General features: G+C 68.0%; 38 protein-coding genes, 1 tRNA gene and 1 pseudogene. 13 read left to right on the plus strand and 27 right to left on the minus strand.

From position 1 onward, the window contains the following. From B7G54_RS35995 to hutH, 10 genes are all read right to left on the minus strand, one after another. Nucleotides 1–266 (minus strand): aminotransferase class III-fold pyridoxal phosphate-dependent enzyme (locus B7G54_RS35995; protein ID WP_133059262.1); only part of this gene is annotated, 266 nt, incomplete at its 3' end. A 28-nt stretch (nucleotides 267–294) separates the two neighbouring features. Then, nucleotides 295–1632 carry a glutamine synthetase family protein gene (locus B7G54_RS36000; protein ID WP_085043435.1) on the minus strand — a complete coding sequence of 446 codons (1338 nt, stop codon included), beginning with the start codon at nucleotides 1630–1632 and terminating at the stop codon, nucleotides 295–297. Nucleotides 1633–1644: 12 nt separating this feature from the next. Beyond that, on the minus strand, nucleotides 1645–2451 hold the full coding sequence (locus tag B7G54_RS36005) for a gamma-glutamyl-gamma-aminobutyrate hydrolase family protein (protein ID WP_085043470.1): 807 nt from the start codon (nucleotides 2449–2451) through the stop codon (nucleotides 1645–1647). A 764-nt stretch (nucleotides 2452–3215) separates the two neighbouring features. After that, on the minus strand, nucleotides 3216–4013 hold the full coding sequence (hutG, locus tag B7G54_RS36015; protein WP_085043437.1) for an N-formylglutamate deformylase: 798 nt from the start codon (nucleotides 4011–4013) through the stop codon (nucleotides 3216–3218). Nucleotides 4014–4072: 59 nt separating this feature from the next. Continuing rightward, nucleotides 4073–5449 (minus strand): formimidoylglutamate deiminase, encoded by a 1377-nt coding sequence (locus tag B7G54_RS36020; RefSeq protein ID WP_085043438.1) that lies wholly within the window; start codon nucleotides 5447–5449, stop codon nucleotides 4073–4075. Nucleotides 5450–5453: 4 nt separating this feature from the next. Beyond that, nucleotides 5454–6677 carry an imidazolonepropionase gene (hutI, locus tag B7G54_RS36025; protein WP_085043439.1) on the minus strand — a complete coding sequence of 408 codons (1224 nt, stop codon included), beginning with the start codon at nucleotides 6675–6677 and terminating at the stop codon, nucleotides 5454–5456. Nucleotides 6678–6681: 4 nt separating this feature from the next. Further along, the gene (locus tag B7G54_RS36030) at nucleotides 6682–7293 is read right to left on the minus strand and encodes a HutD/Ves family protein (RefSeq protein WP_085043440.1); all 612 of its coding nucleotides are present in this window, start codon (nucleotides 7291–7293) and stop codon (nucleotides 6682–6684) included. Between the two features lie 2 nt (nucleotides 7294–7295). Then, nucleotides 7296–8984: a urocanate hydratase gene (gene hutU, locus B7G54_RS36035; protein WP_085043441.1), complete on the minus strand. Its 1689-nt coding sequence runs from the start codon at nucleotides 8982–8984 to the stop codon at nucleotides 7296–7298. Between the two features lie 39 nt (nucleotides 8985–9023). Next, a complete protein-coding gene (hutC, locus tag B7G54_RS36040) occupies nucleotides 9024–9719 on the minus strand; it encodes a histidine utilization repressor (RefSeq protein ID WP_085043442.1) in 696 nt (231 codons plus the stop codon). 4 nt (nucleotides 9720–9723) lie between these two features. Continuing rightward, nucleotides 9724–11247: a histidine ammonia-lyase gene (gene hutH / locus B7G54_RS36045; protein ID WP_085043443.1), complete on the minus strand. Its 1524-nt coding sequence runs from the start codon at nucleotides 11245–11247 to the stop codon at nucleotides 9724–9726. A 294-nt stretch (nucleotides 11248–11541) separates the two neighbouring features. Between hutH and B7G54_RS36050 the strand changes: the two are divergent. Further along, nucleotides 11542–11808, plus strand: a pseudogene (locus tag B7G54_RS36050) (amino acid ABC transporter substrate-binding protein); the annotation flags it as partial. A 21-nt stretch (nucleotides 11809–11829) separates the two neighbouring features. On the opposite strand, the gene B7G54_RS36055 reads toward B7G54_RS36050, so the two are convergent. Together B7G54_RS36055 and B7G54_RS36060 are read right to left on the minus strand one after the other, a co-directional pair. Further along, on the minus strand, nucleotides 11830–12585 hold the full coding sequence (locus B7G54_RS36055; protein WP_085043444.1) for a 4'-phosphopantetheinyl transferase family protein: 756 nt from the start codon (nucleotides 12583–12585) through the stop codon (nucleotides 11830–11832). Between the two features lie 151 nt (nucleotides 12586–12736). Next, on the minus strand, nucleotides 12737–13777 hold the full coding sequence (locus B7G54_RS36060; RefSeq protein ID WP_085043445.1) for an alpha/beta hydrolase family protein: 1041 nt from the start codon (nucleotides 13775–13777) through the stop codon (nucleotides 12737–12739). Nucleotides 13778–13982: 205 nt separating this feature from the next. On the opposite strand from B7G54_RS36060, the gene B7G54_RS36065 reads away from it, so the two are divergent. The 3 genes from B7G54_RS36065 (at nucleotide 13983) to B7G54_RS40060 (ending at nucleotide 16456) form a co-directional block, all read left to right on the plus strand. Then, a complete protein-coding gene (locus B7G54_RS36065) occupies nucleotides 13983–14924 on the plus strand; it encodes a LysR substrate-binding domain-containing protein (RefSeq protein WP_085043446.1) in 942 nt (313 codons plus the stop codon). A gap of 186 nt (nucleotides 14925–15110) precedes the next feature. Beyond that, nucleotides 15111–16343: an MFS transporter gene (locus B7G54_RS36070; RefSeq protein ID WP_085043447.1), complete on the plus strand. Its 1233-nt coding sequence runs from the start codon at nucleotides 15111–15113 to the stop codon at nucleotides 16341–16343. Continuing rightward, nucleotides 16334–16456, plus strand: coding sequence for a hypothetical protein (locus B7G54_RS40060; protein ID WP_048248848.1), 123 nt, complete (start codon nucleotides 16334–16336; stop codon nucleotides 16454–16456). The genes B7G54_RS36070 and B7G54_RS40060 overlap by 10 nt, the downstream gene beginning before the upstream one ends. 22 nt (nucleotides 16457–16478) lie before the next feature. On the opposite strand, the gene B7G54_RS36075 is transcribed toward B7G54_RS40060, so the two are convergent. Beyond that, on the minus strand, nucleotides 16479–17957 hold the full coding sequence (locus B7G54_RS36075) for a cryptochrome/photolyase family protein (RefSeq protein WP_085043471.1): 1479 nt from the start codon (nucleotides 17955–17957) through the stop codon (nucleotides 16479–16481). Nucleotides 17958–18320: 363 nt separating this feature from the next. Here B7G54_RS36075 and B7G54_RS36080 point away from each other — a divergent pair, with 363 nt between their 5' ends. Beyond that, nucleotides 18321–18800: an SRPBCC domain-containing protein gene (locus tag B7G54_RS36080; protein ID WP_085043448.1), complete on the plus strand. Its 480-nt coding sequence runs from the start codon at nucleotides 18321–18323 to the stop codon at nucleotides 18798–18800. 137 nt (nucleotides 18801–18937) lie between these two features. Here B7G54_RS36080 and B7G54_RS36090 read toward each other — a convergent pair whose 3' ends face one another. Genes B7G54_RS36090 through B7G54_RS36105 form a run of 4 tightly spaced genes read right to left on the minus strand, consistent with a single transcriptional unit; the run spans nucleotide 18938 to nucleotide 23068 of the window. Beyond that, nucleotides 18938–19918: an acetyltransferase gene (locus B7G54_RS36090; protein ID WP_085043472.1), complete on the minus strand. Its 981-nt coding sequence runs from the start codon at nucleotides 19916–19918 to the stop codon at nucleotides 18938–18940. Nucleotides 19919–19935: 17 nt separating this feature from the next. Then, nucleotides 19936–20727 carry an SDR family oxidoreductase gene (locus B7G54_RS36095; RefSeq protein WP_085043450.1) on the minus strand — a complete coding sequence of 264 codons (792 nt, stop codon included), beginning with the start codon at nucleotides 20725–20727 and terminating at the stop codon, nucleotides 19936–19938. A 41-nt stretch (nucleotides 20728–20768) separates the two neighbouring features. After that, nucleotides 20769–21962 carry a sulfotransferase family protein gene (locus B7G54_RS36100; protein ID WP_085043451.1) on the minus strand — a complete coding sequence of 398 codons (1194 nt, stop codon included), beginning with the start codon at nucleotides 21960–21962 and terminating at the stop codon, nucleotides 20769–20771. After that, nucleotides 21959–23068, minus strand: coding sequence for a DUF1214 domain-containing protein (locus tag B7G54_RS36105; RefSeq protein WP_085043452.1), 1110 nt, complete (start codon nucleotides 23066–23068; stop codon nucleotides 21959–21961). The genes B7G54_RS36100 and B7G54_RS36105 overlap by 4 nt, the downstream gene beginning before the upstream one ends. 130 nt (nucleotides 23069–23198) lie before the next feature. Here B7G54_RS36105 and cysD point away from each other — a divergent pair, with 130 nt between their 5' ends. From cysD to B7G54_RS36135, 5 genes are all read left to right on the plus strand, one after another. Then, a complete protein-coding gene (gene cysD, locus B7G54_RS36110; protein WP_279628104.1) occupies nucleotides 23199–24179 on the plus strand; it encodes a sulfate adenylyltransferase subunit CysD in 981 nt (326 codons plus the stop codon). After that, nucleotides 24179–26101 (plus strand): sulfate adenylyltransferase subunit CysN, encoded by a 1923-nt coding sequence (cysN, locus tag B7G54_RS36115; RefSeq protein WP_085043454.1) that lies wholly within the window; start codon nucleotides 24179–24181, stop codon nucleotides 26099–26101. Before cysD ends, cysN begins: the two co-directional genes overlap by 1 nt. Nucleotides 26102–26230: 129 nt before the next feature. Then, entirely contained in the window at nucleotides 26231–27418 is a 1188-nt protein-coding gene (locus tag B7G54_RS36120; RefSeq protein WP_085043455.1) for a helix-turn-helix transcriptional regulator, read from the plus strand. A gap of 307 nt (nucleotides 27419–27725) precedes the next feature. Further along, nucleotides 27726–29093: an MFS transporter gene (locus B7G54_RS36130; protein ID WP_085043457.1), complete on the plus strand. Its 1368-nt coding sequence runs from the start codon at nucleotides 27726–27728 to the stop codon at nucleotides 29091–29093. Continuing rightward, entirely contained in the window at nucleotides 29080–30129 is a 1050-nt protein-coding gene (locus B7G54_RS36135; RefSeq protein WP_085043458.1) for a lactonase family protein, read from the plus strand. The genes B7G54_RS36130 and B7G54_RS36135 overlap by 14 nt, the downstream gene beginning before the upstream one ends. Nucleotides 30130–30190: 61 nt before the next feature. On the opposite strand, the gene B7G54_RS36140 is transcribed toward B7G54_RS36135, so the two are convergent. Continuing rightward, the gene (locus B7G54_RS36140; protein WP_085043459.1) at nucleotides 30191–31228 is read right to left on the minus strand and encodes an AraC family transcriptional regulator; all 1038 of its coding nucleotides are present in this window, start codon (nucleotides 31226–31228) and stop codon (nucleotides 30191–30193) included. A gap of 205 nt (nucleotides 31229–31433) precedes the next feature. On the opposite strand from B7G54_RS36140, the gene B7G54_RS36145 reads away from it, so the two are divergent. Further along, nucleotides 31434–32543, plus strand: a complete 1110-nt coding sequence (locus tag B7G54_RS36145) for a fatty acid desaturase (protein WP_085043460.1) — start codon at nucleotides 31434–31436, stop codon at nucleotides 32541–32543. 24 nt (nucleotides 32544–32567) lie between these two features. On the opposite strand, the gene B7G54_RS36150 is transcribed toward B7G54_RS36145, so the two are convergent. The 6 genes from B7G54_RS36150 to B7G54_RS36175 all read right to left on the minus strand — a co-directional run bounded on the left by B7G54_RS36150 (nucleotide 32568) and on the right by B7G54_RS36175 (nucleotide 37939). After that, nucleotides 32568–33188 carry an HAD family hydrolase gene (locus B7G54_RS36150; protein ID WP_085043461.1) on the minus strand — a complete coding sequence of 207 codons (621 nt, stop codon included), beginning with the start codon at nucleotides 33186–33188 and terminating at the stop codon, nucleotides 32568–32570. A 142-nt stretch (nucleotides 33189–33330) separates the two neighbouring features. After that, on the minus strand, nucleotides 33331–34197 hold the full coding sequence (locus B7G54_RS36155; protein WP_085043462.1) for a hypothetical protein: 867 nt from the start codon (nucleotides 34195–34197) through the stop codon (nucleotides 33331–33333). A 51-nt stretch (nucleotides 34198–34248) separates the two neighbouring features. Next, nucleotides 34249–34905 (minus strand): TerD family protein, encoded by a 657-nt coding sequence (locus B7G54_RS36160; RefSeq protein ID WP_085043463.1) that lies wholly within the window; start codon nucleotides 34903–34905, stop codon nucleotides 34249–34251. Between the two features lie 100 nt (nucleotides 34906–35005). After that, nucleotides 35006–36022, minus strand: coding sequence for a DUF475 domain-containing protein (locus B7G54_RS36165; protein ID WP_085043464.1), 1017 nt, complete (start codon nucleotides 36020–36022; stop codon nucleotides 35006–35008). 46 nt (nucleotides 36023–36068) lie between these two features. Further along, nucleotides 36069–36815, minus strand: coding sequence for a VWA domain-containing protein (locus B7G54_RS36170; protein WP_085043465.1), 747 nt, complete (start codon nucleotides 36813–36815; stop codon nucleotides 36069–36071). A 20-nt stretch (nucleotides 36816–36835) separates the two neighbouring features. After that, complete coding sequence (locus B7G54_RS36175; RefSeq protein ID WP_085043466.1) at nucleotides 36836–37939, minus strand: toxic anion resistance protein; 1104 nt, start codon at nucleotides 37937–37939, stop codon at nucleotides 36836–36838. A 492-nt stretch (nucleotides 37940–38431) separates the two neighbouring features. On the opposite strand from B7G54_RS36175, the gene B7G54_RS39255 reads away from it, so the two are divergent. Beyond that, nucleotides 38432–38617 (plus strand): hypothetical protein, encoded by a 186-nt coding sequence (locus tag B7G54_RS39255; RefSeq protein WP_085043467.1) that lies wholly within the window; start codon nucleotides 38432–38434, stop codon nucleotides 38615–38617. Between the two features lie 57 nt (nucleotides 38618–38674). Then, nucleotides 38675–38765: transfer RNA gene (locus tag B7G54_RS36185), tRNA-Ser, on the plus strand. A gap of 231 nt (nucleotides 38766–38996) precedes the next feature. Here B7G54_RS36185 and B7G54_RS36190 read toward each other — a convergent pair. The 3 genes from B7G54_RS36190 to B7G54_RS36200 all read right to left on the minus strand — a co-directional run. Beyond that, on the minus strand, nucleotides 38997–41012 hold the full coding sequence (locus B7G54_RS36190) for a sodium:solute symporter family protein (protein ID WP_085043468.1): 2016 nt from the start codon (nucleotides 41010–41012) through the stop codon (nucleotides 38997–38999). Nucleotides 41013–41015: 3 nt separating this feature from the next. Further along, nucleotides 41016–41360 (minus strand): DUF4212 domain-containing protein, encoded by a 345-nt coding sequence (locus B7G54_RS36195; protein ID WP_085043469.1) that lies wholly within the window; start codon nucleotides 41358–41360, stop codon nucleotides 41016–41018. Between the two features lie 83 nt (nucleotides 41361–41443). After that, the coding region (locus tag B7G54_RS36200; protein ID WP_425266537.1) for an AMP-binding enzyme at nucleotides 41444–41680 on the minus strand (237 nt) is incomplete at its 5' end.

A 41680-nucleotide genomic window follows, 5' to 3' on the forward strand; every position in this document is an offset into this window, starting at 1 on the left:
GGCAGTTCCTGCAACTGGCGATACGCGGCGTCGGCGAGCGCCTTGCGGCCGTAGCCGACGTTCACGCACCAGAGGCCGGCCATCCCGTCGAGGATCTTGTTGCCGTCCGAGTCCCACAGGTAGACGCCGTCCGCCTTCACGATCACGCGGCTGCCCGCGCGGTTCAGCGCGCCCATGTCCGAGAACGGGTGGATGTGGTGCGCGGCGTCGAGTGCGCGGTAATCCGCGGTCGAATGCGGTGAGAAGACGTCGTTTCGATCGGTCATGTTTCCTCCGGATAACAGGGCCGCACGCTCAGACGTGCAGCAGCAGATGCCTGCGTTCCCACGAGCTGATCACGCGGAAGAACGCTTCGTATTCGGTGTCCTTCAGCGCCAGGTAGGCCTTCACGAACTTGTCGCCGAGAATGCCGGCCAGCGGCGTGCTGGCCGCCATCAGCGAGATGCCCTCCTCGAGATTGCGCGGCAGCTGATACGGCAGGTTGTAGCCGTCCGACGCGATCGGCTCGGTCGGTGCGAGCTGCTGCGACAAGCCGAGATAGCCGGCGGCGAGCGTCGCCGCGAACGCGAGGTACGGATTGCAGTCGACGCCCGGAATCCGGTTCTCGATGCGGCGTGCCGACGCGCCCGACTGCGGAATGCGAAAGCCGACCGTGCGGTTGTCGTAGCCCCACTGCACGTTGATCGGCGCCGCCATGAAGCGCGACAGGCGGCGATACGAGTTGATGTACGGCGCGAAGATCGGCATCAGCGCGGGCGTGTACTTCTGCAGCCCCGCGAGATAGCTGTGGAACATCGGCGACACCGCACCGTCTTCGTCGGAGAACAGGTTGCGCCCCGTACGGGCGTCGGCCAGGCTCTGGTGGATATGCATCGCCGAGCCCGGCTCGTCCTGCATCGGCTTCGCCATGAAGGTCGCATACATGTTGTGGCGCAGCGCCGCCTCGCGCACCGTGCGCTTGAACAGGAATACCTGGTCCGCCAGCGACAGCGCATCGCCGTGCACGAAGTTGATCTCCATCTGCGCGGCGCCGACCTCGTGGATCAGCGTCTCGATGTCGAGGCCCTGCATCTCGCAGTATTCATAGATGTCCTCGAACAGCGAATCGAACTCGTTCACCGCTTCGATCGAATACGACTGCCGGCCGGTCTCCGCGCGCCCGGTGCGGCCGACCGGCGGACGCAGCGGCAAGTCGGGATCGGCGTTCATGTCGACGAGATAGAACTCGAGCTCGGGCGCAACGACCGGCTGCCAGCCTTTCGCCTTGTACAGGTCGAGCACGCGTCGCAGCACGTAGCGCGGCGAGATCTCGACCGGCGAGCCGTCGAAGTGCACGCAGTCGTGGATCACCTGCGCGGTCGGATCGACCGCCCACGGAATCAGGCAGATCGTCGACGGATCGGGCACGCACACCATGTCGGGATCGGTCACGCCGGTCAGCGTGCCGTCCTCCGGATAGTCGCCGGTGACGGTCTGCACCATCACGGCCTGCGGCAGGCGCATCGATTCGCCGGACTCGAACTTGTTGCGCGGAATGATCTTGCCGCGCGCAATGCCGGCCATGTCGGGAATGATCGCCTCGACCTCGGTGATGCGGTGCTGTCGCAGGAATTCGCTCAGTTCGGGTTGCATGATCGGCCTCTATCAGTCGACGTCGGATGCGGCCGGCGACGACGTCGCGCCACAAGCCGCAAGAATGCGATGCGTCATGCGCGCGCGGCACGCCGCGCCGAATGCCGCGAAGATGTCGCGCGACAGCGGCTGTTCCGCGTAGCGCCATTCGGGATGCCACTGCACGCCGAGCGCAAACGCGCGCGCGCCGCGCACGCTGACGGCCTCGATCAGTCCGTCGGGCGCGCTGGCTTCGACGACGAGCCCCGCACCGAGCTGTGCAATGCCCTGGTCGTGCAGCGAATTGACCGTCGCGTCCTGCGCGCCGCGCGCGACTCGCTGCAGCAGGCCGCCCGGCGCAAATTGCACGACGTGCGCGGGGCCGTATTGCCGTTCGAGCGGATCGGCCGGCCGCTCGCGGTGATCGTCGAAGCCGGTCGTCGCGTGCAGCCGCTGATGCAGCGTGCCGCCGTAGGCGACGTTCAGCTCCTGCATGCCGCGACAGATGGCGAGCACGGGCACGCCGGCTTCGATCGCCGCGCGGATCAGCGGCAGCGCGGTCGCATCGCGCGCGGGATCGTGCAGCGTGTCGGGCGCGCTCGCGGTACCGCCGTAATGATGCGGCTCGACGTTCGAATAGCTGCCGGTCAACAGCAAGCCGTCGACCGCCGCGACGATCGCGTCGGCCGGCTGGCGCGCGCCGAGTGCGGGCAGCACGAATGCAAGCGCGCCGGCGCCGTCGACGAGCGCCGCCAGGTACTTCTCCCCCGCCGTGTGGTTCGGATGCGCACCGCGCAGGATGCGGTCGGCGGTGACGGCTACGATCGGGCGCGCACGCATGGGTGCCTCTCCGGTAAGCGCGCGCGACACGTTCGCACGCGGGACGATGAAGGTTCGCGCCGGCGCCGCACGCGCGCGCCACGACACGGCGCATGCCCATGCACGATCCTGCCGCGCGGACGATGCGGCAACAGGCGGTGCGACCCGAAACGGAAACGGAAACGGAAAAGGACGCTAGGGCAACAACGATGCGCTGCCGTCGCACTGCACCGCGCTGAACACGTGCGCGGTCACGAGATTGAAGCGGCGCAGGCCGCGATGGGACATGGCGAAGAAACGAGGCTCGCGCAAAGGGGCGGCACGCGTGCCGCAATCAGCATGCCGGATCGGACCGGCCTGAGGCGGCGCGCCCGCCGACGGACTTCGCGTCCGGCGTATCGAAGGGCTGGCGGCTTTCACGATGGTGCTCGACTGACTGACGAAGGCAGGACACGTGTCGCGACGAAGCGCATGCGGCAATGCCGCGCGGCGACACGTCGGCAAGGTGTCTCGCGGCGCATTCCGGCGCGGTGCGGCCAGGATCGATGGCCTCGCCGCCGGTGCGCGCGTGACGACTTCCTGACATTCAGCTTATATCACCTAAAAATTGCGTCAAATTTTCAGGTACCGATGACGGCATCGGTCAGACGAAAAGCACCCAAAAAAAACGGCACCGATCTCGTGGATCGATGCCGTGTTGTGCATTGCACCGGTGCAGCACGCTGCGTGCCGGCGGGCTGCGACACACCTGCTCCGCCGCGCTGCCGCATCCGCGCGGCCCGTGTTCAACGATGCGCGAGCGCGGTTTCGACGAGCGTCTGCAATAGCGGCACAATCCGCGCCGCACGCGTTTCGTCATACGCGTAGGGACGCGTCTCTTCCATGTAGGTGATCTGCGAAAGCTCGAGCTGCACGGCCTCGACGCCGGTATCGGGCACGCCATAGTGACGCGTGATGTAGCCGCCCTTGAAGCGCCCGTTCGCGACGGCCGTATAGCCGCCATGTTCGAGCACGCGTGCGGCCAGCGCCTCTGCCAGACCCGGTGCGGCACTCGCGCCGCTCGACGTGCCGAAGTTGAAGTCGGGCAGGCGGCCGTCGAAGAAGCGCGGCACGTGCGAGCGGATCGAATGCGCTTCCCACACGAGCACGCGGCCGTGTTCGCGCTTCAGGCGGGCGACCTCACGCTGCAGCGCGTCGTGATACGGCAGCCAGTAGCGATCGCGGCGACGCATGATCTCGTCATTGCCCGGCAGCGCGTTCGCCGGATACAGCGGTGCCTTGTCGAACGTATCGACCGGCACGAGCCCCGTCGTGTCCTGCCCCGGGTACAGGTTTTCGTTGTCGGGCGGACGGTTCAGGTCGACCACGTAACGTGCATGCGACGGTACGAGGATCGATGCGCCGAGGTCGGCCGCGAATCCGTACAGCCGTTCGAGATGCCAATCGCAATCGTCCACGAAACGCGCGTCGGCCGTCATCGTCGCGGCGATGTCGTCGGGGATGTGCGTGCCTGCATGCGGAATCGAGATCAGCAGCGGCAAAGTGCCCTGCTTCAGCGTGAATACAGCCGGTTGTTCAGTCATGTCGCATCACCGTTAGAGGTCTGCCGGCGCACGCATGCGGCGTGCGCCGGTTGCGCGCATCAGCGCAGCAGTTGCGCCAGCGCGGCGCGGTAGTCGGCATACGCGACGGCTTCGTCGCGATGACGGCGGCCGCTCACGACGCGCTCGCCGCCCGTGTAGACGTCGAGCACCGGCGTCTCGCCGTGCTCCGCGAACACGATACCCGACAACCACGACGTGCTGTCGTGTTCGGCGATCGCCGGATGATCGGGATCGAGCACGAGCCAGTCGGCGCGGCATCCTTCCCGCAGCGCGCCGACACGCCGCCCGCTGGCCTGCGCGCCGCCCGCGAGCGAAGCGTCGAACAGGCGATCGGCGACATGCGCCTGCGTGTCGCTCGCCAGCACGTTGCGCGCACGGTGCACGAGCCGCTGCCCGTATTCGAGCAGGCGCAACTCCGAGCGCCAGTCGACCGACGCATGGCTGTCCGAGCCGACGCCGATCACGCCGCCCTGCGCGAGATAGTCGACGGCCGGGAACACGCCGTCGCCGAGGTTCGCCTCGGTCGTCAGGCACAGGCCGGCGACCGCGCGACGCTTCGCGAGCGCCGCCGTCTCGGCCGCGTCGACATGCGTCGCATGCACGAGACACCAGCGTGCATCGACGTCGAAGCGCTCGAGCAGCCATTGCACGGGGCGCGCACCATAGGCACGCACGCAGTCGTCGACTTCGGCTGTCTGCTCGGCGATATGGATATGCACGGGCGCATCGTCGGGCAGCCCGTCGAGCAGCACGCGCAACCCGTTCTCGGATACCGCCCGCAGCGAGTGCGGCGCGACGCCATAGCGCAGCCCGCCGTGCTCCGGTGCCGCGCGGCGCATCGCGTCGAGCAGCTCGAGCAGGCCGTCAGGCGTATTGATGAAGCGGCGCTGGTCGTCGCGCGGCGGCTTGTTGCCGAAGCCGGCGAACTGGTACGACACGGGCAGCATCGTGATGCCGATGCCGGCCGAGCGCGCAGCGTCGACCACGCACGTGCCGAGTTCCGCGATCTGCGGATAACGCGAGCCGTCCTGCGCGTGATGCACGTAGTGGAATTCGCACACCGACGTGTAGCCGCACTTGAGCATCTCGACATACAGCCAGCGCGCGATCGCCGCGAGCGCGTCGGGCGTGATCTTCAGCGCGAAGCGGTACATCAGGTCGCGCCAGCTCCAGAAGCTGTCGGCCGGATTCGCGCGGTATTCGGTAAGCCCCGCCATCGCGCGCTGGAACGCGTGCGAATGCAGGTTCGGCATGCCGGGCAGCACCGGCCCGGCCGCGCGCGCGACGCCGGCGGGTGCGTCGGTGTCGGGCGTCACGCCGGTCAGCGTGCCGGCGGCGTCCCAGCGCAGCAGCACGTTACGGCGCCAGCCATCGGGCAGGTACGCATGGTCTGCGAACAACAGGGTGTCGGTCATAAGGCTATCCATTCATCCGGCGAAACACGGTCGTGCCGCCGCGTACGACCTGCTCGCACAGCGGCCGGCCGATCCAGTAGGCGAGCTCCGACAGCGAGCCGACCGACCAGGCGGCGAAGTCGGCCTGGCGACCGATCTCGAGCGCGCCGTGGCGATCCGCGCGGCCGAGCGCTGCGGCCGCATGGCGCGTGACGCCCTGCAGCACTTCGGGCACCGTCATGCGGAACAGCGTGCAGCCCATGTTCAAGGTCAACAGCAGCGATTCGAGCGGCGACGTGCCGGGGTTGTGATCGGTCGCGAGCGCGATCGGCACGCCGTGCTTGCGCAGCAGCTCGATCGGCGGCAGTTGCGTCTCGCGGATGAAGTAGTACGCGCCGGGCAGCAGCACGGCAACCGTCCCGGCTGCCTTCATGGCCTCGATACCGGCTTCGTCGAGAAATTCGAGGTGATCGGCGGACAGTGCGCGGTAGCGCGCGGCCAGCGCCGTGCCGCCCGCATTCGACAGCTGCTCCGCATGCAGCTTCACCGGCAGCCCGCGCCGCGTCGCGGCGTCGAACACGCGCTCGGTCTGCGCGAGCGAAAAGCCGATGCGCTCGCAGAACACGTCGACCGCGTCGACGAGGCCTTCGTCGGCCAGCGCCGGCAGCATCCGGTCGCACACTTCGTCGATGTACGCATCCGCACGGCCCGCGTATTCGGGCGGCAGCGCATGCGCGCCGAGGAAGGTCGTGTAGACGGTGACCGGAAAGCGCTCGCCGAGCTGGCGCGCGACGCGCAGCATCTTGCGTTCGCTCGCGAGGTCGAGCCCGTAGCCCGACTTGATCTCGATCGCAGTCACGCCTTCGGCGAGCAGCGGCTGCAGCCGCGCAGCGGCCTGCACGAACAGCGTCGTCTCGTCGGCCGCGCGCGTCGCGCGCACCGTCGACACGATCCCGCCGCCCTGCCGCGCGATTTCCTCATAGCTCACGCCCGCGAGACGCTGCGCGAATTCGTCGGCACGCGTGCCGCCGTACACGAGGTGCGTATGGCAGTCGACGAGGCCCGGCGTCACCCACGCGCCGTGCAGATCCTCGCGCTGCCAGTGGGTATAACCGTGCGGCAGCGCGTGCATCGCGCCGAGCCAGACGATCGTGCCGGTTTCGTCGACGGCGATCGCCGCGTCGTCGATCGTCTCGTCAGGATGGCCGTGCGGGCACAGCCTCAGGTGATGCCAGACAGTCGGTTTCATGCATTCAGTCTCGTTCGCCGATGGCGAGCGACACGGCGAGCAACGCGCCGCTTCCGCTCACGACGACGTCAAACGCACGCCGCGGCCCGTCGAGCCGCAACGTGTCCATTTCGTGCAGTGTGGAGCGTGTGCCGTCGATTTCAACGGCAACCTCGCCAGCCGCGCAATACAGCAGCACGGTATCGGCACGCTCGATGCGGTGCGCGCCTGCGCGCCACACGTCGAGCGCGCCGCGTGCGGCCGAGCGGCGCGTCATCAGGTTGAAGTCGCGCGTCGCGCCGTCGTGCAGCGTCGCGTCGATCGCCGCCTCGCCCGCAAAATCCGCGCGGGCCAGCGGTGCGTCGAGCACGTGGCGTGCGCCGCCTGCCTCGGCGAGCGTCATGCCCGCGCCGGACAGCAGCACGAGTGTGCGGTCGATCCCGTCGAAACGCGAGAACGGCCCGGGCGTGCCGACGTCGGCCACGCTCACGCGCCACGCGAACGCGTCGAGCGCGGCGCCCTCAGGAAACGCACCGATTTCGCGCGTCACGCCGCCGCCGTTCTTCCATGGCGACGCGACGAGATCCGCTGCGCGGATCATCGTCGCGATCACCGGCGCCTGGTGGAGCGCCGTCATGCTCAGCGGCCGAGCATCGGCAGCTTCAGGCCGGCTTCGCGGGCCGTCTGCTGCGCGAGTTCGTAGCCGGCATCCGCATGGCGCATCACGCCCGTCGCCGGGTCGTTCAGCAGCACGCGGCCAAGACGCTCGTGTGCTTCGGCGGTACCGTCGGCGACGATCACAACGCCCGAGTGCTGCGAGAAACCCATGCCCACACCGCCGCCATGGTGCAGCGACACCCACGATGCGCCGCCTGCGGTGTTCAGCAGTGCGTTCAGCAGCGGCCAGTCGCTCACGGCGTCCGAACCGTCCTTCATCGATTCCGTCTCGCGGTTCGGGCTGGCGACCGAACCGGTGTCGAGGTGGTCGCGGCCGATCACGATCGGGGCCTTCAGTTCGCCGTTCTTGACCATCTCGTTGAACGCCTGGCCGAGGCGATAGCGATCCTTCACGCCGACCCAGCAGATCCGTGCCGGCAGGCCCTGGAACGCAATGCGTTCACGCGCCATGTCGAGCCAGTTGTGCAGGTGCGGATCGTCGGGGATCAGCTCCTTCACCTTCTGGTCGGTCTTGTAGATGTCTTCCGGATCGCCCGACAGCGCGACCCAGCGGAACGGGCCCTTGCCTTCGCAGAACAGCGGGCGGATATACGCCGGCACGAAGCCCGGGAAATCGAATGCGTTCTCGACGCCCATTTCCAGCGCCATCTGGCGGATGTTGTTGCCGTAGTCGAGCGTCGCCGCGCCGCGCTCCTGCAGCGCCAGCATCGCGCGCACCTGGACGGCCATCGACTGCTTCGCGACCTTCACGATGCTCTGCGGATCGACCTTCTGCGCTTCGCGCCATTGCGCGACGGTCCAGCCTTGCGGCAGGTAGCCGTTGATCGGGTCGTGCGCGCTCGTCTGGTCGGTCACGCAATCCGGCGTGATGCCGCGCGTGACGAGCTCCGCGAATACGTCGGCCGCGTTGCCGAGCAGGCCGATCGACACCGGCTTGCCGGTGCGCTTCGCTTCCTCGATCATGCCGAGCGCCTCGTCGAGCGTCGTCGCCTTCTTGTCGACGTAGCGCGTCTTCAGGCGGAAGTCGATGCGGGTCTCGTCGCATTCGACCGCGATCATCGAGAAGCCGGCCATCGTCGCGGCCAGCGGCTGCGCGCCGCCCATGCCGCCCAGGCCGCCCGTCAGGATCCAGCGGCCCGACGGGTCGCCGTTGAAGTGCTGGTTCGCGACCGAGAAGAACGTTTCATAGGTGCCCTGCACGATGCCCTGGCTGCCGATGTAGATCCAGCTGCCGGCCGTCATCTGGCCGTACATCATCAGGCCCTTGCGGTCGAGCTCATGGAAGTGATCCCAGTTCGCCCAGTGCGGCACGAGGTTCGAGTTCGCGAGCAGCACGCGCGGCGCATCCGTGTGCGTGCGGAACACACCGACCGGCTTGCCCGACTGGATCAGCAGCGTCTCGTTCTCTTCGAGATCCTTCAGCGACGCGAGGATCTGGTCGTAGCATTCCCAGTTGCGCGCCGCGCGGCCGATGCCGCCGTACACGACGAGCGCATGCGGATGCTCGGCGACTTCCGGGTCGAGGTTGTTCTGGATCATCCGGTAGGCCGCTTCGGCCAGCCAGGTCTTGCAGACTTTCTCGCTGCCGCGCGGCGCGCGGATCGTGCGCGTCGGATCGAGACGGGGATCGATGTGTTTCGGATGGTTCATGACGACAGCTCCCGAAGGAAAATGAATATCAAATAGGAATCAGAAATGCCCGGTGAAGCGATAACGGCTGCCGGGATGCCACAAATTCGCCACCGAGGCGACGACGCCCTGCGACCAGGTGCGTCGATGTAAAACCAGACACGGCTCGACGTCGTCCATCCGCAGCTGCTCGCGCCGCTCCGGCGCCGGGGCCGCCGCTTCGATCCGGTACTCGACGCGCTGCAGCGGAGCCGCGCGCATCAGGTACAGGTTCGGCGTCGTGTTCGTGAAATCCTGCTCGGCGTAATCCGGCGCGACCGCCGGATTCACCCACCGTTCTTCGAGCTGCACGGGCTCGTCATTCTCGAAGTGCAGCACCTGCGAGTGAAACAGCTTCGTGCGAACGGCCACCTGCATCTCGTCGGCGAGCGCCTCGTCGGCGCGGATCGTGTCGAGGCCGAGCACGCTGGCGCGATACGCATGCCCGCGTGCACCGACTTCCTCCGAGATGCTGCGGATCGCCACCAGCGTCGACTCGTACTTCGGCCGCGCGACGTAGGTACCCGCGCCCTTCATGCGCGTGAGCACCTGCTCGGCCGTCAACTCGCGCAGCGCGCGGTTGACGGTCATGCGCGCCACCTTGAACTCGCGCGCCAGCTCGTTCTCGGACGGCACCTGGTCGCCCTCCTCCCACTCGCCTGCGTGGATGCGGCCCAGGATGAAATCCTTGATCTCCTGGTAGACCGGCGCGCTCATGGGCTTACTGTTCCGACGCGAACGAGAACGGCGCGGCCTTCGCGAACGCGCGCTCGCTGACGAGCTTCGCGATCACCGCGATATCCGGTGCGAAGTAGTGGTCGAGCTCGTAGTGCGCAACATGGCCGCGGATCGTTTCCATCACGGGCGCGAGCTTCGGGCTCGTGTGGTACGGCGCGCGCAGGTCGACGCCCTGCGCGGCGGCCAGCAGTTCGATCGCGAGGATGTACTTCGTGTTGTCCGCGATGTCGGCGAGCTTGCGCGCGGCGAACGTCGCCATCGACACGTGGTCTTCCTGGTTCGCCGAGGTCGGCAGCGAATCGACCGACGCCGGGTGCGCGAGCGTCTTGTTTTCCGATGCGAGTGCGGCAGCCGTTACGTGCGCGATCATGAAGCCCGAGTTCACGCCGCCGTCCCTCACGAGGAACGGGGGCAGGCCCGACAGCGTCGCGTCGATCAGCAGCGCGATGCGGCGTTCGGCCAGCGCGCCGATTTCCGCGGCGGCGAGCGCGAGGTTGTCGGCCGCGAACGCGACGGGCTCGGCGTGGAAGTTGCCGCCCGACAGCACTTCGCCGGTATCCGGGAAGATCAGCGGGTTGTCCGACACGGCGTTCGCTTCGACCAGCAGCACGTTGGCCGCATGGCGCATCTGGTCCAGGCACGCGCCCATCACCTGCGGCTGGCAGCGCAGGCTGTACGGATCCTGCACCTTGTCGCAGTCGCGGTGCGACTGGTTGATCGGCGAGCCTTCGAGCAGGTCGCGATACGACGCGGCCGCGTCGATCTGGCCTTGATGGCCGCGCAGCTCATGAATGCGTGCGTCGAACGGCTTCACCGAGCCGGCTGCCGCGTCGACCGACAGCGCGCCCGCGACGAGCGCGGTGCGGTACAAGTCTTCGATCGAGAACATGTTGTCGAGCGCCAGCGCGGTCGATGCCTGCGTGCCGTTCAGCAGCGCAAGGCCTTCCTTCGCCTGCAGCGTCAGCGGCGCGAGGCCCGCGACGCGCAGACCGTCGAGTGCGCTCGCACGCTCGCCGCGGATGAACACCTCGCCGACGCCGAGCAGCACGGCCGACATGTGCGCGAGCGGCGCGAGGTCGCCCGATGCGCCGACCGAGCCCTTCACCGGGATCAGCGGCAGCACGTCCGCGTTGAACAGCTTGATCAGCGCGTCCATCACTTCGCGACGGATGCCCGAGTGGCCGCGGCCGAGGCTCGACAGCTTCAGTGCCATCAGCAGGCGCACCGACGAGCGCGCCATCGGCTCGCCGACGCCGACCGCGTGCGACAGCACGAGGTTCTTCTGCAGCAGTTCGAGCTGGTCGTGCGGGATGTGCGTGCTGGCCAGGCGGCCGAAGCCCGTGTTGATGCCGTAGGCCGGCTCGCCCTTCGCGGCGATGTCGGCGACGGCCTTCGCGCCGGCGTCGATCTTCGCGAAGCTGGCCGGATCGAGCGTCAGTTGCACGGATTCGCGCGCGATCTGGCGCAGTTGCGGGAGGGTCAGGTGGCCGGGGGTCAACGTAATCATGTGAGCAATCCTGTCTAGACAAGTTCGGAATGGATTGAAGTGTAGCCACGCCAACTTGTCTAGACAACCCGTTTTTCACCGATTTCGACTTGGGAGTTTCCCTGATGCCCGGCGCGGCCCGCCGGATCGGCCGGTGCGATCCGGCTCTTAACGTTTGTTGTAATTATTTTATAGTTTGCAACATACGGACCGTCATTCGCCACGGAGACTGCCATGCCCTTCCCGTCACGATTCGCCGCCCGGTTCGGCCGCCCCATGCTGTTGGTCGCGTGCGCACTTGCATGCGGCGCGCCGCTCGCCGCGGAGCCGGCCGACTGGCAGAGCGTCGGCACGCCGCAATCGTCAGAAGCCTACGGGTTCATGCTGCGCAAGGACGATCCGGCGTTCAAGGCGCTCGTCGACGGCGTGCTCGTGCAGTTGATGAGGCGCGGCAAGATCGACGCGCTATACGACAAGTGGCTCATGAAGCCGGTGCCGCCGAAGAGACTGTCGGGCGACTTCGCGATGAGCGATGTGATCACGGCGCGCTATGCGGCGCCGAACGACGCACCGCTCGAATGAGCGCCGCGTGCTGATACCGGCTCACGCACGCGTCCATGCGACGCACGCCGCGTAGCCGGGCGCCGCGTCGAGCCACGCCGCATCGAACGCCGCGACGCCGGCGGCGGGCGCGGCCGGATCGACGATCGTCGCAGCAGGGGTCGCGACATCGCGCGGCGGCACGACCGCGAACGCGCTCAGCCCGCCGACGATGCCCGTGCCGAGCGCCTTGAGCAGCGCCTCCTTCGCACACCAGACGCGCATGAATTCGCCGGCGCGCGCGGCAGCCGGCAGGCTGTCGAGATAGGCGGCCTCGGCGGGCGCGCAGACTTCGCGCGTCAGTGCGCGCCAGTCGGCCGCGCGATTGCAGCTCTCGATATCGACGCCGACGCGGCCCGCGGGTGCCCATGCGAGCAGTGCATGATCGCCCGCGTGCGACACGTTGAAGTCGAGCGATGCACGATGCGCGCCATCCAGCGACGGCCGCCCCGATGCGTCGACGACGATCGCGACCGCTTGCGGCGCGATGCCGAGGGCCGTGCCGAGCACGTCGCGCAGCGCAGCACGCGTCGCGGCGCTGCGCACCGCATCCTCATGCCGCATGAAGCGTGCCGCCCGCGCGTGCTCGCTCTCGCTGAGTGCTGCATACGCGGGCGACGCAAGCGGCGCGCGCCAGTCGAAATCGACACGCGCGATCCGCACGCCGGCACGGGACGCGGCGGGCGGCACGTCGAGCTGCTGCATGCGCCAGGCGCGGGGCGGTTCGGACGGGGAAGCGGAATCGGGCGGGACGAGCATCGACGTGCGGCGGCCTGTGGAATGAAACGTCCGATGTTAATCGATCGAGCGGTGTGGCGAGCCGTTGCGGGCCGCCGGTGTCAATGCCGGCACCGTGCCGCATGCTGGCGCTCGCGCTCCCGGCCTGCGCCTGCGTAGCGCGGCCGCCCCGTCATCCGTTCGCGGCGACGCCCGGCACGCCGCTGCCCGTCCCCCGCCCGCGCGCCGCCGGGTGAAGCGCATGCACTTTGCCCGGCGCATCGGCCGGCAGCACGCCGTGCTGCAGCCAGTACAGCGCAAGCGGCCACAGCGTATCGGTGAAGCGGCTGTGGAAAAACGCGAAATGGCCGATCGCGTCGACACCGATGTCGGCCGGCGCGATCCGCTGATGTGTGACGTCGCTGCCCGTGTAGTAGCCGACCAGCCGCTCGATCGCCTCGACCGTGCCGAACCCGTCGTCGTCGAGGCCGATCGCGAGCATCGGCGCCGACAGCCCCGCGAAGCGCGCGGGCAACGCGGCGCGGCTCGCGGCGGGTTCGGCGAGAGGGCCGCTCGTATAGCCATCCTCGAAGCGTGCCTGCGAGCGCACCCACGACAACGCGACGCCGCGCGGCGTGTCCTCCATCCAGCCGAGCCGCTTCGCGGGCACGTAGCCGAACACGGCCGCGAGCACCGGCATCGCGACGTGCCACTTCCACCACATGCGGCGTCGTTCGGCCGGCAGGTAATCGCGCCAGTACGCATACTGCGCGCCGACCGTCACCGCATGTCGCACGTGCACGTTCGATGCCGCGAGCCCGAGCACGAACCCGCCGATGCTGTGCGCGACGACGTCGATCGGCTGGCCCGGAAACGCGTCGCGCGCGTATTGCAGCGCGGCTTCGCAATCGAGCCGCCCCCAGTCGAGCCAGTTCGCGCGCAGCTTCGCGAGCTGTGCCGGGCGCGACCCGCCGATGCCGCGATAGTCATAGACGAGCACGTCGCGCCCCTGTGCGAACAGCCAGGCCGCGAAACGAAAGTAGTAGTCGCAACGCACCGACGTTGCGCAATTGACGACCGTCACGGGCCGCGCGACGCTGCTGCCGCGATGGCGCCATACATGGCCGCGCAATTCATAGCCGTCCGCCGCGCGCAGCGTCACGGGCTCGGGCGGCAATGCGTCCGCCGCGTGGCTGCCCTGCTTCGTTCCGCTGCTTTCGTTCGAAATCGTCATCGTGTCTCCGCCCCCATGCTTCGCGCTCCATCCGGGTTGGCGCCGCAGTGCTTACTCGTGCCCGTGCTTCGGGGCCAGCCAGGACATCAACGCACGAGCGCCTGCTTCAGCCCCATCCTTCGCCGCCCCACGCCAGCCTCCATTGAACTTGACGCGCCCCGCGTTCTCAACCAATCTTCCTGCTCCGTTCGCATGAGTCACGCGCATGTCAACGCCGCTCGTCCGTCTCCCGTCGCTCGACCTCGTCCGCGGTTTTGTCGCGGTCGGCCGCCGCATGAGCATCACGCTCGCCGCGCAGGACCTCTGCGTCACGCAATCGGCGGTCAGCCGCCAGGTACATGCGCTCGAAGCGCATCTCGGCGTCGCGCTGCTGCAGCGCGGCTACCGGAAAATCGCGTTCACGCCGGAAGGCGAGCGGCTGTTTCGCGTCGCGGATGCCGCACTGCACGACCTGCAGGACACCGTCGCGTCGCTGGCCGCCACGCGCGAGCGCCAGCCCGTCACGATCACCGCGAGCATCGGTGTCACCGCGCTGTGGCTGCTGCCACGGCTCGGGCGGCTGCAGGCGCGCCTGCCGGAGATCGACCTGCGCGTCGCCGCGAACGACAAGGTACTCGATTTGCGTGCCGAAGGCATCGACCTCGGCATCCGCTATTGTCCGCGAGACCGCGCGCCGGCCGGCGCGCTGCGCCTGTTCGACGAGATCGTCGTGCCGGTCGCGCATCCGGCACTCGCCGCGCGGCCCGTCACGAACGCGGCCGCGATCGCCGACCACGTGCTGCTCGAATTCGACGGGCCGCCGCAGCCGCAACTGCAGTGGCGCGCGCACCTGCATGCGGCCGGGCTCGGCGACGCGCGCCCGAAAGGCGTGCTGCGCTTCAACCAGTACGACCAGGTGATCCAGGCCGCGATCGCGGGCCAGGGCGTCGCGCTCGGTCGGCTCGCGCTCGTCGCGCCGATGCTCGAGGACGGCCGGCTCGCTGTGCTCGGGCCGCACACGCAGGCGCTGTCGGATGCGTACGGCTACTGGCTGTTCCAGCACGATCCGGCCCCCCGCCGCGAAGTCGCCGACGTCCGCGACTGGATGCTCGCCGAAGCGGCCGAATGCGATACCGCGATGCGTGCGCACGACACGGCGTCGGCGTAAGCCGGCGCGGCCTTTGCGAACAAACCCGACCGTTGCCGGGCGCCCCCGCCCCACCCCGCACGCCTCGCGTCGCATTCCCCGCGCGCATGCCAACCTGACCGAATGATCGCTTGAGCGGCGACGGGCCCGATCGTCTAATCGGATCGAGCGCGGCCGTTTTGCCGCGTGCCACCTCCGGAGACACGCATGACCCCGATCGAGCAGGAAGTCCGCCGCCGCTGGCTGCCCGTACTGGCTGGCGGCCTGATCATGGGCGCCGCGCTCGGCATCCGCCACGTGCAGGGCCTGTTCCTTGCGCCGGTGTCGCTCGACCACGGCTGGTCGCGCGAAGCGTTCGGCCTCGCGCTGGCACTGCAGAACCTGATCTGGGGCGTCGCGCAGCCGTTCACGGGCATGATCGCCGATCGCTTCGGCTCGCTGCGCGTGATCGTCGCCGGGATGCTGCTGTATGCGGCCGGGCTCGTCACGATGGCGCATGCGGCGACGACCGGCATGTTCACGATCGGCGCCGGGCTCGTGATCGGCATCGCGCTGTCGGGCTCGGCATTCGCGTCGATCTATGGTGCGCTGAGCCGCCTGTTTCCACCCGACCGGCGCGGCTGGGCGCTCGGCGTCGCGGGCGCGATCGGCGGGCTCGGCCAGTTCTGCATGGTGCCCGTCGCGCAGGAACTGATCGGCGGCATCGGCTGGCGGCATGCATTCATCGCGCTGGCGCTCGTCGCGGCGCTGCTCGCGCCGCTCGCCGTGCTGCTGCGCGACCGGCCCGCGCAGGCTGCCGGCGCCGCCGCCGGCCCCGACCAGTCGATCGGCGAAGCCGTGCGCGAGGCGTTCGCGCATCGCGGCTTCTGGCTGCTGAACGCGGGCTTCTTCGCGTGCGGCTTCCAGCTCGCCTTCATCGCGACCCACCTTCCCGCGTACCTGCTCGACCACGGACTGCCGGCGCGCCACGCGAGCGTCGCGCTCGCGCTGATCGCGCTGACCAACGTGGCCGGCACCTACGCGTGCGGCCATCTCGGCGGGCTGCTGCGGCGCAAGTACGTGCTGTCGGTGCTGTACCTCGTGCGTGCGCTCACGATGGCTGTATTCGTCGCCGCGCCGCTGTCACCCGCAAGCGTCTACGTGTTCGCGGCCGTGATGGGGTTCACGTGGCTCGGCACCGTGCCGCTGACCAACGGCGTGATCTCGCAGGTGTTCGGCGTGCGCTACATCGCGACGCTGTTCGGCTTCGTGTTCTTCGGGCACCAGCTCGGCAGCTTCTTCGGCGTCTGGCTCGGTGCGCTCGTGTACGACGCGACGCATTCGTATATGCCGCTGTGGATCGGCTCGATCGCGCTTGGCGTGCTCGCAGCGTTGCTGCACCTGCCGATCGACGACGCGCGCGTCGCGCGTCCGGCATCGGGCAACGCGGCGTGGGCATGATCCGCGCGGCGCTGGCCGCCGGCGCGCTCGCGTTCGTCGCGTGGTGCGGCGCGGCCTACTTCGATTCGGGCGTTGCGTACGCGCTGCTCGAACACGTCGCGTTCTGCAATTGATGCGGCAACCCGGGGCGGGCAGTCAGCGGCGCTTCGGCAATGCAGCCAGCGCGTCGAGCGCGCGGGCACGCGCTGCCGCATGCTCGACGAGCGGCGCCGGATAGTCGACGCCGAGCCGCACGCCGGCCGCGCCGAGTTCCAGCGGCGACGCTTCCCACGGCGCATGGATCGAGGCGTTGTCGAGACCCGCGAGCTCGGGCACCCAGCGCCGCACGTACGCGCCGTCCGGATCGAACTTCTGCCCCTGCGCGACCGGATTGAAGATGCGGAAATACGGGGCGGCGTCGGCGCCGCAGCCGGCCACCCACTGCCAGCTCGCCGCGTTGTTCGCGGGATCGGCGTCGACCAGCGCGTCCCAGAACCACGCTTCGCCCGCGCGCCAGTCGACCAGCAGATGCTTGATCAGGAACGACGCGACGACCATCCGCACACGGTTGTGCATCCAGCCGGTCGCCCACAGTTCGCGCAGGCCCGCATCGACGAGCGGATAGCCGGTCAGCCCGCGTTGCCATGCGCGTAGCCCGGCGGGATCGTCGCGCCACGGCATCGCATCGAACTGCGCGCGGAAGTTGTCGGTCGCGAGCGCCGGGAAGTGGTACAGCAGCATGTAGCTGAACTCGCGCCAGCCGAGTTCGCTCAGGAATTTGTCAGCGTCTGCGGCAACCGTCGCGCCGCCTGCGTTCGCAGCGCCCTGCACCGCGTGCCACACCTGTCGCGGCGACACATTGCCAAAGCGCAGGAACGGCGACAGCCGGCTCGTCGCGGGCCGGTCGGGAAGGTCGCGCGCATCCGCGTAGCCGGCAAGCGAGGTCGTCAGGAATGCGTCGAGCCGGGCGTGTGCGCCGGCTTCGTCGGGCGCGGGCCATGCGTCGCGCAGGCCGCCGGCCCAATCCGGCACCGGAGGACGCAAAGCAAGTGCGTCGAGCGCCAGCGCGCGGTCACGCACGGCCTTCGGCCACGGATGAAACCCGATCCGCTCGGGCTCCGGCAGCGGCGCGGCGACCGTGCGGTCGCGGCGCGCCGCGCGCCAGTACGCGGTGAATACCTGGTACGGCCCGCCGCTGCCCGTCAGCACCTCCCACGGCTCGTTCAGCAGGCTGCCGTTGCTGCTCTCGACCGTCACGCCGCGCGCCTTGAGCGACGCCTTCAGCGCCGCATCGGCGTCGCGCTGCGGTTGCGCATAGCGGCGGTTCCAGTACACGGCGTCCGCACCCGTGTCGTGCACGACGCGTTCGATCTCGCGCGGCGCGTCGCCGCGCAACAGCAGCAGGCGCCCGCCATGACGCGCAAGTGCCGCGTCGAGCCCGGCCAGCGCCCCGTGCAGCCACCAGCGCGCCGCGCCGCCGAGCGCGCGCCCGGCGCCGTCGCCCGTGTCGTCGACGAATACGCAGACGAGCGGCCGGCCCGACGCCACCGCGCGCGTCAGCGCGGGCTGGTCGGCCACGCGCAGATCGTCGCGGAACCAGACGATCGCGGGAGCAACGGACGACTTGGCGGGCACGGGCACCTCGATGACGAAAGCAGGAAGAGACCGGTATTGTCGCGGCTGCGCCACGTGGTGTCGACGTTCGATGCGCCGGTGCCGATTCCGATTCCGATTCCGCTGACGATCACGGCACTCGCCCGTTTCGCATCACCCGCCCGGTGAAACGCCTTAGTCCATTCCGACGATTCTTCTCCGCGTGCACCGGCCTACGCTCGATGTCGGGTGCGCCGCGCTGCGCGGCACGTACCGGCCGCGAACGCCCGCCGCATGCCCGATCCGCACCCGTCACGCGCGCCGACCGACACCGGCGCGGACCTTTCCGACCGCCGCGACGCTTCCCGCCACCCGGGTACGCGCGGCCACATCCGATATTCCACCATGACCAAACCCTCGAATCTCGTCACCTCGATCACTGTCGACATCGACGCGCCGGCCTCCGTCGTCTGGGAGGTGCTGACCGACTTCCCGCGCTACGGCGAATGGAACACGTTCTGCGTCGGCTTCGAAACGACCGGCAGGCTCGGTGATTTCGTGCACATGCAGGTGCGCATCCCTGGCACGGAGACCGTGATTCCCGTCAACGAGATCCTCGTCGCGTACGAGCCCGGGCGCCTGCTGTCGTGGGAGCAGCGCCCGACCGACGACAACAAGGACGCCGCGCGCCGCGACCAGTACATCGACGCGATCGGCGCGGAGCGCTGCCGCTATTTCACGACCGACCAGTTCCTCGGCCTCAACGCGGACACGATCATGCAGAACCACGGTGCGTGGGTGAAACAAGGCTTCGACCAGTGCGCACGCGACGTGAAGCAGCGCGCCGAAGCGCTCCATGCCGCACGCCGGCACAACCGCGCCTGACCGGGAGCCGCCGATGCCCGATCTGCAAACGCTGTCCGATCACCACGACATCCGCGAGCTGATCGTCGCGTATTCGACGGCGATCGACACGCGCGCCGTGCGATGGCTGCACGGCGCGCGCATCTCGGGCCGTCGCGTCAATCGAGCCGGAACGCCGCCTCGAATCGCTCGGCGAACGCGTCGAACTCGGCTTCCGGCAGATGGTTGATGCCGCCCGCGCGCTTGCGCCCGCCGCCGGTCGGAAAGCCGCGACAGAACTCGTCGGCGCCGAGCGGCCGGCCGTCGGGCACGCGCACGCTGACGACGAGCCCGCCGTCCGCGCGCGGCGACAGCACCGCGAGCGCCGCATGCGGCGCGTTGCGCATCCGCTCGTTCGCGAGCATGCCCGTCGCACGCCGCGCCCAGGGATGATCAGGCATCCGGACCAGCGTCGCACCGGGCACCTCGCGCAGCGGCGCAAGTGCGCACGCACGCGTCATGTCGTCGCGGTAGCCGTCGCGCAGCGCGGCGAACACGGCCGTCTCGCGCACGAAATCGAGCGGGTCGGCGCAGGCCAGCATCGCGTCGGCGAGCGCGGCCGGATCGAAATGCAGATCGCCGACACACTCGCCGTACGCGTTGTAGTTCAGATAGAGCCCGAGTTCGGCAAGTGTGTCGCGTTCGGCGTCGTCGACGCCGTGCTCGCGCGCGAGCGCGTTGCCGAGCGCGGGCAGTTCGTCGCCGAATGCCGCGACGATCGCCCAGCGCACATGCCGGCCGCCGAGATAACGGTTCACGATCGCGCTCGTGCAGACGTCGGCCGCCGTGTCGATATGCGCGTCGAAGCGCGGATCGTCGGGCAGCTCGCCCGCGAAGTGGTGGTCGAAATAGCGAACCGTCGCGCCGTCGCGCAGCAGCCGCGCGCACGCGTCGCGATTCTGGTCGTGCGACACGTCGAGCACGGTGACGATGTCACCCGCCCGCGCGTCGATCCGCTCGAGCAGCTTGATGTCGCGTTTCACGCCGGTCACGAGCGTGCCGCATACGCCCTCGGCGAGCCGCAGCTGCTGAAGCGCGCACAGCCCGTCCGCATCGCCATTGAACGCGAAGAAATGCCGCGCGTGTTGATTGTCCTGCATGATCCATTGCTCCATCGTCAAGGCATGAAATCGCCGCCGTTCGCGTCGAGCGTCGCGCCCGTCACCGCGTTCGCGTAGTCCGACGCGAGGAACAGCGCGGCACGTGCGCAGTCGTCGTCGGTCGGCAGCTTCGCGAGCGCGATGTTCGACGCGATCGGCGCGACGATCTGTTCTTCCGTCATCCCGTACTCGGCGGCCGCCTGCCGGAAATACGTCTGCGTCGGCACGCCCCACATCCACCCCATGTGGATGCTGTTCGCGCGAATGCCGTGCACGCCGAGTTCGCGCGCCAGGTATTTTGCCGCAACCGCGAGCGCGCCCTTCGATACAGCGTAGCCCCCTTCCCCTGCAAACGGCTTGCGGGTCGCCTGCGTGTTGATCATCACGATCGAGCCGCGCTTCTGCCGCTTCATGTGCGGCACGACTTCCTGCGTGAGCGCCATCGTACCGAACACGTTGGTGTCGAACACCGCGCGCCAGCCATCGAGGTCGGCTTCCTCCACCGGTTCCGGAAACGTGCCGTGCACGAATGCGCTGTTCACGAGCGCGTCGATCCGGCCGAAACGCTCGACGGCCTGCGTCGCGAGCTGCCGGCATTGGGCGCGGTCGGTGATGTCGGTCTTCACCTTCAGCACGTCGCAATCGACGCCAAGCGCACGGATCCGCGTTTCGGCGTCGTCGAGCTTCTCCATCGTGCGCGCCGCGACGGCCACGCCGCGCGCGCCCTCGCGCGCAGCCTCGACGGCGAGCTTCACGCCGAGCCCCGGCCCGATCCCGGAAATCACGACGATCTTGTCCTTCAGCAACATGGCTTGTCTCCTGGTTATCGTTGGTCTCGCGAGCCAGGCCGTCAGCCGGCCGCCCGCAGGTGCCGCGCGCGATACGCGGCGAAGTCGCGCGCAAGTTGCGCTTCGGTGAAGCCGAAGCGCGCGATCGAATAGTCGTGCGCCGCACGCTTGTCGCGGCCGTTGCACGCCATCCAGTGCGTCATCGCCGCGCGCTGCCGCGCATCGAGCGGCATCCCGGCAAAGGCGTACACGGCCTCGGCAACGCCGAGCGGATTCGACACCGTGTCCTCGAAACGCACGTCGAGGAACCGGTCGGCCGGCAGCGCGTCGCGCGCGGCCATCGCCGCGCCGATCGCACGTGCCATCCCCGCATTCCACTGCGCGCCGACGGCAAGCGGATCGGGATCGTCCGCATACATCTGCCACAACGTGTGCGCCATGCTCGCCACCGACGGAATCGTCTGCGCCGGATCGCGGTGCGTCAACACGACCTGCGCGCGCGGAAACACGCGGCACAGCACGTCGAGCGCATGCAGGTGCTGCGGCGTCTTCAGCAGCCAGCGCGCGGCCGGCGCGACATCGCGCTGCGCCTTCTGCCATTGCAGGAACTGCAGCATCCGCTTCAGGTACGTATAGACCGGCGTGAGATCCTGCCGCGCGAGCCACGCCGTATAGCGCGGCACATTCGCGTACGAATCCATCGCGCACACGAACGAATGTTCCATCAGCATGAACTCCTCGTCGGCGAGCATCGCATCGAGCGGATGGATCGTCAGGACCTGCGGAATGCAGTCGATCATCATCGCGACCTCGGCCTGCGCGCGTGCGATGCGCACCGTCGGCTCGGCGAGCGTCTCGCCCTCGAGCGGCGCCGGATAGCGCGTTTCCCACCACGCGGCCGTGTGGAAGCGCGGGTCGACGGCCAGCAGGCGCTGCAGCAGCGTCGTGCCCGTGCGCGGCAGGCCGACGATCACGAGCGGATCGTCGATTTCGATCTCCGCGATCTCCGGATGACGCCGGAAGTATTCCTCGACGACGAGCCGGTTCACGAGCTGGCCCACAAGCTTTTCGCGCATCATTTCCGCGCCGCGCGCGGACAGTTTCGCTTCGTCGATCAGCGACGCGCACATCACGTCGAGTGCCTCGCGATACGGCCCGTCGCCGAACACGGTCAGTCCGTCCGTGCGCGACACGGCTTCGGCGATCAACCCGTCGGGCGCGAGCAGCGTGCGGGTTCGATCCAGCGGTGCGTTCATGCGGCCTCCGTCAGCGTCGCGAGCTTCACCACACGCGTGCGCGGATGCACGGGCTGCGCGGCGCCCACCCAGCGCCAGCAGATCGTGCCGGTGCGATGCCCGGCCGTATCGAGCCAGTTTGCTTCACCCGGCCGCGCGGCCGCGACGACCACCGTCACGCCGCCGTCCGCGTTCAGCCGTGCGCTGTGCTTGTTCACGCAGATATCGAAGTGCCGGTAATCGAGCGACTCCATCCAGTAGTTGTTGAGCTGCACGTTCCAGAAATCGCAGTCGGGCACCGTGTCGACGTCGATCACCAGCGCTTCGTCGTCGGCCAGTGACCAGCTCGAGTGGTAGTAGTAGATGTTCGGATCGCCGCCGACCGACTGGCACAGCGCCTGGTCGGCCGGCGGCAGTGCATTCACGTGCGACCGGTAGCTCGCAGCCCAGTCCGCGAACAGCTTCGACGTCTGCTCGACGAACTGCGCGGCGCGCGTGAGGCCGCCCTGCAGTACGAGCGGGTCGAGCGGTGCCGGACGGTCGTGCGCGCCGATGCGCTCGATCTTCAGTTGCGCCGGCGTTTCCGCGCGCCGGTCGAGGAAGGTCTGGCGCACCAGCAGCGCGTTCGTGCCCGGCTCCATGCGCACCCAGTTGCCCGCGCGCGGCGTCTCGCTCAACACGATCTCGACGCTGCCGTCCGGTGCGATCTCGAGCTGCTTCGCATCGAGAAAGCCCGTCTGCAGCATCTTGCCGTCGGTCTCGTAGCCGCCCTTCTGCGTGCCGAAGCTCAGGTACGCCACCGTGCCGCGCCGCCCCGTCACGCGGTATTCGCAGCGGCCGTCGAGACGCGCGTACTGATACAGGTTGTCGGGATTGTCGGCGCCGATCTTCGCGGTCTCGTGCGACGGCGAGAAGAAGCCGGGCCACGCGCCGTCCGCGAACTCGACGTGCATTTCGAGCGCGATGCGCATCAGCCGGCTCAGGTAGCGGAACCCTTCCGCGCGTGTCAGCGGGTCGTTCGGCGCCTCCGCGCGCAGGATCTGTTGTCCGCTGCGTTTCAGGGTGTCGCAGAAATCGGCCCAGGTCTGGCCCGATAGCAGTTGCGTGGCACGTGTGTCGTCCGTCATGTGTCGTCTCCGCCGATGGTCGAGCGCTCACCTTAAGCGCCGCCGCCGCGCGCCACTTCGTCCGGGTGGACTAAGGAAAGATCCGCTCCACCGCCGCGCCGCGGTTTAGTCCACCCGGACGAAGAGCGGCGTGCCGTTCGCTCGATACCGTTGGCGTCATGCACGAAACGCCGCACATGTCGCGCGGCGCCGGCATGAAACAAGGAGACGAACGATGTTGACCCACTTGGAGCGGCTGGAGGCCGAAAGCATCCACATCATGCGCGAGGTGGTCGCGGAGAGCGACAACCCGGTGATGCTGTATTCGATCGGCAAGGACAGCTCGGTCATGCTGCATCTCGCGATGAAGGCGTTCTACCCGGCGAAGCCGCCCTTTCCGCTGCTGCACGTCGATACGACCTGGAAATTCCGCGAGATGATCGCGTTTCGCGACGAGACGGCCGCGCGCCTCGGCCTCGACCTGCGCGTGCACATCAACCCCGACGGCGTCGCGAACGGCATCGATCCGTTCACGCACGGCTCGGCCGTGCATACGGATGTATGGAAGACGCAGGGGCTCAAGCAGGCGCTCGATCGCTACGGCTTCGACGCCGCGTTCGGCGGCGCCCGCCGCGACGAGGAGAAATCGCGCGCGAAGGAGCGCATCGTGTCGCTGCGCTCGGAACAGCACCGCTGGGACCCGAAGCGCCAGCGCCCCGAACTCTGGTCGCTGTACAACGCACGCAAGCGCAAGGGCGAGAGCCTGCGCGTGTTCCCGATCTCGAACTGGACCGAGCTCGACATCTGGCAGTACATCCGGCTTTACGACATCCCGATCGTGCCGCTCTACTTCGCGAAGGAACGGCCCGTGGTCGAGCGCGACGGCGCGCTGATCATGGTCGACGACGAACGCCTGCCGCTGCGCGAAGGCGAAGTGCCGCAGATGCGCAAGGTGCGCTTTCGCACGCTCGGCTGCTATCCGCTGACGGGTGCGATCGACAGCGACGCGACGTCGCTCGACGACATCCTGCAGGAGATGCGCGAGACGCGCACGTCCGAACGTCAAGGACGGCTGATCGACAGCGATTCGGCCGGTTCGATGGAAAAGAAGAAACAGGAGGGATATTTCTGATGGCACACGTTCTCACTGCGCCCGACACGCACGCGCGCCCCACCCCCGATACCCGCGCTGCCGACGAAGCGCACGCGCCAACCCAGGACCTGCTGCGCTTCATCACGTGCGGCAGCGTCGACGACGGCAAGAGCACGCTGATCGGCCGCCTGCTCTACGAATCGAACATGCTGTTCGACGACCAGCTCATGCAGCTCGAGGCCGATTCGAAGAAGGTCGGCACGCAGGGCGGCGAACTCGATTTCGCGCTGCTCGTCGACGGCCTGTCGGCCGAGCGCGAACAAGGGATCACGATCGATGTCGCGTACCGCTTCTTCGCGACCGCGCGGCGCAAGTTCATCGTCGCCGACACGCCCGGCCACGAGCAGTACACGCGCAACATGATCACCGGCGCATCGACCGCCGATCTCGCCGTGATCCTGATCGACGCGCGCAAGGGTGTGCTCGTGCAGACGCGCCGCCACAGCCATCTCGTCGCGCTGATCGGCATCAAGCGCGTGGTGCTGGCGATCAACAAGATGGACCTGGTCGACTACGACCGCGCCGTGTTCGAGCGCATCGACGCCGACTATCGCGCGTTCGCGGCCGAGCTCGGGCTGGCGGAGATCGTCAGCATTCCGATGTCGGCGCTGCGCGGCGACAACGTGATCGCACCGAGCGCGCGCATGCCGTGGTACGCAGGCCCGCCGCTGATGCAGCATCTCGATACGCTGCCGATCGCCGCCCGCGTGACGCGCGACGAGCCGTTCCGGCTGCCGGTGCAGTGGGTCAACCGCCCGCACCTGAATTTCCGCGGCTACGCGGGCAGCATCGCATCGGGCGAGATCCGTGTCGGCGAGCGCGTGCGCGTGCTGCCGTCCGGTAAGGAGAGCCGCGTCGCGTCGGTGATCACGCAAGGCGGCGACAGCGACATCGCGCGCGCCGGCGACGCGGTGACGCTCACGCTCGCCGACGAGATCGACGTCAGCCGCGGCGACATGATCGCGCGCGCGGATGCGCCGCCCGAGGTGGCCGACCAGTTCGAGGCGACGCTCGTGTGGATGCACGACGAGCCGCTGCTGCCCGGCCGCCCGTATTTCGTGAAACTGGGCACGCAGACGGTCGGCGCGACCTGCGCGACGCCGAAGTACAAGATCGACGTGAACACGCGCGAGCATCTCGCGGCGCGCACGCTCGCGCTCAACGAGATCGGCGTGTGCAACCTGAGCTTCGACCGGCCCGTCGCGTTCGATCCGTACGACCGCAACCGCCACACGGGCGGCTTCATCGTGATCGACCGCTTCACCAACGACACGGTCGGCGCCGGGATGCTGCACTTCGCGCTGCGCCGCGCGCACAACGTGCACTGGCAGGCCGTCGACGTCGACCGCGCCGCGCGTGCCGTGCAGAAGGCGCAGACGCCGCGCATCGTGTGGCTGACGGGCCTGTCGGGCGCCGGCAAGTCGACCATCGCGAACCTCGTCGAGAAGCGGCTGCACGCGCTCGGCAAGCACACGTACCTGCTCGACGGCGACAACGTGCGGCACGGGCTCAATCGCGATCTCGGTTTCACCGAGGCCGATCGCGTGGAGAACATCCGGCGCGTCGCCGAAGTCGCGCGGCTGATGCTCGACGCGGGGCTCATCGCGCTCGTGTCGTTCATTTCGCCGTTCCGCGCGGAGCGCGACATGGCACGCGCACTGGTCGGCCCCGACGAGTTCGTCGAAGTGTTCGTCGACACGCCGCTCGCGATCGCCGAGGAGCGCGATCCGAAGGGCCTGTACAAGAAGGCGCGGCGCGGCGAGCTGAAGCACTTCACGGGCATCGATTCGCCGTACGAGCCGCCCGCGCAGCCCGAACTGCGCGTCGACACGGTGGCCGAGTCGCCGGAGGAAGCGGCCGACCGCATCGTCGCGCACCTGCTGCGCGAGCGCGCGGCGTAAGCGCCGCAAGCGGGCGGCCCGACGGTTGCCCGCCTGCCCGCGCCGCCTACTCCGTTCGGATGACGCGGGCCGCCGGCCGGCCGGTATGCTGGTCCTGGAACCCTTCATCCCGCCCAGGAGAATACGAGCATGCCCATCGCGCTGGCGCCCGGCGATCCGGCCGCACACGACGGTTTCGACGACGCGGCGTGGACGGCGCGCGAACTCAGCGCGTGGCTCGGGCTCGTCTATCAGGGCCCGTCGGAAGCGACCCCGTGGGCCGGCTTCCTCGAAGCGGTCCGCGTGCGGCTCGACGCGAGTTTCACTACGTTGGTGCTGCGCAATCCGGGCGGCACACGGCACGGGCTCATCATCAACGCGTCGGCGCACGGCCCGCTGCTGCCCGGCGAGCCGTCGTACAGCGAGCAGTTCTACGCGCTGTGCCCGTTTCTCGACCAGCCGCCCGGCCAGGTCTTCACGGCCGACCGGCTGTTCGGCGAAACCGCGTGGCGCGCGCACGCTTTCTACCGGCAGTACCTGCAGCCGCTCGACCTGCGCTACATCCTTGGCGCGAACCTGCGCGGCGAACGCGGCGTCGAATGCGCGTTCTTCGTGAGCCGCGCGCACGGCGGCCGCGATTTCGACGCGGCCGAGCGCGCGCAGGTCGCGACGCTGCTGCCGCACCTGCAGCGGGCGGTCGAGTTGCACGCGGCGTTCGACGTGCTCGATGCCGAACGCGCGCTGTACGCGGGCACCGTCGACCGGCTCGATGTCGGCACCGCGATCGTCGACGAGGACGGCCGCGTGATCAAGCGCAACCGCATCGCCGAGCGGCTGATCGAGCGGCAGGACGGGCTGTGCGTGCGCCAGGAGCGGCTCCACGCGTCGTGCCCGCTGGACGAGCGGCGGCTCCAGAAGGCGTTGCAGGCCGCGCTCGAGCATTTCCGCGCGGGCGCGCTCGCCCGCATCGAAGCCACCACGCTGTCGCGCCCCGGCGGCGCGATGCCGTTGAGCGTGCTGCTGCGCCCGCTCGCACCGTACCGCGGCGCCGAGGACCGTCAGCACCGGCCGGCCGTCGCAGTGTTCGTCCGCGATCCGGCGTCGTCGCCGCAGACGTCGCGCGACATGCTGCACCGGCTGTTCCGGCTCACGCCGATGGAAACCGAAATCGCACTGCTGCTCGTCGAAGGGCTGACGCTCGACGAAGCAGCCGCCGCGACCGGCATCACGAAGAACACCGCGCGTGCCCACCTGCGCGGCATCTTCGCGAAAACGGGTGCGACGCGGCAGGCCGTGCTCGTGAAGACGCTGCTCAACAGCGTCGTGTCGATGGCATAGCAGCCGCGACGGCGGGCGGCGTAAGCGCTGCCGGCTGCCCGGTCGATGCCCCCCCCCGCGCGCAGGTCGCGCCCAGGTATCCGGCGATGGGCGTATGCTCATTTCATGTCATACGTCATCAGACATGAATGAATAACCGGCGAATCTTATGAATCCCCCAAATATCTGGGTAATTCCCGGGTAAACCCGCGACGTCCTCATTGGCACTCAGGCGTACCATGTCATACGACGACATACTACACAGATCGCCACCCTGACGCTGACGCGTGCACCCGCCGCGTCCGCCGCCGCCCGACCGGAGACACGCTTGAACCCGCCCTCGCCCGCCCTGCCCGGACGCGACCCGCTCGCGTCCGCCGTCTCGAAAGTAAAGTGGCACGTGCTGCCGCTCGTGCTGATCATGTTCATCGCGAACTACATCGACCGCGTGAACGTCGGCTTCGTCGATCGCCACCTCGAAGCGTCGATCGGCATCGGCGCGGCCGCGTACGGCCTCGGCGCCGGGTTGTTCTTCGTCGGCTACGCGCTGTTCGAAGTGCCGTCGAACCTGCTGATGCAGCGCTACGGTGCACGCGTGTGGCTCGCGCGGATCATGGCGACGTGGGGCATCGTCGCGGCCGCGATGGCATTCGTGTGGAACGACACGTCGTTCTACACGCTGCGCTTCCTGCTGGGCGCGGCCGAGGCCGGTTTCTTCCCCGGCGTCGTGCTGTACCTGTCGCAATGGCTGCCGCCGCAGGAGCGCGGCAAGGCGATGGCGATCTTCCTCGGCGGCTCCGCGTTTGCGTCGGTGCTGTCCGGGCCCGTCACCGGCGCGCTGCTGTCGATCCGTGGCTTCGGCCTCGAAGGCTGGCAATGGATGTTCCTGGTCGAAGGGCTGTTCTCGGTTGCGCTGTGCGGCGCGAGCTGGCTGCTGCTGAAATCGCATATCCGCGACGCGACGTGGCTCACGGCCGAGGAACGCACCGCGCTCCAGCACGCGCTCGACGAAGAGCGCGCGACGCGCGACGTCCGCTCGAACGTGCCGGTGCGCGCCACTGCGCTGCTGCGCGATCCGCAGATCATGCTGTTCTGCTTCCTGTACTTCTCGATCCAGTTGACGATCTACGCGGCGACGTTCTGGCTGCCGACGATCATCCGCAAGATGGGCGGCCTCACCGATTTCCAGGTTGGCCTGTACAACACGATTCCGTGGATGATCGCGATCGGCGCGATGTACGGCTTCGCGGTGCTGTCGTCGAAATGGAAGCATCCGCAGCGCTGGCTCGCGTGCGCGCTCGTGCTCGCCGCATGCGGGCTGTTCGCGTCGACGTCGCACGACCCGGTCTGGTCGTTCGCGTCGATCTGCTTTGCCGCGCTCGGTTTCAAGGCCGCGTCGTCGCTGTTCTGGCCGATCCCGCAGGGCTATCTCGACACCCGCGTGGCCGCGGCCGTGATCGCGCTGATCAACTCGGTCGGCAACCTCGGCGGCTTCGTCGCGCCGACGGCTTTCGGCTATCTGAAGCAACATACGGGTTCGATCACGGGCGGGCTGTATGCGCTTGCGATTGCTTCGCTCGTCGCCGCGGTTGCCGCGCTGTTCGCACGCACGCACCGGCGCAGCGATCCGCCGCGCGGCCTGCCGGCCGACGAATCCTTCACGAATGCTTCGATGCTCCGCCATGCCGAACACTGACCGCCTGACCGTCGTCGTCTCGAATGCCGCCGACGGCGACCTCGCCACGTTCTCCCTCGCCGGCGACGGCACGCTCGCGCCGCTCGCGCGCTACCCGGCCGCCGACGTCGCGATGCCGATCGCCGTGCAGCCCGACCGCGCACGGCTCTATGTCGCGACACGCGGCGAACAGCCGACGATCGTCGCGTTCCGCGTCGTGCCGGCCACCGGCGCGCTCGCACGCATCGGCACGACCGCGATCGACGCAAGCCATGCGTACCTGTCGCTCGACCGCAGCGGCCGCTGGCTGCTCGGCGCATCGTACGGCGGGAATTCGCTGAGCCTCTACGACGCCGCGCGCGTGCGCGACGGCGACGGCACGCCGCTGCAGGTCGCGGGCGGCATCGCGAATGCGCACTCGGTGATCGTGTCGCCGGACAACCGCTTCGCGTACGTCAGTTCGCTCGGCTCGGATCGCGTGTTCAGCTTCGCGCTCGTCGAGGACGCGGCCGGCCTGCGCGCGCGCGAACACGGCGAAACGCGCGTGCCGGCCGGCTTCGGCCCGCGTCACCTGCGGTTCGCGCGTGACGGCCGTGCACTCGTCGTCGTCAGCGAATTCCAGGCCACCCTCGCCACGTTCGCGCGCGACCCCGACAGCGGCCGGCTCGGCGATGCGCACGTGAGCGCGCGCCATCCGGCCGTCGCCGAACTCGCGCAAGGCCATGCACGGCCGCCCGCGCCCGCCGAGCCGTCCGTCTGGGCGGCCGACCTGCACCTGACGCCCGACGAGCGTTTCGCGTATGTCAGCGAACGCTCGTCGAGCCGCCTGCTCTGCTATCGCCGCACCGAAGACGGCACGTTCGAACCCGCGCATGCGACCGCCACCGAGACGCAGCCGCGCGGGTTCGCGATCGACCCGTCGGGGCGCTGGCTCGTCGCCTGCGGCGAACAGTCGGAATACGTGTCGGTGTACGCGATCGCGCCGGACGACGGCGCGCTGTCGCCGCACGCACGCGTGCCCGGGGGGCGCGGCGCGAACTGGGTCGCGATCGTCTGAAACGGCGACATGCGGGTCATGACTCTGCAGGCCCGCCACGCAGGCCCGTGCCTGCCCGCGTTCAGCGCCGCTCGCTCGGCGCGACGCCCGTCCAACGCTTGAACGCCCGCGTGAAATTGGCGCGGTCCGTATAGCCGACGCGCGCCGCGATCTCGTCGACCGGCAGCCGTGTGCCCTCGAGCAGCCGCAGCGCGTCGCGCAGCCGGATCTCGTCGAGCAGCGCCGAATAGGTCGCGCCGTACTCGGCGAGCTTGCGCTTGAGCGTCCGCGCCGACACATGCAGCTCGCGCGCGACGTCGTCGACCGACGGATAACCGGCCTCGCCGCAGATCAGCAGGTTGCGCACGCGCTCGACGACGCTTTCCGCATAGCCGAGCCGCGCGAGTTCGGCCTCGCACTGCTGCACGATCATCTGCGCGGTGTGCGCGTTCGCGGTGCCGATCGGTTCGTCGAGCAGCGCGGCATCGCAGCGGATGCGGTTCGCGCTGGCGTCGAAATGGCAGCGCGGCAGCCTCCCGCGATAACGCTCGAACCACGGCGGCTCGGACCATTCGAAATGGAGTTCGGCACGCGACTGCAGCGTGCGCCCCGGCACCGGATACAGCAGCGAGTTGAACAGGATCGCCGTCTCGACCAGGAAGTTCTCGACCGCGAACTGCCGCAGCCGGCCGAGTGGAAACGCTTCGAGCACGTCGATGTCGACGATCCCGTCGATCTGCGCGAGCCGCACCGAGAAGAACGGCACGCGCGTCGGCAGGTAGCGGATGCCGAGCGAGATTGCCTCGCCGAGCGTCGCGCAGCTCATCAGCCCGAAGCCGATCAGTCCCGCTTTCGTCAGGCTGCTGCGCAGGCCGATCTCGATCGCGATCGACGGATCGTCCGTGGCGTCGAGCAGGTTGAACACGATCGCCGCCTGCTGCAGCGGCGTGATGCGTGCATCGGGCTGCGCGAGCCGGTCGCGCTCGACGCCCGAGCCGGCGAGAATGCGCCCGCCGTCGATGCCGCGCTCCTCGGCCAGCATCAGCATGAACAGCGCATACGCGGACGACACCGTCGCCTTGTTCAGCTGGCGCGCGGCATCCGGGACGAACAGGGCCATGCGGCGGACTCCGGTGCGGTTTCGGCGGATTGTAGCGTCGCTGGCCCGCAATGACACCGGGGTGAAACTCTAGCCGCGCCGGCAGACCATCGTGGCCCGAAATGACACTACCATTGGCACCTGCGGCCCTCGCGTGCGCTCGGGCGCGCGCCTATGCTTGTCACATCGGCATTGCGCCCCACTCTTTCCGCAGGAATCCCGGTCGATGAGCCAATCCGCACGAACCGCCTTTCGCAACGACGCGGACAAGGTCGCGTACGTCCGCCGCGAGGTCAACGCCGCGAGCGACGCGATCCGCGCGCGCTTTCCGCTGCTCGACAACCAGAACCTCGTCGGCGCGACCGTGATGGCCGTCTCGGTGAGCGCGATGCTCGCGATCGCATGGCTGTATGCGCGCGGTGCGATCGCGTGGTACGCCGCGCTGCCGCTCGCCGCGTTCGTCACGTCGCTGATCCACGAGCTCGAGCACGACCTGATCCACCTGATGTACTTCAAGAAGACGCCGTGGGCCTATCACCTGATGATGGCGCTGTGCTGGCTCACGCGGCCCGGCACGATCAACCCGTGGACGCGGCGGCGCATGCACCTGCATCACCACAAGGTGTCGGGCGGCGAATCGGATCTCGAGGAATTCGGCATCACCAACGGCGAACGCTGGGGCGTGAAGCGCCTGCTGATGATCGCGGACGGCATGCTCGCCGTCGTGCTGCGGCCCGCCGCGATGCGCCGCAAGGTGAAGCAGTATGTGGCGGCGCAGCCGGTGCAGGATCCGTCCGAGCGCCTGCAGTTGCGCGTCGAGCAGGTGTCGTCGTACATGCCGGTCGGTCACGTGTATTACGTGCTGTGGCATGCGTTCATCGTCTATCACGTCGGCCTGTTCACGCTGCATGCGTTCGGCTACCCGGTGACGGTGCCGGCCCTCGTCGCACGCGTGATGAGCGTCGTCGATTTCCTGGCCGTGGTATGGCTCGGGCCGAACTTCGTGCGCAGCTTCTGCATCAACTTCGTCAGCTCGAACATGCACTACTTCGGCGATATCGACTCGCGCAACGTGATCCAGCAGACGCAGGTGCTCAACCCGTGGTGGATGCTGCCGTTCCAGCTGTTCTGCTTCAACTTCGGCAGCACGCACGCGATCCATCACTTCGTGGTGCGCGACCCGTTCTACATCCGCCAGCTGACCGCGCGCACCGCGCATGCGGCGCTGCGTGAAGTCGGCGTGCGCTTCAACGACGTCGGCACGTTCGTGCGGGCGAATCGCTGGGGCGCGTATCGTCCGTCGCGCAGCGCTCGCCACGCGCAAGCCGACGCGTAACGCGAACGCCCGCGCCGCACCGCCTCAGCCGCCGATCGGCGGCATCGGCCCTTGCCCGCGGATCCACGACCAGTTCGCGAGCTCGGCCATTTCCTTGTCGCCCCGGCTGTCGCCGTACGCGAACAACTGTTGCGGCGGCCGGTTGCCCCACCACCCGCGCAGCCGCACGACCTTCTGCGGCCCCCAGCAGTTCTCGCCGTCGAGCCGACCGGCGAAGGTGCCGCGCTCGAACGCCAGCCGCGTCGCGAGCACCGCATCGAAGCCGGCCGTCTTCGCCCACTTCTCCAGATACAGCGACGGCGACGCGCTCACCAGCACGACTTCATGCCCGCGCGCCCGATGCTCGCGGATGCGTTCGAGCATTTCCGGCCGCACGAGGCTCGGCAGATATGTGTCGACGAACGTGCCCGCCTGCGCATCGAGCGCGTCCTCGCGCACCGGCCCGAACGCGAACGACGCGAACTTCGCCTTCGCGTCGCCGCGCGACAGCAGCCCGGCCTTCATCGCGACGATCCACGGCAGTGCACGCAATCCGGCCCACGCGAAGCGCGGCGTGCCGACCGCATAGCGGACGAAATGGCGAAAGCTGTCGGTCGTCGTGATGGTGCCGTCGAAATCGAATGCGGCAACGATGCGGTCAGTCATGGAGAATCGGCGGGAAAGCGATGAGATGCCCGGGAAGATAGCAGACTCGCACCCTCATACGCGAAATAGCATGACGCCGCGCGGCCCGTGCAGCGAACACGCGCGCCGCAGCGCGCGCATTCGTGCCGGTCGTGCCTTGCGTTCAGCGCTGCGGCCGCGCCGCCAATGCCGCCGGCAGCACGACGTTCATCAGGTGATCGGCGCGCGACAGCAGATCGGTCACGCGCTCGTCGAGCCCGCGCAGTTGCGCGGGTTGCATGCGGATCTGCTGCACCGCCTGCCCGACGATGTTGCGGCGGTCGAACAGCGTGCGCTCGACGCCCGCGTCGCCGGGTGCGCGCACGACGTCCGATACCGCGCTCAATGCCGCGAGCACGACCACGAGGTTTTCTTCCGCATGGCGAACCTTCGCGGCGAGATCCTCGGTACGGCGCGGAAAGAAGCCGAGCGACTGCTTGAGCGCCCCGATCGCCGCGCGGTAGTCGACATGGCCCGACGCCGCGCCGAACCAGCGTTCGAACATGCCGGCCTTGCGCGTCGCCTGCGCGAGCATGCCGGCCATCATGTCGGCCGCGCCGAGTTCGTTGAATTCGCGCGTCGTTGCCGCGACGGCTTCGACGAGGTTGCCCGCCGCCTCCAGCGCGCCGTCGCCGATCGTCGCGACCGTCGCGAGCTTCAGCGGCACCAGTTGCCGGATGTGCCGCTCGATGCGCGGCGCATAGTCGGGATAGAGATTCGGGAAGCTGGCCTGCGCGGCGCGGAAGCACGCTTCGAGCTGGGGATGGTTCGATTCGCCGAACACGGCGCGACCGACCGCCTCGGCCGGCGCCGAGCGCACGGCCTTGTCGGGCACGGGCCCGAAGTCGAGCGCTTGCGGTGCCGGCCGCTCGGGCGCACGCGCAACCGGCGTCGCAGCCGCCGGCGGCGCGTCGAACGCAAGACGCCCGGGCGTGCGCTCGGGCGTCGTATCGAACTCGAGCCGCTTCGGCTCGTCGGACGGATTCGTCATCGCTGCTTCCTGCCCGGCGCGGCGGTGTCCCGCCGGCCGGACTGCCGCCAGTCAGACCGCGCCGCCGTACGCGCGCACGAAGTCGCCCAGGCCGCGGTTGTAGCCGGCGCCGACCGCCTTGAACATGAAGTGGCCGTCACGGCGATAGAAGCTGCCGACCTGCACCGACGTCTCCATCGAGAAGTCTTCCTCGAGCGCATACTTCGCGATCACCACACCCGACACTTCGTCGGCGATCTGGATGTAGCTGTGGCGTACCTGGCCGAAATTCTGGCGGCGCGCTTCGGCCTGGTCGATCGTCACGACCACCGAGATTTCCTCGACGTCTGCAGCGAGCTTCGTCACGTCGATGAAGATCACCTCGTCGTCGCCGTCGCCGCTGCCCGTGCGGTTATCGCCGCTATGCACGACACCCAGGCACTTCGATGCGGGCATCCCGCGCTTCGGAAAATCGTCGCCCGGCTGGATGAAGGTTTCCTTGCGCTCCATCGTGCGCACTTCGCTGTTGTAGAACACGAAGTGCTGATCCGAGATCAGCTTCGGATTGCTCTGCGCGTCGTACTTGCACAGGAACACCGACACGTCGAGATCGAAATCCGTGCCCGTGTCCGTCGCGTTCGCGTCCCAACCGAGACCGATGCGAAACTTCTGCGTGCCGGGCGCTTCCTTCGACAGGTTGACGCGACCGCCTTTCGACAAATTGATCATCTGAACCTCTTCTGCTGGAACCGCCATTGCGCCGGCGGCAATGCCGGGCCGCCCTGCGCGGCCCCTCGTTATTGGTGTTCGACCCGCGCGTAACGCGTGGTCACTCGCCTGCCACGGCAGTCCGGTCTTCCTTGCGCTGCACGACGATCGACGACCACACGGCCGCGGCAATCGTCGCCGCGCCGATCAGGCCCGTGACGACTTCGGGCACCTCGAGCTTCACGCCCAGGAACATGATCGTTGCGAGCGCACCGATCGCCCAGAACGCGCCATGTTCGAGATAGCGATACTGCGCGAGCGTGCCCTTCTTCAGCAGCACGAGCGTCATCTCCCGGATATAGGCCGCGCCGACGCCGAGGCCGAGCGCGATCAGGAAGATGTTGTTCGACAGTGCGAACGCGCCGATCACGCCGTCGAAGCTGAACGACGAATCGAGCACTTCGAGATACATGAAACCCGCGACGCCTTCGCGCACCACGCGCGTGCCCGTTTCCTCACCGCCGATCAGATCGCCGATACCGTGCGCGATCACGAAGCTGATCACGCCGAGCGCACCCGCGAGCAGGAAGCTGACCTGCTCGGCGGCCGGCACGTAGAACGACGCGACGATCACGATCGCGAGCGTCAGCGCCACTTCCAGCGCCGTGATGCGGCCGAGATGGCGCATCGGGCCTTCGAGGAAGCCGATCCAGTGCTCGTCCTTCTCGGTGTCGAGCATGAACTTGAAGAACACCATCAGCAGGAACGCGCCGCCGAACGCGGATACCTGGTGATGCGCGGACGTGAGGATCGCCGCGTACTTCTCCGGCGACTCGATCGCGAGCGTCAGCGCGTCCCACATGCCGATGTGGCCGATCACCGCGACGATCAGCAGCGGGAACACGAGCCGCATGCCGAACACGGCGACCGGCAGGCCGAACACCATGAAGCGGTTGCGCCACTTCTCCGACCAGTTCTTGAGCACCGATGCGTTGACGACCGCGTTGTCGAGCGACAGCGAGATTTCGAGCACCGACAGGACCGCGACGATCAGCATGTCCTTCACGCCGCCGAGGAGATAGGCTGCGACGAGTGCGAGCACCGTGAGCGACAGCGGGATCTTGAAGTCTTTCAACATGATGGGGAGGTAATCGAGTTCTGGATAAAAAATGGGCGGGCCGCGCTTACTTCGCGCGCACCCAGTCGCAGAATTCCTGCGTGATCAAATGTTCGTAGATCTGTTCGTCGCTGATGTCGAGCGATTCGAGGTGCAGGAAGCCGACGTTCGGCATCTCGGCTGCAATTTCCGCGAGAAAGCCGAATTCGCCCGGATCGCCGACGCCGACGAGCGACCAGTACAGCGGGTAGTGCTGCGACTCGGCCAGCAGCTGGCGCACGCGCTTGCGGTCGTTCTTCGGGTTCTGGCCATCGGTGACGAACAGCACCCACGCGGGCAGGTGGCCGTTCACCGGCGCGGAAGCGGCCGGCGCGGGCGTGTCGTCCGCACCGCCGAACAGCCGGCTCAGGAAGCCGCGCTTGGCTTCGCGTTTCGGCGACGGCTCCGGCGCGCGGAAGAAGAAGTCGACGATGTCGTTCATCACCGGCGCGTACTGCGTGCCGCCCCACTTGTCGATCCGCGCGTCGAGCACGTGGTCGGAGATATACGAGCCGTAGTTGTCCGGCGTCGCGGTCGGCAGCCGGTCGTAGCCTTCGGTGAAGGTCCACGTGTCGACTTCGCCGTTGTCGTCGAACTTCAGTGCGATGCCGAGAATCCGGTCGTGCGTCTCCTGGATCACGCCCGACTGGTACAGCGGCTTCGCGGAGCCCGAGATGTCGAGCGCCGCGCCGACGCGCACGACGGGCGGCTTCAGGATCTGGCGTTTTTCGAGGACGATCGCGACCTTCGCCGCGCGTTTCTCAAGCGTAATCATGCGGTGTTCTCTCAGTTCTCTCAGTTGTGCTTCGGAGCGAATCGGGTGATCAGGTCCTGTTCGAGCTGGCGCAGGCGCGGTGCGTCCTGCTCGCGCTGGCGCTTGCCGTCGGCGATGATCTGCGTGATGTCGTCGAATGCGCCGAACAGCTGCTGCTGCGCGTATTCGAACGTGTCGGTCGAGATCACCGGGCGCTGGCCGAGCTTCGCGACTTCCTGCGCGTTCTGGCGGTTCAGGTCGGCCTGCGCGCGGATCGCCTCGTCGGCCGCGTCGTACGTCGCGTTCGCGAGCGCCGCCGCGCGCTTCGTGCTGAGCTGCTCGAGATACAGCGCGAACGCGTTGGTCCACGCGGGGATCAGCACGGTCTTGATCGTCATGAACTTCGACGTCAGCGTGCGTTTCTGGTCCTGCTCCATCCGGATCTGCGGCGCGAGCTGCTTCGACATCAGCATCGCGCGGTCGAGGTCGTCGAGCTTGCTTTCGAGCGCGTCGACCTTGCGCTTCACGTCAAGCAGGCGTTGCGCGGCGAACGCGTCGTCCGCCGGCTGCTGGCCGGCCGCGAGATGCGCGCGCAGCGTCGCGAGCGCCGTTTCGCCGTGCGCCTTCGACTGCGCGAGCTCCTGGTGCAGCGCGTAGTTGTCGTTGTACATCCGCTCGAGTTCGTCGATGCCGGCCTTCTGCCGCTGCGCATGGTTCTCGAGCTCGACGACGAGCGTGTCCATCCGCTTGCTCACCGATTCGTATTGCGACAGCAGCTTCTCCTTGGTCGAGCGGAACAGCCGCGTGACCTGCGTGAGCAGCCCGCCCTTGTCGGCGCCGCGCGGGTCGAGCCCCTTCGCGGTCGCGATCAGTTCGTTGAGCTTGTCGCCGAACTGATCGGCGTCCGATGCCCGGACGCTCGCGAGAATCTGCTGGGAGAAGGCCGCGATCCGCGTGCCCTGCGTCGCGCCGAGCTGGTCGATCTCGTCGACGGTGATCAGGCGGGCGAGCTCCGCCGGGCGTGTTGCCGGTACGGCAACGGCGGCGGCAGGCACTGCGGCAGGCGCTGCAACGGATGACGAAGACGGAGTGGAAGGACGATCGCTGACCGCATTGGAGTTCTTGTCGTCGAATAGCGGCTTCATGTGGCTACCACGTTTCCTTTTCTGCTTTCTGCTGCGTGTTGTCGTGCGCGCGAGGCGCGCATCCGCGATGGCCGTCGGTGCTCTCTCACGGGCGGCAGACGGACAATAAATGGCGACAGTGCGGCGCGTCAAGCCGAGCAAATCTTTCAATTTCCATACGATATGTAATGTATTCGAGGAATATCTCGATACTGCTTCTGGTGGCGCAGGGGCAAATGCCTTGATGGAGCGAGATCGCGGATTTCCCGGGAAGTACCGGCAACGAAAAACAGAAAGCATTTTGAAAGAACAGACTTCTTGCTATTCCGCTGATTGTTACAGATTGCTTAATGCCGGGAGGGTGTCATCGCAACGCACCGCGGACGGTGTATCCGTCGATGCTTGACGGGCGGACATGCAATGTATTGCGCCAGGTCCTACTCCGAATAGCCTTGCGACGCTGGACGCGCATCGTGACGGCGGCCCCCATTGGTCAACGCAGCACCGGCACCCATGTCACCGAGCCATGCCGACGTGTTGAAGGTATTTCCGAAGAGGTCGTTTTCCTGCAAGAAGACGAAGTTCCGCGCGCCGCTGTGCAACGTCGCGAACAAGTCGTACGGGCTGTCGACGATCGGCGGATATCTGACGCCGGGCGATCTGCGGTCGGCGTGGCTGTCGATGACGACCGATTTCTGACAAGCGCCAAAGGGAGTGGCGGGCTGGCGCCAGAGTTTGCTATACTCTCGGTCTTCCGGAGAGATGGATGAGTGGTTTAAGTCGCACGCCTGGAAAGCGTGTATAGGTTAATCGCCTATCGGGGGTTCGAATCCCCCTCTCTCCGCCAGTATTCAAATGCCCGCGCCAGCGGGCATTTTCGTTTCCTGAGAACAGCCAGCCGATGGTTCGGCTCGCGCGGCGAATTCGACGGTATTCGCTTGCAAGCACTCCACGGCCCGCGCTCGTGCGGGTGAATCCCCTTCTCCGTCAGAATACGCGAAGCCCCCGATTTCCCTGCGAATCAGGGGCTTTTCGTTTTGTCGGGCCGACGTGCCAAGCATCGGCCTCGCCTCCCGCGTCACGGATGCCGAATGTAATCCACCAGCGCCCGCGTATACTCATCCGGCTTTCGATCAAACAGACTCACCACAATCGCCACCGCGAACCCCGCCGGCACCCCGAACACTCCCGAACTGATCGGCTCGATCCCGAACCACGTGCGCCCCGCGAACCCGGTCAGCTGCGTGAAGAACGGATAGGTCGACACGATGTAGTACACGCACACCGCGAGCCCCGTCACCATCCCGGCGATCGCGCCGCGCGTCGTCGTGCGCTTCCAGAATACGCCGAGCACGAGCACCGGAAAGAAGCTCGAAGCCGCGAGCGAAAACGCGGCGCCGACGAGAAACAGGATCTTCCCGGTATTGAGCGACGCGACATACGACGCAAACAGCGCGACGCCGAGCAGCAGCACCTTCGAGATCGTCACGCGCCGCTGGCTCGACGCATCGGGCGCGACCATGCAGTAATAGACGTCGTGCGACAGCGCGTTCGCGATCGTCAGCAGCAGCCCGTCCGCGGTCGATAGCGCCGCGGCAAGCGCACCGGCCGCGATCAGCCCCGACACGACATACGGCAGCCCGGCAATCTCCGGCGCAGCCAGCACGACCATGTCCGGCTGCATCTGGATTTCCGACCAGTGCACGATGCCGTCGCGAATCACCTCGACGACGCTGATCAGGTCGGGTTCGAAGTGATGCCATTGCGTGACCCACGCCGGCAATTCGGCGAACGGCCGCCCGACGAGGTTCGCGAGGATCTCGTACTTGATCAGCACCGCGAGCACCGGCACGCTCAGGTAGAACAGCGCGATGAAGAACAAGGTCCAGCCGACCGAGCGCCGTGCCGACGCGACCGACGTGGTCGTGTTGTAGCGGGTCAGGATGTGCGGCAGGCTCGCGGTGCCGAGCGACAGGCACAGCAGCAGCGCAAGGAAATTCCGCTCGCGCGGCTTGCGTTCGTCATCGCTCGCGGCGGGAAACGGTTCGTGCATCGGCACGGGCGGCTCGGCCCGGGCCAGCAGATCGTCGCGCACCTGCGTCCACGCGACACGCGCTGCCGCCGGATCGCGCGGGAAGTCGGCCAGTTCGCGCTCGCGCTGGCTGATCTCGCGCAGCGGCCCGTTGTGGCGCCTCAGGTCGGCAAGCTGGTCGACGAGATGCCGGCGTGCGTCCGCATAGGATGCCGGCAGCCGGTCGAGTCGCGTCTGGATATCCGAGGCTTGCCGGCGATACGCGTCGCGCACCTGCTGTTCGTCGGTCGCATCGCGCACCTGCGCCTCGCGCGCCGCGACACGCTCCATCAGCTTGCCGTAACTGAACTGCGGCACGGGGCCGAGCCCGTTCTTCATCGCGATCAGCGAGACCGGAATCAGGATTGCGCTGATCAGGATGATGTACTGCGCGACCTGCGTCCACGTGACTGCGCGCATCCCGCCGAGAAACGAGCACACGAGAATGCCGGCGAGCCCGCAGAAAATCCCGATCGCGAAATCGACGCCGATGAAGCGCGTCGCGATCAGGCCGATCCCCTGGATCTGCGCGACCAGATACACGAACGAACACAGGATCGCCGCGCCGGCCGCCAGTGCGCGCACGGCCGTGCTCGAAAAGCGCGTCCCGAGAAAATCGGGAATCGTGTAGCGCGCGAGCTTGCGCACATAAGGCGCGAGCAGGAACGCGACGAGGCAGAACCCGCCCGTCCAGCCCATCACGTACGCGAGCGCGTCGTAGCCGGTCGAGTAGAGCGATCCGGCCAGGCCGATGAACGACGCGGCCGACAGCCAGTCGGCCGCCGTCGCCATCCCGTTGAACGCGGACGGCACGCGCCGCCCGGCCACGTAGTACTCGACGAGATCGGACGTGCGCGACAGCAGCCCGATCACCGCATACACGGCGATCGGCACGAACAGGAATACATAGCCGATCCAGACGCCGGAGCCGGTGGCACGCTCGATCCGCCACATCAGCAGCACGAACCCGAGAAACCCGAGCGTGTAGAGCGCGTATGCGCGGATCAGTCGATGCGTCAGCATGAATCAGCGCCCGCCGTTCGCATGGCCGGCGCGCGACGCATGATCGTCGTACGCACGGCGCAGCGTGCGGTCCGCGCGCTGCATCAGCCCGATGTAGACGACGATCAGCACGAGATACACGAGAATCGCGCCCTGCGCGCCGACATAGAACGGCAGGCTGAAGCCGGCGAAACGAACCCCGGCGAGGGCGGGCCCGAAGAACGGCACGATGAACGACACCGAAAAGCCAATCACCATCAGCACCGCGATCAGCGCGACGTTGAAGCGCCAGTAGCGCGCGTGGGCACGCGCGAGGGGCTCGGGAACGGGCGGGGGCGCAGCAGGCGCCGAACGGGTCGGAACGGTCATGCCGTTATGTAACAAAAAGCCCCTGCGCGGGCAATCGGGATTGCCGCGCAGGGGCTCGTGCGCGTGATGCGCAACCGGTCCGATCAGCGCACTTCGGCGAGCTGCTCGAGGATGGCCGGGTTCTCGAGCGTGGACGTATCCTGCGTGATCGCCTCGCCCTTCGCGAGCGAGCGCAGCAGGCGCCGCATGATCTTGCCCGAGCGCGTCTTCGGCAGGTTGTCGCCGAAACGGATGTCCTTCGGCTTCGCAATCGGCCCGATCTGCTTGCCGACCCAGTCGCGCAGCGTCTTCGCGAGCGCCGCGGCTTCCTCGCCTTCCGG

The sequence above is a fragment of the Burkholderia puraquae genome, assembly GCF_002099195.1.
GTDB classification, from domain to species: domain Bacteria; phylum Pseudomonadota; class Gammaproteobacteria; order Burkholderiales; family Burkholderiaceae; genus Burkholderia; species Burkholderia puraquae.

Excerpts from the sequence above, each read along its gene's own strand:
- B7G54_RS36000 (WP_085043435.1), bottom strand. The coding sequence starts at position 1,632 with ATGCAACCCGAACTGAGCGAATTCCTGCGACAGCACCGCATCACCGAG.
- B7G54_RS36005 (WP_085043470.1), bottom strand. The coding sequence starts at position 2,451 with ATGCGTGCGCGCCCGATCGTAGCCGTCACCGCCGACCGCATCCTGCGC.
- hutG (WP_085043437.1), bottom strand. The coding sequence starts at position 4,013 with ATGACTGAACAACCGGCTGTATTCACGCTGAAGCAGGGCACTTTGCCG.
- B7G54_RS36020 (WP_085043438.1), bottom strand. The coding sequence starts at position 5,449 with ATGACCGACACCCTGTTGTTCGCAGACCATGCGTACCTGCCCGATGGC.
- hutI (WP_085043439.1), bottom strand. The coding sequence starts at position 6,677 with ATGAAACCGACTGTCTGGCATCACCTGAGGCTGTGCCCGCACGGCCAT.
- B7G54_RS36030 (WP_085043440.1), bottom strand. The coding sequence starts at position 7,293 with ATGACGGCGCTCCACCAGGCGCCGGTGATCGCGACGATGATCCGCGCA.
- hutU (WP_085043441.1), bottom strand. The coding sequence starts at position 8,984 with ATGAACCATCCGAAACACATCGATCCCCGTCTCGATCCGACGCGCACG.
- hutC (WP_085043442.1), bottom strand. The coding sequence starts at position 9,719 with ATGAGCGCGCCGGTCTACCAGGAGATCAAGGATTTCATCCTGGGCCGC.
- hutH (WP_085043443.1), bottom strand. The coding sequence starts at position 11,247 with ATGATTACGTTGACCCCCGGCCACCTGACCCTCCCGCAACTGCGCCAG.
- B7G54_RS36055 (WP_085043444.1), bottom strand. The coding sequence starts at position 12,585 with ATGCTCGTCCCGCCCGATTCCGCTTCCCCGTCCGAACCGCCCCGCGCC.
- B7G54_RS36060 (WP_085043445.1), bottom strand. The coding sequence starts at position 13,777 with ATGACGATTTCGAACGAAAGCAGCGGAACGAAGCAGGGCAGCCACGCG.
- B7G54_RS36065 (WP_085043446.1), top strand. The coding sequence starts at position 13,983 with ATGTCAACGCCGCTCGTCCGTCTCCCGTCGCTCGACCTCGTCCGCGGT.
- B7G54_RS36070 (WP_085043447.1), top strand. The coding sequence starts at position 15,111 with ATGACCCCGATCGAGCAGGAAGTCCGCCGCCGCTGGCTGCCCGTACTG.
- B7G54_RS36080 (WP_085043448.1), top strand. The coding sequence starts at position 18,321 with ATGACCAAACCCTCGAATCTCGTCACCTCGATCACTGTCGACATCGAC.
- B7G54_RS36090 (WP_085043472.1), bottom strand. The coding sequence starts at position 19,918 with ATGCAGGACAATCAACACGCGCGGCATTTCTTCGCGTTCAATGGCGAT.
- B7G54_RS36095 (WP_085043450.1), bottom strand. The coding sequence starts at position 20,727 with ATGTTGCTGAAGGACAAGATCGTCGTGATTTCCGGGATCGGGCCGGGG.
- B7G54_RS36100 (WP_085043451.1), bottom strand. The coding sequence starts at position 21,962 with ATGAACGCACCGCTGGATCGAACCCGCACGCTGCTCGCGCCCGACGGG.
- B7G54_RS36105 (WP_085043452.1), bottom strand. The coding sequence starts at position 23,068 with ATGACGGACGACACACGTGCCACGCAACTGCTATCGGGCCAGACCTGG.
- cysN (WP_085043454.1), top strand. The coding sequence starts at position 24,179 with ATGGCACACGTTCTCACTGCGCCCGACACGCACGCGCGCCCCACCCCC.
- B7G54_RS36120 (WP_085043455.1), top strand. The coding sequence starts at position 26,231 with ATGCCCATCGCGCTGGCGCCCGGCGATCCGGCCGCACACGACGGTTTC.
- B7G54_RS36135 (WP_085043458.1), top strand. The coding sequence starts at position 29,080 with ATGCCGAACACTGACCGCCTGACCGTCGTCGTCTCGAATGCCGCCGAC.
- B7G54_RS36140 (WP_085043459.1), bottom strand. The coding sequence starts at position 31,228 with ATGGCCCTGTTCGTCCCGGATGCCGCGCGCCAGCTGAACAAGGCGACG.
- B7G54_RS36145 (WP_085043460.1), top strand. The coding sequence starts at position 31,434 with ATGAGCCAATCCGCACGAACCGCCTTTCGCAACGACGCGGACAAGGTC.
- B7G54_RS36150 (WP_085043461.1), bottom strand. The coding sequence starts at position 33,188 with ATGACTGACCGCATCGTTGCCGCATTCGATTTCGACGGCACCATCACG.
- B7G54_RS36155 (WP_085043462.1), bottom strand. The coding sequence starts at position 34,197 with ATGACGAATCCGTCCGACGAGCCGAAGCGGCTCGAGTTCGATACGACG.
- B7G54_RS36160 (WP_085043463.1), bottom strand. The coding sequence starts at position 34,905 with ATGATCAATTTGTCGAAAGGCGGTCGCGTCAACCTGTCGAAGGAAGCG.
- B7G54_RS36165 (WP_085043464.1), bottom strand. The coding sequence starts at position 36,022 with ATGTTGAAAGACTTCAAGATCCCGCTGTCGCTCACGGTGCTCGCACTC.
- B7G54_RS36170 (WP_085043465.1), bottom strand. The coding sequence starts at position 36,815 with ATGATTACGCTTGAGAAACGCGCGGCGAAGGTCGCGATCGTCCTCGAA.
- B7G54_RS36175 (WP_085043466.1), bottom strand. The coding sequence starts at position 37,939 with ATGAAGCCGCTATTCGACGACAAGAACTCCAATGCGGTCAGCGATCGT.
- B7G54_RS39255 (WP_085043467.1), top strand. The coding sequence starts at position 38,432 with ATGTCACCGAGCCATGCCGACGTGTTGAAGGTATTTCCGAAGAGGTCG.
- B7G54_RS36190 (WP_085043468.1), bottom strand. The coding sequence starts at position 41,012 with ATGCTGACGCATCGACTGATCCGCGCATACGCGCTCTACACGCTCGGG.
- B7G54_RS36195 (WP_085043469.1), bottom strand. The coding sequence starts at position 41,360 with ATGACCGTTCCGACCCGTTCGGCGCCTGCTGCGCCCCCGCCCGTTCCC.